At 38.7% G+C, this 57,671-nt stretch carries 40 protein-coding genes, 2 rRNA genes and 2 pseudogenes (2 of these 44 only partly in view); 31 read left to right on the top strand and 13 right to left on the bottom strand.

Features of this window, described 5'->3' with window-relative positions; all coding sequences use genetic code 11:
• The 4 genes in view from IGJ87_RS11085 to celB are tightly spaced (at most 15 nt apart) and all read left to right on the top strand, a layout consistent with a single transcriptional unit that may run on beyond the window.
• On the top strand, window positions 1–755 hold the 3' end of the coding sequence (locus IGJ87_RS11085) for a BglG family transcription antiterminator (RefSeq protein ID WP_002285949.1). Its footprint begins 1,225 nt before the window's first position; the window shows 755 of its 1,980 coding nt (coding positions 1,226–1,980); its start codon lies off the left edge, out of view; the stop codon is at window positions 753–755.
• A 12-nt stretch (window positions 756–767) separates the two neighbouring features.
• A complete protein-coding gene (locus IGJ87_RS11080; RefSeq protein WP_002285954.1) occupies window positions 768–1,094 on the top strand; it encodes a PTS cellobiose transporter subunit IIA in 327 nt (108 codons plus the stop codon).
• Window positions 1,095–1,109: 15 nt separating this feature from the next.
• Window positions 1,110–1,628: a hypothetical protein gene (locus IGJ87_RS11075; protein ID WP_002285960.1), complete on the top strand. Its 519-nt coding sequence runs from the start codon at window positions 1,110–1,112 to the stop codon at window positions 1,626–1,628.
• A complete protein-coding gene (gene celB, locus IGJ87_RS11070) occupies window positions 1,628–2,980 on the top strand; it encodes a PTS cellobiose transporter subunit IIC (protein WP_002285961.1) in 1,353 nt (450 codons plus the stop codon). Before IGJ87_RS11075 ends, celB begins: the two co-directional genes overlap by 1 nt.
• Before the next feature lie 83 nt (window positions 2,981–3,063).
• On the opposite strand, the gene IGJ87_RS11065 is transcribed toward celB, so the two are convergent.
• Both IGJ87_RS11065 and IGJ87_RS11060 read right to left on the bottom strand, forming a co-directional pair.
• Window positions 3,064–4,569, bottom strand: a complete 1,506-nt coding sequence (locus IGJ87_RS11065) for a UDP-N-acetylmuramoyl-L-alanyl-D-glutamate--L-lysine ligase (RefSeq protein WP_002294486.1) — start codon at window positions 4,567–4,569, stop codon at window positions 3,064–3,066.
• Between the two features lie 91 nt (window positions 4,570–4,660).
• Complete coding sequence (locus IGJ87_RS11060) at window positions 4,661–5,251, bottom strand: YitT family protein (RefSeq protein WP_002285964.1); 591 nt, start codon at window positions 5,249–5,251, stop codon at window positions 4,661–4,663.
• Window positions 5,252–5,429: 178 nt separating this feature from the next.
• On the opposite strand from IGJ87_RS11060, the gene IGJ87_RS11055 reads away from it, so the two are divergent.
• The 8 genes from IGJ87_RS11055 (at window position 5,430) to IGJ87_RS11020 (ending at window position 15,824) form a co-directional block, all read left to right on the top strand.
• Window positions 5,430–7,076 carry a putative polysaccharide biosynthesis protein gene (locus tag IGJ87_RS11055; protein WP_002285966.1) on the top strand — a complete coding sequence of 549 codons (1,647 nt, stop codon included), beginning with the start codon at window positions 5,430–5,432 and terminating at the stop codon, window positions 7,074–7,076.
• Window positions 7,077–7,124: 48 nt separating this feature from the next.
• On the top strand, window positions 7,125–7,844 hold the full coding sequence (locus IGJ87_RS11050) for a pseudouridine synthase (RefSeq protein WP_002285969.1): 720 nt from the start codon (window positions 7,125–7,127) through the stop codon (window positions 7,842–7,844).
• Window positions 7,845–8,322: 478 nt separating this feature from the next.
• Window positions 8,323–9,270 carry an ABC transporter permease gene (locus tag IGJ87_RS11045; protein ID WP_002285971.1) on the top strand — a complete coding sequence of 316 codons (948 nt, stop codon included), beginning with the start codon at window positions 8,323–8,325 and terminating at the stop codon, window positions 9,268–9,270.
• 11 nt (window positions 9,271–9,281) lie between these two features.
• On the top strand, window positions 9,282–10,202 hold the full coding sequence (locus IGJ87_RS11040; protein WP_002285972.1) for a carbohydrate ABC transporter permease: 921 nt from the start codon (window positions 9,282–9,284) through the stop codon (window positions 10,200–10,202).
• Window positions 10,203–10,242: 40 nt separating this feature from the next.
• Window positions 10,243–11,700: an ABC transporter substrate-binding protein gene (locus IGJ87_RS11035; RefSeq protein ID WP_002285974.1), complete on the top strand. Its 1,458-nt coding sequence runs from the start codon at window positions 10,243–10,245 to the stop codon at window positions 11,698–11,700.
• Between the two features lie 344 nt (window positions 11,701–12,044).
• Entirely contained in the window at window positions 12,045–12,659 is a 615-nt protein-coding gene (locus tag IGJ87_RS11030; RefSeq protein WP_002297732.1) for a DUF624 domain-containing protein, read from the top strand.
• Window positions 12,652–14,376, top strand: coding sequence for a sensor histidine kinase (locus IGJ87_RS11025; RefSeq protein WP_002285976.1), 1,725 nt, complete (start codon window positions 12,652–12,654; stop codon window positions 14,374–14,376). The genes IGJ87_RS11030 and IGJ87_RS11025 overlap by 8 nt, the downstream gene beginning before the upstream one ends.
• Window positions 14,373–15,824, top strand: coding sequence for a response regulator transcription factor (locus tag IGJ87_RS11020; protein WP_002304851.1), 1,452 nt, complete (start codon window positions 14,373–14,375; stop codon window positions 15,822–15,824). Before IGJ87_RS11025 ends, IGJ87_RS11020 begins: the two co-directional genes overlap by 4 nt.
• Window positions 15,825–16,296: 472 nt before the next feature.
• Here the strand turns inward: IGJ87_RS11020 and IGJ87_RS11015 are convergent, their stop codons facing one another.
• Complete coding sequence (locus tag IGJ87_RS11015) at window positions 16,297–18,450, bottom strand: GH92 family glycosyl hydrolase (protein ID WP_002285980.1); 2,154 nt, start codon at window positions 18,448–18,450, stop codon at window positions 16,297–16,299.
• A gap of 1 nt (window position 18,451) precedes the next feature.
• Entirely contained in the window at window positions 18,452–19,498 is a 1,047-nt protein-coding gene (locus IGJ87_RS11010) for a GntR family transcriptional regulator (RefSeq protein ID WP_089030506.1), read from the bottom strand.
• 149 nt (window positions 19,499–19,647) lie between these two features.
• Between IGJ87_RS11010 and IGJ87_RS11005 the strand changes: the two genes are divergently transcribed.
• Genes IGJ87_RS11005 through IGJ87_RS10995 form a run of 3 tightly spaced genes read left to right on the top strand, consistent with a single transcriptional unit; the run spans window position 19,648 to window position 24,494 of the window.
• The gene (locus IGJ87_RS11005) at window positions 19,648–20,937 is read left to right on the top strand and encodes a glycoside hydrolase family 125 protein (RefSeq protein WP_002294491.1); all 1,290 of its coding nucleotides are present in this window, start codon (window positions 19,648–19,650) and stop codon (window positions 20,935–20,937) included.
• A 12-nt stretch (window positions 20,938–20,949) separates the two neighbouring features.
• On the top strand, window positions 20,950–23,652 hold the full coding sequence (locus IGJ87_RS11000; protein WP_002285985.1) for an alpha-mannosidase: 2,703 nt from the start codon (window positions 20,950–20,952) through the stop codon (window positions 23,650–23,652).
• Window positions 23,637–24,494 carry an ROK family protein gene (locus tag IGJ87_RS10995; RefSeq protein WP_002285988.1) on the top strand — a complete coding sequence of 286 codons (858 nt, stop codon included), beginning with the start codon at window positions 23,637–23,639 and terminating at the stop codon, window positions 24,492–24,494. The genes IGJ87_RS11000 and IGJ87_RS10995 overlap by 16 nt, the downstream gene beginning before the upstream one ends.
• Before the next feature lie 70 nt (window positions 24,495–24,564).
• Here the strand turns inward: IGJ87_RS10995 and IGJ87_RS10990 are convergent, their stop codons facing one another.
• Window positions 24,565–25,422, bottom strand: a complete 858-nt coding sequence (locus tag IGJ87_RS10990; protein ID WP_002285989.1) for an RluA family pseudouridine synthase — start codon at window positions 25,420–25,422, stop codon at window positions 24,565–24,567.
• Window positions 25,423–25,632: 210 nt separating this feature from the next.
• Here IGJ87_RS10990 and IGJ87_RS10985 point away from each other — a divergent pair, with 210 nt between their 5' ends.
• Both IGJ87_RS10985 and IGJ87_RS10980 read left to right on the top strand, forming a co-directional pair.
• Window positions 25,633–27,804 (top strand): PBP1A family penicillin-binding protein, encoded by a 2,172-nt coding sequence (locus tag IGJ87_RS10985; protein WP_002294492.1) that lies wholly within the window; start codon window positions 25,633–25,635, stop codon window positions 27,802–27,804.
• 67 nt (window positions 27,805–27,871) lie between these two features.
• The gene (locus IGJ87_RS10980; protein ID WP_002285994.1) at window positions 27,872–28,213 is read left to right on the top strand and encodes a YlbF family regulator; all 342 of its coding nucleotides are present in this window, start codon (window positions 27,872–27,874) and stop codon (window positions 28,211–28,213) included.
• Window positions 28,214–28,488: 275 nt separating this feature from the next.
• Here the strand turns inward: IGJ87_RS10980 and IGJ87_RS10975 are convergent, their stop codons facing one another.
• From IGJ87_RS10975 to IGJ87_RS10945, 7 genes and pseudogenes are all read right to left on the bottom strand, one after another.
• Window positions 28,489–30,243 carry an ABC transporter ATP-binding protein gene (locus IGJ87_RS10975; RefSeq protein WP_002285995.1) on the bottom strand — a complete coding sequence of 585 codons (1,755 nt, stop codon included), beginning with the start codon at window positions 30,241–30,243 and terminating at the stop codon, window positions 28,489–28,491.
• A gap of 10 nt (window positions 30,244–30,253) precedes the next feature.
• Window positions 30,254–31,090, bottom strand: coding sequence for a sugar phosphate isomerase/epimerase family protein (locus tag IGJ87_RS10970; protein WP_002285996.1), 837 nt, complete (start codon window positions 31,088–31,090; stop codon window positions 30,254–30,256).
• A gap of 1 nt (window position 31,091) precedes the next feature.
• Window positions 31,092–31,775 (bottom strand): rhamnogalacturonan acetylesterase, encoded by a 684-nt coding sequence (locus tag IGJ87_RS10965; protein ID WP_002294493.1) that lies wholly within the window; start codon window positions 31,773–31,775, stop codon window positions 31,092–31,094.
• Window positions 31,776–31,933: 158 nt separating this feature from the next.
• Window positions 31,934–33,328 carry a glucuronate isomerase gene (gene uxaC / locus IGJ87_RS10960; protein ID WP_002286000.1) on the bottom strand — a complete coding sequence of 465 codons (1,395 nt, stop codon included), beginning with the start codon at window positions 33,326–33,328 and terminating at the stop codon, window positions 31,934–31,936.
• A gap of 38 nt (window positions 33,329–33,366) precedes the next feature.
• Window positions 33,367–34,866, bottom strand: a complete 1,500-nt coding sequence (locus IGJ87_RS10955; protein WP_002286002.1) for a UxaA family hydrolase — start codon at window positions 34,864–34,866, stop codon at window positions 33,367–33,369.
• Window positions 34,859–36,281: pseudogene (locus IGJ87_RS10950) on the bottom strand (tagaturonate reductase). Before IGJ87_RS10950 ends, IGJ87_RS10955 begins: the two are co-directional and overlap by 8 nt.
• A gap of 59 nt (window positions 36,282–36,340) precedes the next feature.
• Entirely contained in the window at window positions 36,341–37,333 is a 993-nt protein-coding gene (locus IGJ87_RS10945; RefSeq protein WP_002286006.1) for a LacI family DNA-binding transcriptional regulator, read from the bottom strand.
• 231 nt (window positions 37,334–37,564) lie between these two features.
• Here IGJ87_RS10945 and IGJ87_RS10940 point away from each other — a divergent pair, with 231 nt between their 5' ends.
• Window positions 37,565–39,763: a helix-turn-helix domain-containing protein gene (locus tag IGJ87_RS10940; protein WP_113787948.1), complete on the top strand. Its 2,199-nt coding sequence runs from the start codon at window positions 37,565–37,567 to the stop codon at window positions 39,761–39,763.
• Window positions 39,764–40,344: 581 nt separating this feature from the next.
• On the opposite strand, the gene IGJ87_RS10935 is transcribed toward IGJ87_RS10940, so the two are convergent.
• Window positions 40,345–41,217 carry a carbohydrate ABC transporter permease gene (locus IGJ87_RS10935; RefSeq protein ID WP_002297754.1) on the bottom strand — a complete coding sequence of 291 codons (873 nt, stop codon included), beginning with the start codon at window positions 41,215–41,217 and terminating at the stop codon, window positions 40,345–40,347.
• Window positions 41,218–41,516: 299 nt separating this feature from the next.
• Between IGJ87_RS10935 and IGJ87_RS10930 the strand changes: the two genes are divergently transcribed.
• From IGJ87_RS10930 to IGJ87_RS10870, 13 genes and pseudogenes are all read left to right on the top strand, one after another.
• On the top strand, window positions 41,517–42,491 hold the full coding sequence (locus tag IGJ87_RS10930; RefSeq protein WP_430609461.1) for an ABC transporter permease: 975 nt from the start codon (window positions 41,517–41,519) through the stop codon (window positions 42,489–42,491).
• A 21-nt stretch (window positions 42,492–42,512) separates the two neighbouring features.
• Complete coding sequence (locus IGJ87_RS10925) at window positions 42,513–43,205, top strand: YesL family protein (RefSeq protein WP_002286012.1); 693 nt, start codon at window positions 42,513–42,515, stop codon at window positions 43,203–43,205.
• A pseudogene (locus tag IGJ87_RS10920) lies at window positions 43,171–44,678 on the top strand (extracellular solute-binding protein). The gene IGJ87_RS10925 and the pseudogene IGJ87_RS10920 overlap by 35 nt, the downstream one beginning before the upstream one ends.
• Window positions 44,679–44,751: 73 nt before the next feature.
• Window positions 44,752–45,855 carry a glycoside hydrolase family 88/105 protein gene (locus IGJ87_RS10915; RefSeq protein WP_002286016.1) on the top strand — a complete coding sequence of 368 codons (1,104 nt, stop codon included), beginning with the start codon at window positions 44,752–44,754 and terminating at the stop codon, window positions 45,853–45,855.
• Window positions 45,856–45,857: 2 nt separating this feature from the next.
• The gene (locus IGJ87_RS10910) at window positions 45,858–47,195 is read left to right on the top strand and encodes a glycoside hydrolase family 28 protein (protein ID WP_002286021.1); all 1,338 of its coding nucleotides are present in this window, start codon (window positions 45,858–45,860) and stop codon (window positions 47,193–47,195) included.
• Window positions 47,182–48,060, top strand: a complete 879-nt coding sequence (locus tag IGJ87_RS10905) for a dienelactone hydrolase family protein (RefSeq protein ID WP_002294494.1) — start codon at window positions 47,182–47,184, stop codon at window positions 48,058–48,060. The genes IGJ87_RS10910 and IGJ87_RS10905 overlap by 14 nt, the downstream gene beginning before the upstream one ends.
• Entirely contained in the window at window positions 48,057–48,980 is a 924-nt protein-coding gene (locus tag IGJ87_RS10900) for a pectinesterase family protein (protein ID WP_002286024.1), read from the top strand. The genes IGJ87_RS10905 and IGJ87_RS10900 overlap by 4 nt, the downstream gene beginning before the upstream one ends.
• Window positions 48,977–49,387: a DUF4064 domain-containing protein gene (locus IGJ87_RS10895; RefSeq protein WP_002286025.1), complete on the top strand. Its 411-nt coding sequence runs from the start codon at window positions 48,977–48,979 to the stop codon at window positions 49,385–49,387. Before IGJ87_RS10900 ends, IGJ87_RS10895 begins: the two co-directional genes overlap by 4 nt.
• A 3-nt stretch (window positions 49,388–49,390) precedes the next feature.
• Window positions 49,391–50,959: a glycoside hydrolase family 43 protein gene (locus IGJ87_RS10890; RefSeq protein ID WP_113787946.1), complete on the top strand. Its 1,569-nt coding sequence runs from the start codon at window positions 49,391–49,393 to the stop codon at window positions 50,957–50,959.
• 239 nt (window positions 50,960–51,198) lie between these two features.
• The gene (locus IGJ87_RS10885) at window positions 51,199–52,617 is read left to right on the top strand and encodes an MFS transporter (protein ID WP_002303182.1); all 1,419 of its coding nucleotides are present in this window, start codon (window positions 51,199–51,201) and stop codon (window positions 52,615–52,617) included.
• An 11-nt stretch (window positions 52,618–52,628) separates the two neighbouring features.
• The gene (locus IGJ87_RS10880; protein ID WP_113787945.1) at window positions 52,629–53,939 is read left to right on the top strand and encodes a glycoside hydrolase family 28 protein; all 1,311 of its coding nucleotides are present in this window, start codon (window positions 52,629–52,631) and stop codon (window positions 53,937–53,939) included.
• Window positions 53,940–54,462: 523 nt separating this feature from the next.
• Window positions 54,463–56,022: ribosomal RNA gene (locus tag IGJ87_RS10875) — 16S ribosomal RNA — on the top strand.
• Between the two features lie 344 nt (window positions 56,023–56,366).
• Window positions 56,367–57,671: ribosomal RNA gene (locus IGJ87_RS10870) — 23S ribosomal RNA — on the top strand; it runs 1,610 nt beyond the window's last position.
• The 16S and 23S rRNA genes sit together here, the layout of an rRNA operon.

Raw genomic sequence — 57,671 nt, 5'->3', positions numbered from 1 at the left:
TCTGTGCAACGGGTTACGGCAGTGCCCAACTATTAAAGAATCGCGTAGTCAGTGAATTCGGTAAAAATATTACAGTGGTAAGTGTAAAAGGCTATTATGAGATCAATGAAACAACTTTAAAAGGAATCGACCTGATTATTTCTTCTATTGATCTTTCGACAATGTTTTTCAAAATTCCAGTTTTACATGTCAGTATTTTTTTGAATGAAGATGATGTTCGTAAAATACGAAAGGTAGTTGGAGAATCTATACCCTATCATTCCTCAGATAGACCGATACCAGCATTTTCTCTACAGCAAAAAAAGCAGATTTACACCGAACAGTTGTCTGAAAAATTTTTCAAGACTTATACGTACGAACCGAAAAAGGAAGAAATTCTTCATGATTTGCTGCAAAAGCTGAGCATAAATGAAGAAGAAGGATATATAAGAGAAATGCGAAAGCAGATCCAGCAACGTGAAAATATGGGACAAATCATATTCAGTGATACAGTGGCAGTCCCACATCCCGCTGTTCCAGTTGGAATCGAAACAAAGGTAGCCGTTGCATTGATTCCTTCTGGGATGCAGTGGGATCAATATCAAGAAATTCATTTTGTTTTTTTAGTTTCGCCTTCTTATGTCGAAAATGAAGGAATTACGGTCGTGACTAAAGCAATCGTTAGGTTAGTTGACCAGCTAAAAGTACAGCAGGAAATCTTAGCTGAACCTATTTTTGAGAATTTCAGCAGTAAATTTATCAAACTGATCGAATAAGGAGGAAAACAGATGGCTGAAAAAATAAACAGTGAAACACTACAAGTGACTTCTTTTGATATCATTTTCCATAGCGGAAATGCACGGACACTGATACATGAAGCATTTCGCTCGATGCGTAAAGAGATGTTTGAAGAAGTAGAAGAGAAGTTGCGACAAGCAAATGAAGAGATTCTTCATGCGCATCAGTCACAAACTCAACTTCTGAAAGAATATGCCAGCGGGACAAAAATAGAAATGGAAATTATCATGGTCCATGCACAAGATCATCTGATGACGACGATGACATTATTGGAAGTTGCACAGGAAATGAATTATTTGTATCAAAAAAATAAATAGAAAGGAAGGATCATTGTGCAGGATACAGTAAAAAGGAAAATCGAATTAGAAAAAAAGCAACTTAGTTTGAAAAACATGTATTTCAATCGTTATCTAATCGTACGTTACCTGACTGCCTTTTTCTTTTTCATGAACATGCAATGGATGATTCTGCTTCTATCAGCTAAAAGTTTAGGAAGTAGTTTACCGATGATTCTGATTTTAGCTATTTTGCCTGCAGTAGGAGAACAAGTAAAGCTTTATCGAAAACACCAAACGAACGTTCCATGGACAAAGTGGTATTTTTTGTTCCAGAGTGTCTTTAATTTATTAGTGATTCCAGTGTTGTTTACCTCAGGATTTACATTCTTGTATCCTTTTATGGCAAATAACAATGGAGGACAGTTATTTGTTTTCATTCTTGTTGTAAGCGGTATTTTTGCCAGTGCATTTATACAGTATCGTTTAAAGAAAATTTCACTCAACCAAGACCAACAGTATATCCGTATTAAACAATATGAAAAAGCGTTATATTTAGGAAAGGAGAATAACTAATGTTTGATTTTTTGCAGAAATACCTGATGGGACCTATGGGGAAAATTGCGCAACTTAAAATCGTTCGGGCTGTCATGGCAGCGGGGATGGCTTCTATTCCTTTCACGATTGTAGGCTCGATGTTTTTGGTTTTAAATATTTTGCCATTACCGTTCCCATTTTTAGAAGGATTTTTTAATGCAACTTTTTTCAAAGTTAGTGACTTGTACATGATCGTCAATACAATGACGATGGGGATTTTATCTATTTACTTTGCCATTGTGTTTGCTTATGAATTAACGTCAATTGAACGAGATGAACAAAAATTAAATGTTAATCCGCTCACGGGGGCATTACTATCTGTTTTTGCATTCTTTATGTGTATCCCTGAATTGATCATGACTGATGGTAAAATCAGCTTGATTGCTTCTATCAATGAGACAGAAACTGTAGTAAATGGTATTAGGATGGGCTCTTTTGTCGAACGTTTAGGAACTTCAGGAATCTTTACAGCTATTATTATGTCGATTATTGCGGTCGAATTGTATTGTATGTGTGTCAAGAGAAATTGGGTCATAAAAATGCCAGATGTTGTTCCGCCAGGAGTTTCTCGTTCTTTCACTGCTCTGATCCCAACATTTGTCATTGCGTTTGTGGTGATGATCATCAATGGATTATTAGTTGCACTAGGAACGGATATCTTCAAAATGATTGCTATCCCATTTGGGTTTGTTACGCAGTTGACGAATACATGGCTTGGTGTCATGGTGATTTATTTCTTGATCCATGCATTGTGGATCGTAGGGATCCATGGAGCGAATATCATCACTTCTTTCTTGACCCCGATCGTATTAGCTAATATGGCAGCTAACGCACAAGGCGCAAATTATCCGTTGGCAGGAGAATTCAACAATTCTTATGTAACCGTTGGTGGATCAGGTGCGACTTTAGGATTGATCATCTTTATTGCATTCCTCGCGAAATCTGATCAGCTGAAAGTGTTAGGAAAAGCCTCACTTGTACCAGGATTATTCAATATCAATGAACCAATCATTTTCGGGATGCCAATCGTCTACAATCCCTATTTAGCGGTTCCGTTTTTCTTAGCTCCGATGGCTTCTGCTACACTCGCTTATTTTGCCATTCGGCTGGAAATCGTCAAACCGATGCTTGCACAGATGCCGTGGCCTTCACCAGTCGGGATCGGAGCATTTGTTGGTAGTGGTGGTGATTGGAAAGCTGCTGTGTTAGCAGTCATTTGTGCAATCATCGCATTCATTATCTGGTTCCCATTTATCAAATTCTATGATAATAAATTATTAAATGAAGAAAGAGAAAAGGCAGCAGAATTAGCTAGTGAAAAGTTAAAATGATTTCTAAGAAAAAAGGAACTGTGACAAAAAATCACAGTCCCTTTTTTTCTTAGAAATGGGAAACCACTAGTATATAAATACCATTATTCTTCAATCAACCGCTTCACGATTGCATAATCCCCTTCATAAGGTTCATCTACACCATTGATTTTTTGATAGGGATCCACGCCTTTTCCCGCAATAACGACTGAATCTTGCGGAGCGCTTTCTGCTAAAGCGCGTCGAATCGCTTCAGGACGATCCATTTCATAATGAACGATCAAATCTGGATTAGTAATTGCTTCATTGATTTCTTCCGCGATTTTTTTCGGATCTTCAAATGCTGGGTCATCTGCCGTCAAAAAGGCGATGTCAGCTGTTTCTGATAGCACTTTTCCAAAATCATGTCGACGGGAGATTGCTTTGTTTCCTGGGCTGCCTAATACAACAATTACACGGCCATCTGGATGTTCATTTTTGGCAAATTCCAGCAATGTTTTCAAGCTTAGATAATTATGTGCATAGTCCACATAGACATGCGCTCCATTGGATTGGATCAATTGATCCATTCGGCCTGGTACACGAGCTTCTTTTAATCCGTCTTGTGCATCTTGACTGGAGGCACCTGTTAGTGCTGCGGCAATGATCGCACTGGCTGCATTTTCTTGGTTGAATCCTCCAGCCAGCAAAATATCATAAGCAGTATCGCAGATAGCTAAGCGATCTTCATGAGAAGATAAAGTAAAACCGTGAGTACCTTTATCTGAACGGATCACTTGATAATTGCTTTCTTCCGAACGACCATAAGTGATCGTTGGAATCTGGAATAGATCGGCTGTTTCCCTAAGTAAATCAAAATAGTCACTTTCATGATTTAAAACAACTGTTTTTGAATTCAAGATCAATTGTCGCTTGCAATAGAAATAGTCATCAAATGTCGGATGTTCGATCGGACTGATATGGTCAGGCGAGATATTCAAGAAGATTCCGACATCTAAAGTCAAGCCGTATACGCGTTGTGTTTTGTAAGCTTGTGAAGAAACTTCCATCACTAGATGAGTCATACCATTTTCAACTGCTTCTGACATCATACGATATAAATCTAATGACTCAGGCGTTGTCAAATGGGATTTGAAATATGTTTTGCCATCTAACGTTGTATTCATAGTAGAAAGCAATGCTGTTTTTTTATTTGTTGTGTGATCCAAGATTGCTTTTGTAAAGTACGCAGCAGTTGTTTTACCTTTTGTTCCAGTGAATCCGATCACTTTCAATTTATTTTGCGGATAGTCGTAAAAAGCCATAGCAAGAAGCGCCATTGCTTTACGGATATCCGTTACGATGATTCCTACTGCTGAATTTTCGTATGGTTGTTCTGATACATAATATTGAATACCCTGTTCGATTGCTGAATCCAAATATTCTTCTTTGAAATTCATTCCTTTACAGAAAAACAAAGTAGAAGCATCAGCTTTTCTTGAATCATAACTTAACTGAAGAAATTCAGCTTTTTCTGGTACATCAAGATGCCAGCCTCTTGTTGAAACAAATTCTTTTAATAGATTTTCTTTTAATAGTAAATGACGGATGTCTTCTAAAGAGAAGCTCATTGATTGATCCCTCGCTTTATTCAATTTCTTGGTTTATTATAGCACACTCTTTTTAATATATCGTTTGTTTCCGCTATGACAAAATCCAGCTTTATTCAAATTTTCTTGACACAGGGGACAAGCGGATGAGTATTTTCATAAACAATGAACTGACTGTAATAGATAGGAGAACGAATAGTGTCTCCAACAATCCAAAAACATAATAATTCAAAAAGACGATAAGACTATTGGTAAGTAAAAGTCCTTGCGGCATTGGAAGCCGAAAAAATTTGTGGAAAATAATCGGCGGTATCGTTATACCGCCATTTGAGGCCCCGACTGTGTACAATGTGTAAACCCCAAGACTGAACAAAAGACTTCCTGAAATCAGTGAAAAGAAATGTGAGGAGATCATTTCCACTTTTGGAACAATCTCTAAAACAACAGGAAAAAGCAGACTTCCCGCTACAGTCTTAAAAAATACTGATTTTCCTAATAGGACAGCGGCTAGAAGCAGCATCATAAGATTGATGCTCCAAACAGTAACTGAGCGTTGGATAGAAAAGGCCGTTTCAACTAAATGTCCGATGGCGCCCACTCCGGCGGAAGCTATATCGTGAGGGAGCAAGAACCAATTCAATCCAACTGTGATAAAGAAAAGACCTAAAAATATAACGGGTAGTTTTTTTATTTCTTGTGTCATTGATATCTCCTATAAATGTTAGCCATAAAAGGCTGTATATTTCTTTACTTTACCAAAAAAACGAAACCGAATTCAAAAAAACAATTGTTCTTATAAAAGTTATATAAAATCGATTGCCAGTTTCTGTTTTACCAATTAAAATGATAGTAATGTTTTGTAGAAAGTTGGAATCTGACCGATGGATAATCAAAGAAAACCAGCATTAGATCAATTAACACCGCAAGAAAAAATGGCACGAGGCTCTGCTTGGATGACCGCCAGTAATATCATTTCAAGATTGCTAGGCGCTGTCTATATCATTCCCTGGTATGCTTGGATGGGCGAAAATGCTAAGGCTGCCAATGGATTATTCAATATGGGATACAATATATATGCATTGTTTCTACTGATCTCTACAGCAGGAATACCTGCTGCGATTGCAAAACAAACTGCACGCTATAATTCATTGAATGAATATGGCACTTCACGACGATTATTTATCCGTGCATTACAGATGATGGGCGGGTTAGGCCTGTTGTTTGCTTTGTTCATGTACATCGCCTCTCCTTGGCTAGCTCATGCTTCTGGTGGCGGAGAAGAACTGATTCCAACGATGCGTTCTTTGAGTATCGCTGTATTGGTTTTTCCTTGTATGAGTGTGATACGAGGGTATTTTCAAGGCAATCAAGAAATGATGCCTTATGCGCTGTCGCAGATTGTAGAACAGGTGGCACGTATTTTTTATATGCTATTGGCTACATTCATCATCATGAAAGTCATGGATGGTGACTATGTGACGGCGGTCACGCAATCAACTTTCGCGGCATTTATCGGTATGCTAGCAAGTATTCTTGTCCTTTTGTATTTTTTGAAGAAACATCAAGCGTATACATCGGCGTTTATTCACTACAGCGAAAACAAAATAAATATTGCAACGAAGGAATTGTTGTTAGATACCGTTAAAGAAGCGATTCCGTTTATTATTGTGGGTTCAGGGGTAACGATCTTCAAATTAGTCGATCAGTTCACTTTTATGAAGATCATGTCTGCATCCACCGAGTATTCCAATGCACAGTTACTGGATCTTTTTTCGATTTTTAGTGCCAATCCAGATAAGTTGACGATGGTAGTTATTGCATTGGCAACATCGATCGCGTCTACTGGGTTACCGTTGATTACAGAAGCTGTTACGTTGAAAGATCGAGTAGGTCTGGCAAAATTGACAAGCGGAAATTTACAGTTGTTTTCATTTTTTATGTTTCCGGCGACATTTGGTGTTATGTTACTTGCCTATCCGCTAAATACATTATTTTATACACCGGATTCTCTAGGAAGTAATGTACTGATCCAAGCAAGTTTTGTAGGACTCTTCCTAGGACTATATATGCTAGTTTCCAACATGCTGCAAGGAATGTTTGAAAACAAGGCGGCAATTAATTATTTGGTTATTGGGTTTCTAGTGAAACTCCTTCTTCAATACCCAGCCATTCGTTTATTTGAAGTATACGGCCCTTTATTGGCGACAATGATCGGATTTGCTGTGTCTTGTACCTTGATCTTAAAGAGAATCCATGAAGTAGCCCGCTTTAAACCAAGTTTTGTCTGGCGCAGGACATTGCTGATCTTTATTCTTACCTTGATTATGCTTTTGGCTTCGTGGATCACAAAGATGATTTTTGGTGCTTTTTTAAACGAAGATAGCAAATTCCAGTCTCTATTGTTGATTCTTGTAGTAGCAGGTATAGGGGCTTTAGTGTATGGTTATTTAGCTTTGAAAATCCGCTTGGCAGAAAGACTACTAGGACCAGGAATAGCGCGTTTACGACATAAATTAAAAATAAAATAAGTGAATCAGAAGAGCTAGATTGATGCTCTTTTGAAATGGGGGAAACGCATGCGTTTAGATAAGTTTTTAGCAGATATGGGACTTGGCAGCCGCAAAGAAGTCAAAGGATTGATCAAAAAAGGAACGATCGAAGTCAATGGACAAGTGGTGAAAAGCGATAAAGCGCAAGTAAATGAATTCGAAGATGCGGTTACTTATTTAGGAGAAATCATTACGTATCAAAAAGATTTTTACTACATTTTGCATAAACCTGCAGGAGTCATTTCTGCTACTCAGGATAATCATGATCAAACCGTAATCGATTTATTGGAAGACCAGGATTATCGGGAAGATCTTTTTCCAGTCGGCCGATTAGATAAAGACACAGAGGGCCTCTTGATTTTAACGAATGACGGGGTGTTTGCCCATCAGTTACTATCACCTAAAAAACATGTGGAGAAAGAATATCTAGCTGAGGTTAGCGGTATAATGACAGAAGAAGATATCCGTTTATTTGCAGAAGGACTGATTATTGATGGCGATGAGCAGACATTGCCGGCAAAACTCCAAATTGATCAAGTAGATCAAGAGACAGAAACTTCAATTATCCGTCTGATTTTGCATGAAGGAAAGTTTCACCAAGTTAAGCGAATGGTCAAAGCAGTAGGAAAAGAAGTCTTATATTTAAAAAGAATCCGTATGGGAAAATTTTGGCTGCCTAAAGATTTGAATAAAGGGCAATATCGACCCATGACCAAAGAAGAGCTAGAACAAGTGAGAGAAAAATAATTGAATGGATAGCTAAAAGAATAAGCAGAGTAGTTGTAGCGCCATCTGAAAAGCAGACTTGTCCGTCTGACTTTCGGATGGCTTTTTTGTGAAATTTCGGCTTATTTCCGTAGAAGCTACTTCTGGAACACCGTTTGTTCGGAATAAGGGACTGTGACAAGACTTTTGTTACAGTCCCCATTGTTCCTTGTGACTCAGAGTTAGATAGTAAGGACACGATCTCCCTAATACTCAGGCCAAAACGCTGAATTCACAACCTCTGATAAACGGTGTTCAATCAGCTGACCCTCGGTATTAGCTCAAAAAACGGCAAAATATGAGGAACTATTTTCCCGTTTTTTTCTCTAATACTCAGGCCAAAACGCTGATTTCACAACCTCTCCTATACTTTGTTTCATTTTCCCTATACTTTGTTTATTTATTCTCATTATTGAAAGCGCTATAATTACGTTGCGAATGAATCGAAAGGGGTTTTTAGATGAAAAAACGAAAGGGGTTCAATCATTTTTTTATGAATCTATGGCGTTATAAAGCACTTGTCCTGATGGCTGTACCGGGTATGCTTTGGATGATTTTTTTCTTTTACATACCTGTAATGGCGAATGTCGTAGCATTCAAAAATTTTCATATTTCAGCAGATGGGTTCTTGGCTAGCTTGAGGGAAAGTCCTTGGGTGGGTTGGGAAAATTTCAAATTTTTATTTTCTTCGGATCAAGCATTTCTCATCACTAAAAATACAATTTTATATAATGTAGCATTTATCCTTTTGAATCTGCTGATCTCAGTCGTATTTGCAATCATTATGAGCGAGTTGAGAAATAAACGACTCGTTAAAGTTTATCAAACGATGTCCTTACTACCTTATTTTCTATCTTGGGTCATTATCAGTTACTTTGTTTACGCTTTTTTAAGTCCTGACAAAGGAATATTCAATCAGTGGATCACTGGACATGGAGGAGAAGCTGTCAATTGGTATAATGAACCGAAATATTGGCCGTTTATCTTGGTGTTCATTGGTACATGGAAAGGGATTGGTTATAACAGCATTATTTACTTTGCATCTGTTATGGGAATCGATCCGACTTATTATGAAGCTGCTATGGTTGATGGAGCTAGCAAATGGCAGCAGATCAAACATGTGACGATACCACAACTTATTCCACTAATGACGATTTTAACGATTTTAGCCGTAGGAAACATTTTCCGAGCTGATTTTGGCCTGTTTTATAACATTCCTAGGAATTCCGGTGCATTATATGATGTGACTCAAGTTTTGGATACGTATATCTACAATGGCCTGACATCCACAGGAGATTTTGGTATGACGGCTGCTGCAGGACTTTACCAATCAGTTGTCGGCTTTGTCTTGTTGATGATCACAAATACGATCGCCCGACGTTTTGATAGCGATTCTGCATTATTCTAAGGAGGAAAAAAATGAAAAAAAAGAAAGTGGAGAGAGTCCAAGTCCGCTCTTTCAATAAGACGGCTAATTTTTTCTCTAATATAATGATTGCACTCTTTGCTATTTCCTGTATTTTGCCATTTATATTTGTTATCGCCATCTCTTTTACCGATGAGTCCATATTGTCGACTCACGGGTACAGTTTTTGGCCAGAAAAGTTCAGTATATTTGGTTATACGTACTTGTTCGACCAGATGCAGGATAAAATTTTCCAAGCGCTTTTCGTCACTGTACTTGTTACTGTTTTAGGTACACTGATCAATAGCACGGCTACTTCTTTATATGCTTATGCGATTTCACGGTCAAACTTTCCATTCCGTCGTTTTTTTACCGTTTTTTGTTTGATTACGATGTTGTTCTCACCAGGGATGGTGGCCAATTATCTTGTTATGACAAATCTTCTTCAGTTAAAAGATACGATTTGGGCATTGATCTTGCCAATGGCTGTCAGTCCCTTCAATATTATTGTGATGCGCACATTCTTTAAACGTTCGGTCTCTGATTCGATTATTGAATCGGCACGGATCGATGGAGCTAGCGAACTGCGAATATTTGTTCAGATCGTTTTACCGTTAGCTGTTCCAGGTATTGCGACAATCAGTTTATTTGCCGCATTGGGTTACTGGAATGACTGGTTCAATGCTTTACTATACATCCAAGATGATAAGCTAGTTCCACTACAGTATCTTTTGATGAAAATCCAAAGTAATATTCAATATCTGACACAAAATTCAGGAGCAGGAAGCCAATTGACAGGCGGATTAGCCTCAGTTCCAGGAGAATCTGCCAGAATGGCGATCGTAGTCATCTCGACGTTGCCTATTGCGATCAGCTATCCATTTTTCCAGAAGCATTTTGTCAAAGGTCTAACAATCGGCGGAGTAAAAGAATAAAGAAACAAAAATATAAATCATAAAATTAGGAGGAAGAAAAATGAAGTTATGGAAGAAACTAGCCTTTACAGGTGTTTCAGCGTTGTTGTTGGGAACATTAGCAGCATGCGGAGGTTCTGGTTCTAAAGACCAGGCAGAAGCTAGCAATTCGGACACTTTGCAGATGTATCAAATCGGAGATAAACCAGATAATTTCGATCAATTGATGGAAGTAGCAAACAAACGAATCGAAAAAGAGATCGGTGTAAAAGTCAATATCAATTACATTGGCTGGGGCGATTACGAAAAGAAAATGAACGTCATCATTTCTTCCGGGGAAAATTATGATATCGCCTTTGCGAACAACTATGTTTCCAATGCCCAAAAAGGAGCCTTTGCTGATTTGACTGAATTAGCGCCTAAGTACGCTGAAAAAGCTTATAATGATTTAGATGAAGCATATATTAAAGGAAATCTGGTCAATGGAAAATTATATGCTTTCCCAGTCAATGGAAATGTCTTTGCTCAACAAGTACTTACTTTTAACAAAGCTTTACTAGATAAATACGATCTTTCAATTGATGGAATCCAATCTTACGCTGATGCAGAAAAAGTCTTGAAGGAATTCCATGAAAAAGAACCAAACACGGCAGCTTTTGCCATTGGACAAGGCTTCAAAGTCCAAGGGAACTTTGATTATCCTTTAGGGAATACGTTACCATTTGCTATTGATCTGGATGGAGATGATTCGAAAATCATCAACCAATACGATAATGAAACGTATATCGGACTGTTACGTACAATGCATAGCTGGTACAAACAAGGACTCATTCCAAGTGACGCTGCAACGAGCAATAAGGATTATCCACTAGAAGGAAATACTTGGCTAATGCGTGGAGAAACACAAGGACCGTATGATTATGGCGATACAATTTTGACAAATGCAGCAAAACAAGAACTTGTCTCAAAAGCAATTACTGTTCCACTAAAATCTACAGCTCAAGCACAAATGGCAAATTTTGTCGTATCAAATACTTCAAAAAATAAAGAAAAATCAGTAGAACTTCTAGGGCTGCTTAACAGTGATCCAGAATTATTGAATGGGCTTGTTTGGGGGATCGAGGGAGAAGCATGGGAAAAAGTCGATGGTTCAGATGATAAAATCAAATTGCTAGATGGTTATCAGCCAAATACACATATGTCTGCTTGGAATACAGGAAACAACAAGATTCTATATACACAAGAGTCTATTACGGATGACATGATTGCCAAACGTGATCAATCGATTGCTGATGCAGAAACTTCACCGATTTTAGGATTCAGCTTCAACACTGACAGTGTCAAAACAGAATTAAGTAATATTTCTAATGTCATGAATCAATATTTAGATGGATTGAATACAGGGACTGTTGATCCAGATGAAACATTACCGAAATTGAAAGACGCTTTGGACAAGGCTGGCTATGATAAGGTATTGAAAGAAATGCAAAAACAATATGATGAGTTCCGACAAGAATAATAATGAATAAAGACAAAGGGGTTGTGACAAAAGACGTGTCACAACCTCTTGTTCCGAATAAACGGTGTTCAAAAGCCAGTTTCTCGGTATTAAGCTAAATATATGTAAAAATGTGGAAAGCCATATTCACAAAATTTTTCTTACTACTCGAAACTAAGCGGCTATTTCACAAACTCTTGGTAAACGGTGTTCAATCAGCTGACCCTCGGTATTCGCTCACAAAACGACAAAATATGAGGAACTATTTTTCCGTTTGTTTCTCTAATAATCAGGTCAAGGTGCTGATTGCCCAACCTTTTTTTGTATAATGAGAAAGTATAAACTTAATGTTTGGAGGAGAAGATATGTTAGGGAAGGTTTTGGAAGAGTTATTTATCCGGATCTGGGTCGTTATAAAACTAACCTTGTATTTCTGGATATATACATTTGCCGGCGGGATCATCTTTGGATTAGGTGCGGCATGGAAAACAGTCAATGAACTATTTTATTTGTACGGATTCGAGTATAAAGAAATCACAATAAAAAGAGGCTGGAATATATATAAAAGAAATTTTTTAAGAGGCAATCTGCTATTTAGTTTATTTTTATCTGGTACTGCTTTATTGAGTTACAATTTATATTTATCTGTTCAAATCAAAGGGCTCATTTTTTTAGCTATTGATTTTATTTTACTTTTTGCCTTGCTCTGCCTATTTGCTACTTATCAATACAGTATGATTTTAGATAGTGAATATACGATCTCTGTTCCTAATCTGCTAAAGCTAAGTTTTATTTCGGTTTTTTCCAGCTTTTCGTCTTTTCTAAAAATAATTATTGGTAGCGGTATAATTTTAGGCGTGACTTGGCAATTCAAAGGATTGATCCTGTTTGGTGTCATTGGTCTTTTGACGGTTTGGAATGGTACGATGACAACACATTGGCGTGAAGAATTAGATAAACAGTTGGAAAGTTATGAATAAGTTTCGGATTCTATTTTCAAAAGGAACCTTACTAAATCGTCTGTTGCGGAAATACGCGGTTATCATGATCGGTGTAACGATGACTGCTACCGTTATTTTTAGTATCCATACTTGGGAACAAAATCAAAAACAGGCAGAAAACATGACAAGTGATGCCGTTCAAAGCACAAGCAGAATGCTGAATGATAAAACAACCTTGAGTAGGATCATCAAAAACCAGCTTGTAGGGAATTCCGAAAAGATCGAAAATGTGACGACCTACTTAACAAAACCCATAGATCAGTATCTGATGTATGTATACGAACAGCAAAACAGTACCGATGAATTAGTTTCTTTCCCAAATCAAATCAAAGATCTCTACGCAAATTATGAAGAACTAAGTGCGATATATATCGTGTTGAATCAACTACCGGAGTATTATGAATCTTCTAGAGAAAACAAAGGTGGGGAAATAAAAAAGGGGACACCAAAATTACTAGACGCCTTTTATATCAAGTTGCCTATCACACAAGGAGGAGCTGAGTCAGGAAGTATTTTTATTGGTTTTCAAAAGAAAGAACTAGATATGATTTTAGAAAATCTAACGTCATTCAATGGACTCTCTTTATACATGATTTCTGGAACGACAAATCGACTATACACATTCCATGATAATAAAATAGCTAAAGAAACGTTTGAAAGACAAGAAATGATCATCACAGAGAGTCTGAAGAAAAATTCACAATTGCCGATTGACGATCTGGAAAAAAACAATTTTGTTCAACACCAAGAACTGTCTGATGATTATCGTATATTAGCTGTACTAGATAAAAAAAGTGTAAAAATCGAAACGGGAAAAAATCTTGCCCCGCTGATCATTGGTATCATTATTTTAGACAATATACTGCTTATCTTTCTTTATAAAACATTCAAACGATATTCACAGCAAGTATCTATCGTCATGCAGGCCATGGATCAAACAGCAGCAGGGAATTTAGAGACGCGGATCGACATAACAAACACGGAATATGAACTGAAGGAACTTTCAATCGGTATCAACGAAATGTTGGATAGCATCAATCAGTTTGTAGAAGACATCTACAAATTAGAAATCAAACAGCAAGACGCACATATGCGGGCGCTTCAAGCACAGATCAATCCACACTTTTTATATAATACATTAGAATATATCCGAATGTATGCAATCAGCGAAGGAAGTGAAGAATTAGCAGATGTTGTGTATGCGTTTTCCGCTTTGCTTCGAAACAATACGAATCAAGAGAAAACGATCACTTTAAAAGAAGAACTGGACTTTTGCGAAAAATATGTCTATTTGTATCAAATGCGTTATCCTAATCGAGTAGCCTATCATTTTATGATCGATCCTGATTTGGAAAAGATCGAAGTACCTAAATTTGTGATCCAGCCATTAGTTGAAAATTATTTTAAACACGGTATTGATTTTACTCGATTCGATAATGCGCTAAGTGTCAAAGTCTTGCAGGAAGGCAAACGGGTAAGGATCATCATCAAAGATAATGGAAAAGGGATGACTGAAAAACGGCTAAAACAGATTGAAGAAAAACTGTCTCATCCTAAAGTGGAACTTCACGGTTCTATCGGTCTGCAAAACGTGAATGAACGTTTACGTGCCAGCTTCGGCAGCAGTTATTATATGTCGCTTGAGAATAATGAGACAGGTGGACTGACCGTTTCTATTACATTCAAGGAGGGATGAGCGTGTATCAAGTGTTATTGGTAGATGATGAATACATGATTTTGAATGGGTTAAAAAAGATAATTGATTGGCAAAGTTTAGGCTTTCAAATAGTAGCAACAGCAGAGAATGCCAAAGAAGGACTAGCTGTACTTGAACAGCGACAGATTGATTTAGTAGTAACGGATGTGACAATGCCAGAAATAAATGGACTGGAATTTATTGAAGCGGCTCAAAAAGAACGTCATAATTTTGAATTTATGATTTTATCAGGATACCAAGAATTCGATTATTTGAAAGGAGGTATGCAATTAGGCGCCGTGAATTATTTGATGAAACCCGTGAATAAGTTCGAATTGGTTGAAAGCCTCAAGAAAATCAAAACACGGTTAGATCAGCAAAATGAACAAAAAAATCAACAAGAAATCTATCAAGAACTGTTATTCAGTCAATGGTTGAATGAAGAATTGGATGAAATAAGTGAAGAAGAAATAATAGGACAAATAAGTGAGAAGCAGCATAGGATAGTATTGATTCAACTGGCAAGAACTCATGATACTCTTATCAATAGATGGTTGCAAGAACGGCAACAAATCTTTTACTATCAACGAAATTACGGAGACCGTGTATTGATCACGTTGTTGTTGGAGGCAGATGAAGTTGATGGCTTCTGTTGTTTTGTTCAAGAAAACTTTCCTGATCAGGAATGGCTGATCAGTATCGGGGAAGAGACAGATTCTTTGGACAAAATCCCTGAAACATTCCAACAAGCGAAAGACAATCTACAGTTGCATCAATTTTATGGAGATAAAGACGAGCATGTTTTTTACGCAGTACAAGCAGAAACAAAAGATCAAACCATCGATTTTTCAAGTTTCAGACGCGTGCTGCAAAATAAACAATTGGAAGTCGCTCAAAAAATGATCACTGATTTTTTTGAACAGTTTCAGTTAGCAGCCATGATGCCGGAAGATATACGATATTCCAGTTTTTTACTGTTTATGGAGATTCAACGGGAATTGATTGATCTGGAAGATGAGGAATATTTACAAGGAATCGAAAAAATCCATCAGGCAAAAACGGTGCAAGAACTTCAGCAGCTACTTCTGTCATTCATCAAAAAGCATCAGAGACAGAAAAAGTACAGTGACAATGTGGAAAAAGTAATCGTAATCCTGCACCAGCATTATCAAGAACCACTTACACTCAAAGAAGTGTCAGAAAACCTGCATTTAAATGTCATGTATCTAGGACAGCTGTTCAAAAAAGAAACGAAAAAAAGTTTTTCAGCTTATTTGAACCATTTACGTATGGAAAAAGCGAAACAACTGCTTTTGCACAGTAATCAAAACATCAATGAGATAGCAAGTGAGATTGGCTACAACAACACCACGTATTTCTCTAAATTATTCAAGAAAATCGTCGGCAGATCCCCTAAAGAGTACCGAGAAAACAGTGGAGAATCATAAAAGAAAAAGCCAATGTAATGAAATAACTTATAAAAAATTGTCTAGAAATCTAATTTTGGGCTGTTCTTATTACTTGAGGCAAGGCAGCTTTTTCATGACCTCTCGATAAACGGAGTTCAAAAGCCAGTTTCTCGGTATTAAGCCAAATTTATGCAAAAATGTGGAAAGCCATTTTCACAAAATTTTTCTTAATACTCGAAACTAAACAGCTTTTTCACGACCTCTCCACTAAACGGTGTTCAATCAGCTGACCCTCGGTATTAGCTCAAAAAATGGCAAAATATGAGGAACTATTTTGCCATTTGTCTCTCTAATACTCAGGTCAGAACGCTGATTTCACAACCTCTCAATAAACGGTGTTCAAAAGCTTGCATCTGCGGTAATAAGACCAACCAAACGAAAAATATGAGGATCTATTTTTGCTTGGCTGTTCTTATTACTTGATGCAGGACAGCTTTTTCACAACCTCTTGTTAATTATAGTTTGATAAGGAAAAAGGCAAATCTTTTGCTTGATATTTCTTAGGGTGAGGGATGATCCCTAATTGGTAAGAGATCGTGCCGCCTTTCAGCAAATCTTGATGGGTAAAATATAATTTCGTATATTCTTTGTCCATCCGTTTGATTTTATGGATAAATTGTTGCTGCGGCCGATTAGGCGTTGCTTCAATCGTCAATTCCTTTCCATTTGACAAAAGCAAAACAGCCTTGTCAATTAATGGCATACCGATAACATATTCACCGGTTCCAGGCGTGACAGGATAAAATCCCAGACTATTGAAGATATACCAAGCGGCCATACTTCCATTGTCCTCATCTCCAGGGTAACCCATTGGAGAATCGTCGAAGGTCTGAGTCATCAACTGTTTAAGCAGTGGCTGTGCCATTTCAGGTTGTCCTATATAACTGAACAAGTAAGGATAGTGAAAACTTGGCTGGTTTGAAATAGCTAATTGTCCAAATTCTATCGCGGCCATCTCACTCATTTCGTGGATCTCAAAACCATATCCTCCTGGGTCAAACGTTGGGGGCTGATTGCACAGCTCAATGAGTTTTTCTTTATATCTCTCACTGCCACCATATTTTCCGATCAGTCCTGAAAAATCGTGATAAACAGCAAAGCTGCTTTGCCAAGCACTTCCTTCTGCATAATCTTGTCCCCAACGATTAGCTGAAAATGGTTCTCTGAACTTGCCATCTTTATCTTTTGAACGCATAAATCCTGACTCATAGTCAAAGATATTTTGATAGTTCAATGATTGCTGCTGATATTTCTTCGTCATTTCCTCCTCTTCTAGTACCTTGGCAACTTGGCTAATACAAAAATCGCTATAAGCATAGTCTAATGTGTGATTGACTGATTCGTGGTAGTGATTAGGAACATAGCCATATGTCAAGTAATCTTCTGTTCCTTGGCGTCCATAATTTGGATGTTTGCTTTGAACCGTAGCACCTTTTTCCATTGCCGTTAGAAATTCAGGCATCAAGTCTCGTCGGATATCTTTTACAGCAGCATCTGCAATGACCGCATCGATCAATGTCCCAGGCATAAGTCCACGTTCATCAGGAGACAGCCATTTTGGCAAATAGCCACTTTCTCTATAGCTGTTCAAAAAACCTTCCAGCATTTCTTCGTATTTTTCTACAGCAATCAAAGAATAAAGAGGATAAACCGTTTTATACGTATCCCAAAACCCATTATTTGTATAGAGAACACCAGGTTTTATAGATCGACTAGTCGTATCATAGTGGATTTTTTGCCCACTAGGATCAATTTCATAAAATGTTTGTGGAAATAAAAACACCCGATATAAATTATGATAAAACGTCCGCAATTGTTGTTGATCATGGTGTGTGAGCTGTATACGATCAAAATAGGACTGCCATTGTTCTTGACTGTGAGCAAGGTAAGTCTCTTTGCTTTGGTTTTGTTCTAGTTCCAGGTTATAAGCTGCTTGTTCCGAGCTGATAAAAGATGTCCCAAATCGGATAGTTTGTTTTTTTGTCTGTTCAAAATACAACGGGATCGAGTCGCTATTTTTGTTGGAAACAGCTAACTCATCAATTGTTAAAGGATATTCAAATCTCAATATAAAATAAAAAGAAAAATCAGGATCTTCTGAACCAGCAAAATGTGTGATTTTTCCTTCCACTGTGTAAGGATCTATAACAAAGAGCTGATGGCGTCCCGGAAAGGATAAAAGTAAACCGCTGTCATTTTTGCTGTAATCAATAGATAAGATTCCGCCATACATGCTAGGTATCAATGTAGAACAGATGCCATAACGTAATTGACAGATCGACAGATGAGTCGGGCAAAATATACTTTCTTCTGGGCGGTAAGAACTTTGAGCATGGAAAAGGGTGTTCTCCTGTAGTTTTCCATTGATCGGCGTAAACAGCATATGACTGAAATCACCCATCCAAGGACTTGGTTGATGGGTAAGACGGTAGCCTTGAAAAACGCGGTCATCAGGATGAAACCACCAGCTGCCGTTTTGATCCGTAGTTTGCGGTGCAAAATAATTCATCCCAAAAGGAACGCCAGTATAAGGCTGGCAGTTCCCATTAGAGAAATTTGGCTGATTCGCTGTTGCATGTCTAGTATCTATTTGACCGATATTCATTTTATTTCTCCTTTGTTGATTGTCTTTTGATGAATGAAACTGGAAATTTACTATCGGATGGTCGATCTTTTGTCTCTAACCAAGTGACCAAAGCATCTCCCGCAAGCTTACCTAACTGTTCAAAATCTTGTGCGATGGTTGTCAGTGGCGGGTCAACAAGAGCTGCTGCTTGGATATCATCAAATCCGATAATTGAAAAATCTTCAGGGATATGATAACCATGCTGTCTCAAGAGATTCATGGTCTGGATAGCGACAACATCGTTTTCACAAACAAAAGCAGTTACTTCATACTTAGTGATATAAGAAAGCAATTCATCTAATGTCGCGCTTTTGTCATCCAGTGAAGTGTGGAAAGTCAAACCAGCTTTGTCCAATGCTTCAAGGTAACCAAGGTAACGCTGTCGAACGGATTGTGGATGAGTCTGCGTACCAAACAAATAAGCGATTTTTGAATGTCCCTGTTCGATCAAATAAGAGGCAGCAAGCGCACCGCCTTGGAAATTATCGGAAAGAACGGTAGGAAAAGGTAACTCATAGATTTTTTTATCTAATATGACGACAGGGAATTCTTTCAATGAAAGCTCAAAAAGTAAGTCAAGATGTTGTTCTGTATCAAGAGCATAATAAATCAATCCGTCAAATTCATTGATTAGCTCTTTTGCTGTTTTATTTTGTAGAAAGTCAAGCGTCGTCATCATGACATCAATCTGTTTATCTTGCATCACAGGGTTCAATCCCTTGCTAAAATCACCAACAGACAAATCAGCGACATATGGAAGAAGAAACAGAAGCCGTCGTGTTTTTGTAGGAGAAGCAAGAATCTGTTCCGGAGAAGCGGATTTAACGAAACTGCCTTTCCCGCGAACGCGATAAATAAGTCCTAATTGCTCTAATTCAGTCAATGCACGTTTGGAAGTGATTCTGCTTACTTTATAGGTACGTGAAAGTTCTTTTTCAGTTGGTAGTTGGCTGTCTACAGGTAATTCACCAGTTAAAATAGCCGTTTGCAAATCATTAAATATTGTCTGGTACAATGGTTGATTCATATAAACACCTCTTAATGATATATCATATTTAAATAATACCATAATGGATGAAAAAGTAAATAAAAAGATATTTTTTGAAAGCGTAGACATAATTGGCTGTATGAAGTATAATCTTTAAAGATATATCAAATAGAAAGAAGGTTTTATTAGTGGTTTATAAAGATATACCAAAATCGGTGCAGAAATTTATGGAAGATATCACACAAAAATGTGGGGATATCCATGCGGACTGGGCAAAGAATTTTACAGCAGCATTTGCCAATACTCTGTTGACAACAGTCAAAAAGCAAAATGACGGAACCACCTTTTTATTGACGGGAGACATTCCAGCGATGTGGTTAAGAGACTCTACTGCACAAGTTCGTCCTTATTTAGTGATTGCAAAAGAAGATGAGGAATTAGCTGACATGATCAGCGGGTTAGTCAAAAAGCAATTTTTTTATATCAATATCGATCCATATGCGAATGCCTTCAACGAAGAAGCTAACGGTGCTGGCCACCAAACAGATCATACAAAAATGAACGATTGGATCTGGGAAAGAAAATATGAAATTGATTCTTTATGCTACCCAATACAGTTGGCCTATCTTCTTTACAAAAATACAGGAAAAACTGATCAATTCAATCAATCTTTTATTGAAGGTATCAAAAAAATCTTGGACGTGTTCAAAACAGAGCAAGATCATGAACACTCTCCTTATACATTTGTACGAGACACGACAAGAAAAGAAGATACGCTGATCAATGACGGGCGAGGTGCAAAAACAGCTTTTACAGGAATGACATGGTCTGGTTTCCGTCCTAGCGATGATGCTTGCCGTTATGGATATCTGGTACCATCCAATATGTTTGCGGTGGTCGTGTTAGGTTATGTGGAAGAAATTTTTCAAACGATACTCGATGATAAAGAAATTGTACAGCAAACACAGAAATTGAAGAAAGAGATCCAAGAGGGGATTCAGAATCACGGACGAACGGTTAATCAAAAAGGGCAAACGATTTATGCATATGAAGTAGATGGAATGGGAAACGCCACAGTCATGGATGACAGTAATGTGCCCAATCTGATCGCCGCACCTTACTTGGGATATTGTTCTGAACAAGAGGAAGATTATCTGCAAACAAGAAGAACATTGTTGAGTAAAGAAAATCCATATTTCTATGAAGGAAAGTACGCAAAAGGAATTGGATCCTCCCATACGCCAGAAAAATACGTTTGGCCGATTGCATTAGCTATGGAAGGAATGACAACGTCAGACAAATCTGAAAAAGAGCGGATATTGAATTTACTTGTAGCAACTGACGCAGGAACACACCTTATGCACGAAGGATTCGATGTGAACAATCCTGAAAATTATACGAGAGAATGGTTTTCTTGGGCAAATATGATGTTTTGCGAATTAGTCATGGATTACTTTGATATTAGAGTAGAAAAGTAGGAGGTATCGTAAATGAAAAAGAAAGTATATATCATTTCTCATAGCCACTGGGATCGTGAATGGTACATGGCTTACGAACAGCATCACATGCGACTGATTGAATTGATAGACGATCTACTAGAGCTATTTGAAGTTGATCCGTCCTTCAACAGTTTTCATTTGGATGGGCAAACGATTATTTTAGATGACTATCTTCAAGTAAGGCCAGAAAAAAGACAGGCAATCCAACAAGCAATCAATGAAGGAAAATTGAGAATTGGACCATTTTATATCTTGCAAGATGATTTTCTTATCAGCTCGGAATCGAACGTGAGAAATATGCTGATTGGCATGGAAGAAAGCCGTAAATGGGGAACCCCTGTCATGTTAGGCTATTTTCCCGATACATTTGGAAATATGGGACAGACGCCTCAATTAATGAAACAAGCTGGTATTTCAGCAGCAGCGTTTGGCCGTGGTGTAAAACCAATTGGCTTTGATAATCAAGTTTTGGAAGCAGAAAACTATTCTTCCCAATACTCAGAGATGTGGTGGAAAGGACCTGATCAAACAGCAATCTTTGGTCTGCTATTTGCCAATTGGTATAGCAACGGGAATGAGATTCCAGTAGAAAAAGAAGCAGCTCTTGCCTTTTGGAAGCAAAAATTAGCGGATGCAGAACAATATGCCTCTACGAACCACTTATTGATGATGAATGGTGTTGATCATCAACCGGTACAAAAAGATATATCAAAAGCAATCCATCTCGCAAATGAACTGTTTCCAGATTACGAGTTTATTCATTCTAATTTTACTGACTATCTGGAAGCAGTTCAAAAAGATGTGCCAGAAGACTTAGGCTCAGTAGAAGGAGAATTGACAAGTCAAGAAACGGATGGCTGGTATACTTTAGCCAATACAGCATCTGCTCGGGTTTACTTAAAACAATGGAATACCAAGGTCCAGCGACAGCTAGAAAATATTACAGAACCACTTGCGACGATGGCTTATGAAGTTAGTGGAAACTATCCCCATGATCAATTAGATTATGCTTGGAAGACATTAATGCAAAATCATCCTCACGACAGTATTTGCGGTTGTTCAGTCGATTCTGTCCATCGGGAAATGATACCTCGTTTTGAAAAAGCAGATGAAGTTGGAAAGTATCTTGCACAAGATTCCTTAGAACAGCTGACCGCAGCAATCGATACGACCGGATTCCCAAAAGACAGCTTTCCATTTGTCATTGTAAATACTGCAGGAATGGATAAAACTGGTGAAGCAGAAATAACCATCGAATTAGAAAGAAAAAGATTCGCTGAAGGAATACCTGAACAACTATATCAAGAGTTAGAAAATTTGCCTAAACGTAAGTATCATGTAGAAACAAAAAGTGGGGCCACTATACCAGCTATTTTATCTGAAGAAACTGTCCAATTTGGTTATGATTTGCCGAAAGACCGTTTCCGTGTGCCATATATGGCAAGAATGATCAAAGTGACTTTACCATTAGAAAACATGCCAGCATTTTCTTGGGAAACATTCGCGCTTGTAGAAGGGGAAGCGAAAGCAGAAGAAAAGGAAACAATGATTCATCAGAGTGGACGAATCATCGAAAACGGCCCTCTACATTTGACGATTGAAAAAAATGGTACCATTACAATGGAAGATCGCAAAAACAAACGAAAGTTGAATAATCTGCATATTTTTGAAGATATCGGCGATATAGGAAATGAGTATATCTTTAAACAACCTTTCTGTGATCAGCCAATCCTATCCAGTAACAAAGAAAACTCTGAAGTAAAAGTATTAGTAGATACACCGGAAATAGCAAAAATAAGTATTCTACAGGAAATGGAAATCCCTGTTTCTGCAGACGAGCGTTTAGAAAAAGAACAGCAGATGGTTGTGGAATTTCGTTATCGAAAAGCAGAACGATCCAAAGAAAAACGAATCCTTCAAATAAAAACAATCATGACAATCAGAAAAGATAGTAAAAAAATCGACTTTGAAACGACTCTCGACAATCAGATGAAAGATCATCGCTTACGTGTCTTGTTTCCTACAAAGTTACATGTGGAACATCACGAAGCAGATAGTATTTTTGAAGTGGTGAAGCGCCCAAACCATGTGTCTAAAAGTTGGGAAAACCCCACGAATCCGCAACATCAGCAAGCATTTGTCAATATTCATGATGAAGAGTACGGTGTAACAGTCGGAAACTTTGGTTTGAATGAATATGAAGTAACAGAAGACGGACAAATCGCAGTGACGCTACTTCGCAGTGTGGGAGAACTAGGCGATTGGGGATATTTTCCAACACCAGAAGCACAGTGTCTAGGTGAGCATCGGTTCAATTACAGCATTGAACTACATGGACCAGAAGAAAAATTCTCTACTTATTTGCATGCATACGCAGCACAGATTCCTTTTTCCACTCAACAAATCAAACATCATGAAGGAACATTGATTTCAAAACAACAATATTTAACGATAAAAAGTGAAACGTTTGCAATTACAGCTTTGAAACGCAGCAAGTTTAGTGATAAAGTAGTAGTAAGAGGTTTCAATATGTCTAGTCATTTAGAAAAATTGGAAATAACTAAAGACAATGGAAAAACTGTCATATTGAATCTGCTTGAAGAACCAACGAAGCAAGCGGTTGTCCCAATAATCCAACCTTATGAGATTCGGACAATCGGATTCGAGGAGGAAAACGAATGTATGGCGGAATAGAAGCAGGCGGAACAAAATTTGTGTGTGCGGTTTCAGATGGTGGAGAAATTTTAGAAAAATTAAGTATCCCTACCACAACACCAGAAGAAACATTGGATCAGGTATTTGAATTTTTTGATCGTTATGAATTGAAGGGAATCGGGATTGGCTCATTCGGCCCGATTGGTATCGACAAAACAAAAGATAATTACGGATACGTTTTGGCAACTCCCAAAAAAGGGTGGGCACAATTCGATTTTCTTGGCACAATCAAGGAACGCTACAATATTCCTGCTGCTTGGACAACGGATGTCAATGCTGCTGCATATGGGGAATTGAAGCAAGGAGCAGCACAAGGAAAAAATAGTTGTATTTACCTTACCGTGGGAACAGGAATCGGTGCAGGTGTCGTGATCAATGAAGAAATTTTTTCAGGGATCGCACATCCTGAAATGGGACATATTTGGGTGAAACGCCATCCAGATGACCATTATGAAGGTACTTGTCCTTATCATAAAGATTGTTTAGAAGGATTAGCAGCAGGACCGTCTATTGAGGCACGCACAGGGATCAAAGGGCAAGATCTGCCGCAAGATCATCCTGTTTGGGCTATTCAGGCTTATTATATTGCTCAAGCACTGATCAACTATACGTTGACGTTAGCACCTGAAAAGATTATTTTAGGCGGTGGGGTAATGAATCAGGATCATCTCCTTCAAAAAATCCGTCAGCAATTTGTTGAATTGATGGGTGGTTATATGGAAACACCTCAAGTAAGTGAATATATCGTTCGTTGGGGACTGCCGAATGAAAGTGGGATTATCGGTAGTTTGCTGTTAGCAGAACACGAACATCAAAAGTAAGCAGACAAATTACACAAAAAGAACAGAGTCTTATCATTATCTGCTGATAAGACTCTGTTCTTTTTTATTTCTATTCCCATAATCCAGGTAAAGCTTTACCGACTATTTTTTCTTGAGTAAATGGATGGATCATGTGCAGTTCTAATGCATGGAGCATCAGTCGTTCAGCTGTTCTATTTTGGTAGAGAGGGTCTCCAACGATCGGATGTCCCTTATGAGCTAAATGAACTCTGATCTGGTGTGTACGTCCGGTTTCCAAAACACAATAGACTTGTGTTTGTTCAGAAAGTACTTTGTTGACAGTGACATGTGTCAAGGCGCTCTGACCATTTTTATCATCTACGACCCTTTTTCTCCGATCATGGCGATCTCGTCCAATTTTATTGGTGATGGTCATATCTTTGGCAATTTCTCCCCATACGATGGCTTGATATCTCCGATAGATCATTTTTTGTTCCAACATTCTTCCAAGTATCGGCAAGACAAATGGATTTTTTGCAAATAAAACGGCACCGCTTGTTTCTTTGTCCAAGCGGTGGACAACGTAAGGTCGTTGCTGTTTAGTGTCGAGATAAGCAGCTAAATGATTGAGTAAGGTACTGTTTTCTGTCGGTTCATTTGGATGAGTCTTCATTCCTGCAGGCTTATCCACTATAATCAAATGCTCATCTTCATATAAAACACGGATGTGCTTCGCATCTCCTAATTGAACTTCTTGATAATTATAATCTGTTTCTTCGAATAACAATGTGATCTGGTCATTGCCCTTTACTTCATGATGGAACAAAGCAGGTTGTTGATTGATCCAAACGTTTTTACGTATACGCAAAAAGTGTCGAACCTTTCTAGGAACTAACCATTCCTTTTCAAGCAAGTCGCGAATTGTTGTTTCAGGATGGTTCATAGGTAAAGTGATCGTGATTTTCACAAGTGTACTCCTTTCAGTGCAATTGCAGACTAATTGTACCATTTTTAAAACATATTTAAGAAAAAACTTACATTTTTCTGTTCATTCTTATGTTACTCTACTTGCACTAACGTAAAAAAACATATTGAACTACAACTTAAGCAGGAAGAAAACACTCTTTCACTATGGTAAAATAAGACGATTGAATCAAATAGACAGGAGAAGAAGCAAATGGATTTTCAAAGCATTTTAGAAAAGATAAAAGCTGCTTTGATCAGTTTTTGGCGTTGGATCAGACCATATCTCGGACAATTCCATCGATGGCGAAAGCGCATCTGGAAAAAATATCATGTGAACAAATTGATTTTGCTGATTGGTTTGATCTGTGTCTTAGTGACAAGTATCTACCTCTTTATTTTAGCAAAACAAGCAAATGTCGAAACGTTAAAATCAGGATTAAGCCAATCGACAGTCATTTATGATAAGAAAAACGAAGAAGCTGGCACACTGTACGCCCAAAAAGGAACATATGTAGAATTAAACGCGATTTCTCCCTATATCCAAGATGCAGTAATCTCGACAGAAGATAGGAATTTTTACGAGCATCACGGGTTTGATATCAAAGGGATTGCCCGTGCAGCAGTCCGAATGGTCTTGTCTGGCGGAACATCAGGGGGCGGAGGAAGTACGATCACTCAGCAGCTTGCCAAAAATGCGTATCTGACATTAGACCAAACGTTTGATCGAAAAGCGAAGGAATTATTTTTGGCAATCGAGATCGAAAAGAAGTACAGCAAAGAAGAAATCTTGACCATGTATCTTAACAATGCCTATTTTGGCAACGGGGTATGGGGTGTCCAAGACGCTTCCAGAAAGTATTTTGGAGTAGATGCAACGAATGTTACGCTGTCTGAGGCTGCTACTTTGGCAGGAATGCTGAAAGGTCCTGGTATTTATAATCCGATCGATCACCCAAAAAATGCGAATGATCGGAAAAACACGGTACTAAGTGTAATGGAAGAAAACGGAAAAATCACAAAAGAACAAGAACAAGCAGAAAGCCAGACAGATATCAGCGCGTATCTTAATGACACATACGATAATTCAGATTCTGGTTATCGTTATCCTTATTATTTTGATGCAGTGATCGATGAAGCAGTTAACGAGTATGGTCTTGATGAAGAAGATGTCATGAATAAAGGCTATAAAATCTATACAGCTTTAGATCAGGATTATCAAAAGCAATTAGAAGCTACTTATCAAAACAGTGCATTATTCCCAGCAAATGCTTCAGATGGTGCCATGGTCCAATCTGCTTCAGTAGCTTTAGATCCGAATACAGGTGGTGTACAAGCACTAGTAGGACGAAGAGGAGATCATGTCTTTAGAGGATTCAGCTTTGCTACACAGATGCGTCGTTCACCAGGATCAACGATCAAACCATTAAGCGTATATACACCAGCACTGGAAGCTGGATACAAGCCTTCCAGTATCTTGAAAGACGAACCGCAAAGTTATTACGATGCGCATAATTTTGACGGGACATACCAAGGAGAAGTACCGATGTATCAAGCTGTTGCACAAAGTTTGAATTTGCCTGCTGTATGGCTTTTGCATGAGATCGGTTTACAAAAAGGATATGATAAAGCAGAAGAATTCGGCCTGCCTTTAGCAAAATCTGATAAGTATTATGGCTTAGCCCTTGGTGGACTGGAAAAAGGAGTATCTCCATTGATCATGGCGGGTGCTTACAGTGCATTTGCCAATGATGGTCAGATGTATACGCCGCATCTTATCACGAAAATCGTTGATTCGACTGGAGCGGTGATCGTCGATAACACAAACAAAAAACCAAAACAGGTCATATCAAAGGAAACAGCCGATGAAATGACCAGCATGCTTCTTGGTACATTTTCAAATGGAACAGCGGCTGCTGCGAATCCTGCAGGTTATACGATAGCAGGGAAAACAGGAACCACAGAAACTAATTTCGATGCCACAAAAGCAAATGACCAATGGATGATCGGTTACACGCCAGACGTAGTGATTTCGACATGGATGGGTTACGAAGAATCCAGCAAGCTGCACTATTTGGAAGGGACAAGTGGAAATGTTGTCGGGAAAGTCTTCAAATCAGCGGCAGAAGGCATCCTTCCGTATACTTCAAAAACAGGATTTAGTGTAGCAGATGCCTATGCCACAGGAGGACAAGTGGTAGCTGCAGATCAAGTTGGAAACACAGGAAATTCTAATGGAGAGTCTGGAAATTGGCAAGATAACTTGAATCAATATGGTGAACAAGCAAAAGAAGGGCTGAAAAACTTCGGCGATATGGTGAAAGAAGGCGTTCAGGGAATTGGTGAAGCGGCTAAAGACCTCTGGCGGAAATATCAAGGAGAGTAGACCCTTTGAAAACGAATAACCCCATGTTACAATAGAGAGTAACTACTAAAAGAAAAGAGGGCATAACATGTCAAACATCTACGATAGCGCGAATCAAATCGAACGTGAGATCCGTGAATTACCAGAATTCAAAGCGTTGAAAGAAGCGTACGAGAAAGTACAAGCAAACGAAGAAGCACACAAACTGTTCAAAGACTTCCAAGCGATGCAAATCGAATTACAAGAAAAACAAATGAGTGGACAAGAGTTCAGCGACGAAGATGCAATGAAAGCACAAGAAATGGCTGTGAAAATCCAATCAGAAGAAGTAATCAATGACTTGATGCAAAAAGAGCAAGGCTTCAGTACAATCATCAATGACTTGAACCGTATCATCATGACACCAGTTCGCGACCTTTACAGCGAATAAAACTATTTTATGAAACAACAGAGGGTGTGAAAGAGACGTTCGGCCTTGAGCGATGACAAAATTGCTTCTTATTGCCGATAGGCTGTCTCTTGAACACCATTTACCAAGAGGTCGTGAGCCTACCGTTTAACTCTGAGTTACAAGGAACAATTTCAAAAAACAGCTTCTCATGTTTGATGACTATTGTGACTTGTGACCGAGGAGTTGGCAGGAGAACACCGTTTATTCAGAAATAGGAGCTACGACAAAAGTCTTGTCATAGCTCCTATTTTTTGTCATTCATTTTTCAAGCGGTAGAAATAGCCTTTTTGAGCTAACAGTTTTTCGTAAGTACCTATTTCAACGATTTTTCCTTCATCGATCACAACGATTTTATCTGCCTCTTTGATCGTTGAAAGCCGATGAGCCACAATAAAAGTAGTGGGTGTTTCTGTCAGGTAATTCAGGGCTTGCTGGATTTTTTTCTCTGACTGGTTATCTAAAGCTGAGGTTGCTTCATCTAGCAAAATGATTTTTGGCTGACGTATCAACGCTCGTGCAATGGAGATACGTTGCTTTTGGCCACCAGACAGCTTGTTGCCATGTTCGCCTACTAAGGTATCCAGACCATCAGGAAGCTGGTCAATCAGTGAAGAAAGTTGCGCAGCTTCGATGACTTCATCTAAACGTTCTTTTGATACGTTTTTCAAGCCATAAGTGATGTTCTCTTTGATCGAAGCGGAGAACAACAAAGTGGTTTGAGGAACAACGGCTAAATAATTTCGCACACTTCGCATATCCAGTTCATCCAAAGGCTGATCATCTAGAAAAATTTTTCCTGAAGTCGGCTGGATAAATCCAATCAATAAGTTAAGGAGTGTAGATTTTCCAGAGCCAGATGGCCCAACAAAAGCAATTGTTTCTCCAGCTTTCACCTCTAGAGAAAAATGATCGATAATCGGTTTGAGTGAGTCCGGATAAAGAAAAGAAACATCCTCAAAACGAAAATTTCCATCCAAATGTTGGATTTTTTTCTTACCGTGATAAGTTTCTACATCGCCAGCAATCAACAGTTCGCCAATAGAAGTGATAGATTCCATGCCTTTTGAAATCGTAGGAATCAGCGTGATCATTCCAGAAACGGAATTGACGATCGTCGTGAAATACGTCTGATACATCACGACATCGCCGGGTTGGATGCGCCCTTGTAAAGCTAATATCCCAGTGAAAATCAAACAAATCAGCTGAAATATCTGAAAACTAGCCCAGCTGACTGATCCGAAAACAGATTGCAGGATATCTAAGTGGAATCCTTTTTCATAGATTTGAGTAAAATGCTTATTTAAGCGAGTTGTTTCGTGTTTTTCTAACCCATGAGCTCGAGCAATCGGTGCTAATTCGATCACTTCGATCACTTTTGCAGAAGTCTCTTCCATTTCTTGCCTGAAGTCTGAGTTGGACTGTCTGATCCTTTTACGGAAAAAGAGAGTAACGAATGCGGCGAGAGGAACAGTCAATAAGAAAAACATGAAAACAACAGGACTTTTATAAAGCGTGATACCTAAAGCTACGAATAAATTGACAGCGATATTTAATCCGCTGACAAATACTTGAGAGGACAACGTTTGGATAGCTTCTACATCACGGATGATCTTTGACTGGATTCGTCCAGATTGCAATTCTTTTTGATAAGGAATAGATAGTTCTTGGATTTTCTTGATAAGGGTCGCTCTTAGTCCAGCTTCTACTTGACGGATCGAAGTGCTATGGTATTTTACATGAAAATAATTCGTCAATATATTTTGACCAATCAGACAAGCCATCAAAAAAGCGTTGAAATAAATGGCCTGCAACTGAGAAGAATCTTTCGATGAAGCTGCATTGATTACATTGGCAATAGCGATCGGCATTAACCAAGATGGAAGATGTTTGATAATAAAAAAGAGTCCTGACATGGCAAAACGCCAATAATTTCCCTGATAAAGATGCAGCAATGTCTGAAAAGCATTTGCATGATATTTTTGATAACTTTTCTGTATTCGTTCCTCCATAATCTTCTCCTTAACAATCTTGGTAAATAAACTGCAAGTGTTCTATTGCTTCAGGAACATAAATCTCAGGAGTAGCTTCAAGAGTGGCGTACATTAGAGGACGCTCATATTTGATATAATGCAGTACCGGGCGGAAATCTAAACAGCCCTTGCCAACAGGTACCATGCGGATCTTTCCATTTTCCATGATATAGTCTTTGAGATGAAGCGCTGTAATATAACCATGTAAATTGTCCAAGGCACCTCGGATCACTTTTTCCTGATCAGCATGATTTTCTTTATGCATCAAATTCGCACAATCTAAAATGATTTTTAAATTTGGTGAAGCTACTTCATCGATTAAACGTTTAGCTAACTGATAGTTATAGATTGGATGATTGATCCCTGCTTCAACAGCAACAGTTACGCCAAAATTTTCTGCATGAGCGACTAATTCAATGATAGAATTTCTGGCGATCTGATAAGCTTCTTCAGTAAAATTTTCTTTTGTGTAACCGACAGAGACACTACCGGTTTCCGTAGCAATCATCTTGGCTTGATAGGCAGAGCACAGAGCAATTTGCTGTTTGAAAGTTGCCAATGCTTGTGCACGAACTTCTTGATTTTTGCTGGATAGGTTGATATAGCATCCTAAAATGGAAAGTTCGATATTGTTTTTTTGGAAGTATTCACCAAAATAGGCAGCACTCCCAAGTGTCATGTCAGTTAATTTAAGTTGTTCAGGAAATGCTTTTTGTGGTGCAAATTGGATATGGGACAAGTGAAGCTGTGATACTTTTTGAACGATTTCTTCACGATTTCGAACATCTAAATCGTGGGCACGGATGCCTAAATTTAATGGAAACATCTCAAACTCCTTTTTGTAAATAATTAGCAAGAGGCAGACGGGATTCTTTTATCAATTCAACAATGATTCGGGCAACTTTATCAGCGCCTTCTGGACTAAAGTGGGTATTGTCTTTTAGTCCTTCTGGGTAATTTTTACAAGTATCAGGCATAAGATGCAGGTAGAATTTTTTTGTCTCTTCTTTTGAGAAGGTCTGGAACAATTCTTGTGATCTTGAGAACACATCTAAAAGAGGAATATGGTGTTTCTCAGCAAATGCACGCATCGCTTTTGGATAGTCTCCAAGTATATCTGGATTCAATGTTCCGTTTTCTAAGTAATCTCGTCGCGTCACAGATGTCAGTAAGACCATTTGGACGTTCGCTTTTTTTGCGCATTCAAAAAATATCTGCAGATTTTTTAAATAGCTACCGAAGGGAAGCGTACCTCTTTCTTCTTGGATTTTCTGGTCGTTATGTCCAAATTGTACAAATAAGAAATCATTCGGCTGAAACTGTGAAGCTAGACGGGCTAACCTTCCTTCCTGGATAAATGATTTGGTGCTGCGTCCATTCTTTGCTTGGTTATTGATCTGGATCTCGGGTGAAAAATAAGCAGAGATTTTTTCTCCCCAACCTGTCTCGGGACGCTTGTTTTCATCTTTTTCTGCCGCAGTAGAATCACCGGCAATATGGATAGTAGGCATGTTATCTCTTCTTTCATAAAGGTTTATAGGCAATGAAGCAGAACAGCAAGAGAAGAAGACGGAGCAAATTTGGTCCGTCTTCTTCTCTAAAACGTGGATAAACGGATTCCGTTATTTCGCTATCCTGTTTTTGATTCGTTACTGTTACTATTAATCAATTAGGCAAAAAAGCCAAAGTAATTTTTAGCATTTGTATAACTAATCGCTTGAACTAGACTTCCTAAAAGTTGTTCATCTTCAGGTGCTTCTCCTCGCATGACCATTTCGCCTAAAAATTCACAAAGAACACGACGGAAATATTCATGTCTAGTGTAGGACAGGAAACTTCTTGAATCTGTCAGCATGCCGACAAAATTCCCCAAAGCACTACCATCAGCAAATTGTGTCAATTGATCGCGCATACCAGCTCGAGTATCGTTGTACCACCATCCAGAACCTAACTGCAGTTTTCCATTCTGTTCTTTTTGGAAACAGCCCATCAAAGCTAAAATCGCAGGATAGTCATTCGGATTCAATGAATAAAGGATCGTCTTTGGCAACTGATCCGTTTCTTCTGCACGATTCAATAATTTTTGCAGAGGAATAGTCAAAGAAAGATCATTCATTCCATCATAGCCGGTATCGGGCCCTAATTTTTCCAACATTTGTGTATTACAGTTACGATAAGCATGGATGTGCAGCTGCATCGTCCAATTATGAGAATGATAGAAGTGGGTCAAATGTATCAGTGTTTCTGTACGATAAGCATCGATTTCATCTGAAGATAATAGTTTGTTAGCTCGTGCTTTTTGAAAAATCTCTTCTAATACTGTTTCATCCGCTTCTTTATAGCGTAAGATGTCTAAAGCGTGGTCGGAAACACGACATCCATGTTGATGGAAGTATTCTATCCGCTGCCCTAAGACTTCTATCAGTTCTTGATAGGTGGTGATCGTTTGGTCAGCTGCTTCTTCCAGTAGTGTGACCCATGCATTAAATCCTTCTTTTTCAATATTGAGTGCTTTATCTGGACGGAATGAAGGTAGAACCTTCAAATCTGGTTCTTCATGAGCAAGCAACTGATGATAGTGCAAGTCGTCTGCGGGATCATCTGTTGTACAAATCACTTCTACATTCGATTTTTTTGCGATTTCCCGACGGCGAAAATCAGGAGCTGCCAAAATTTCATTTGCTTGTGTCCAAATTTTCTCTGCATTTTCTTCATTTATCAACAAGTCAATACCGAAGAAACGCTTCAATTCAAGATGTGACCAACTGTAAAGCGGATTTCCGATAATTTTTGGTACGGTTTGACACCAAGCTAAAAATTTTTCAAAATCAGAAGCATTTCCTGTGATTTTTTCTTCAGGCACGCCGCAAGCTCGCATCAAGCGCCATTTGTAATGATCGCCTCCTAACCAAGCTTCTGTCAGATTGCTGAAATTGTTGTTTTCGTAAATTTCTTTTGGATCTAAGTGACAGTGATAATCAATAATGGGCATGTTTTTTGCGTAGGAATGGTAAAGCTTTTTCGCCCAATCGTCTTTTAATAAAAAATCATCAGATAAAAACATAAATCTTCCTTCTTTCTTTTTATACTGTTTTATGAAAATCAAAGTGTTACTCCGTTTTTAAAAATGGCAATTTCTCGAACGTCATTTTGTTCATTTTTCGTTTCTTCTCCACTAGCTACAGCGATGATTTTTTGAACAAACGATTCTAAGATTACTTCCATTGGTTGTTCTAATAAGACGCCTGCATTAAAATCCATCCAATGACCTTTGCGTTCAAAAAGAGTTGTATTCGTAGATACCTTGACCGTTGGGACATATGAGCCAAACGGAGTCCCTCTTCCTGTGGTAAACAAGACCAACTGGCAATCGGATGAAGCAAGAGCAGAGGCAGCTACAAGATCATTCCCGGGAGCTTGCAATAAACTAAGCCCTGGTTTTCTGATTTTTTCGCCATATTGTAGCACATCAACGACAGGAGAGCTTCCTGATTTTTGCGTGCAGCCTAAAGACTTATCTTCTAATGTAGTGATCCCACCTGCTTTATTACCAGGAGATGGGTTTTCGTAAACTGGTTCCCCGTAAGACAAGAAATACTGTTTGAAGTCATTGATCAAGTCAACGATTGAGTCAAAAACTTCTTCATTTTCCGCTCGTGCCATCAATACTTGTTCTGCGCCAAACATTTCTGGCACTTCTGTTAAGATCGTGCTGCCTCCTTGAGCAATCAAGTAGTCAGAAAATGCACCAAGTAAAGGATTAGCAGTTATTCCCGATAGACCATCAGAACCGCCGCATTTCAAACCGACATTCAACTTAGAGAGCGGGACTGATATGCGCTGGTCATTTTCCGCCGCTGTTAAAAGCTCTTCTAATAGAGCCACACCTTGTTCGATCTCATCGTAAACATCTTGAGCCACTAGAAATTTCACTCGTTCTTCATCATATTCACCTAAAATTTTTTTGAATTCAGGAACTGTATTGTTCTCACAACCTAATCCAAATACTAAAACTCCTCCGGCATTGGGATGATTTACTGCGTCCGCTAAAATTTCTCGAGTATTTTGATGATCTTTTCCAAGCTGCGAACAGCCATAAGGATGCTTTAAAATCGTAATATGGTCAAACTGTCCCAGATCTGGATGTTTTTCCTTGAACTGTTTGACGATCAGTTCAGCAATGCCATTCACACACCCAACGGTAGGTACTAAAAACAAATCATTACGAATCCCTACTTTTCCATTTTTTCGCAAGTAACCTTGAAATGTTCGGTTCTCAAAAAGGTAATGACTTGGATGGACATCTTTTTCATATCGATAATCCAATTCACCAGAAAGATTGGTTTTTACATTATGAGTGTGCAGCCATTGACCGGCAGTTACGTCTGTCGTCACATGACCGATTGGATAGCCATATTTGATCACGTTGTCTCCAGCTTTCAAATCACCCAATGCAATCTTATGACCTTGCGGGATATCTTCAAGAGTGGTGATCGTTTGCTGATCAATCGTCAGTTGTGTTTGTTTTGGAATAGGGGTTAATGCGACGACCACACTGTCTCGTCGATTTAATTTCATTGTTGGTTGCAGGGTTTCAAGCATGGACCATCGTTCCTTTCATTTCTTGTAATACTGACCGGACACCTTTTTGATCGATCTTTGCAGCTATTTCTTGAACTGTATCTGTCACATTCGGTATTTGAGACAAATCTTCTCCCCAAAGCGCAGCGTTTTGCAATAATCGAGGAATAGCTGTTCCATTATCAGACCAAGCATCAGTAAATTCGCTTATCGTCTTTTCATCATCATGTGGCTTTACTTGATCGCCTCGATACATAAGAAGTAGCGCAGCTAGTGAAACAGTGATTAACGGTGGTACCTGATTTTGTTCTTCGATATACTTCTTGAACACTGGAAGCAGACGGGTGCTGAACTTTGAAACACTATTTAATGAAATCGCTTCTAATTTGTGATGGGCAAAAGGATTCAAGAAACGTTCTTTGATTTGGTCAGCATAAATGGCTAATTCATCTTTAGGTAAAGAAAGCATAGGAATCAATTCTAGATTGAATAACTGATCAACATATGCGGAGAATAAAGGATCTTTCATTACTTCTTCTACAGTTTCCAATTCCGCCAACAAAGCAAGAGGGACCATCGCTGTATGCGGTCCATTAAGCAAATGCACCTTACGTTCACGATAAGGAGTCATATCATCTGTGATGATGACATTCAAGCCAGCCTGTTTGAATGGTAGTTGATTCTCCAATTCTTTAGGCCCTTCGATCACCCAAAGCATGAATGGTTCTGCTTTGACCATCAATTGATCTTCATAGTTATGCCGTTGATTGAAAACACCTGCATCTTCGCGAGGATAACCTGGGACGATGCGATCAACTAAACTACAACAGAAAACATTTTCTTTTTCTAACCACTCAACAAAAGCAGGTTCTAAATCCCATTTTTCTGCGTAGCGTAAAATGATTTCTTTTAGACGTTCGCCGTTTCTGTCAATCAGTTCGCAAGGAATGATGGTAAAGCCAGCTTTGTTTAATTTGAAACGTCGGTATAAAAAGGCTGTCAGTTTGCCCGGGAAGCTCTGTGGGGGAGTATCTGTTAAATTATCAGTCTCCACGAATTGGATTCCTGCCTCTGTTGTATTGGAGACGATATAGGCCAAGTCGTCATTTTCTGCTAGAGATAGATAAGCATCCCATTCATCATAAGGATTGATCATTTGTTCTACTACGGTGATAATCTCGGAAGTATCAACGATTTCGCCATTGCTGAGTCCTTGTAAAATGACCGTATATAAATTATCTTGCTGGTTCATCATATTTCCAAGACCTTGTTCTAAAGGTTGAATGATTGCAACATTACCTTTAAACAATTGTTGGTTATTCAGCTGCTGAATCTGCCAATCAATAAATCCACGCATAAAATTGCCTTCACCAAACTGAAGAACTTTTACAGGTGCTTCGTTTTTTTTTCACTAATTCTTTTGTCAGTTTTTTCATATAAACTTCCTTTCTGTGTTATGCACACGTTAACATTTTTATATAAAATTACTTGTAGTTTACAAGTAATTGATCGACTCACGAAGGATCAACAAGGTGGAGAGCTCAATTTTAGATTGTTCGATCGTCCTGCCTTCGATCAAATCTAGTAAAAGCTTTGTTCCTTCTTGACACATTTCTTTCAAAGGCTTACGTACGGTGGTAAGCGGCGGATTGAGATAGGAGACGACTGGAGAATCATCGAACCCGATCAGAGAAATGTTCTGGGGAACACGGAGGCCAGCTAAATGTACAGCTCTCAATGCACCAATCGCTATGTCGTCGTTGCCGCAAAAAACCAGAGTAGGCAGGTCAGAAAGTGATAATAGGTATTCCATGTTTTGGAGGCCGCTTTCTAAGCTGTAATCTCCTGTTAAAAAATAGGCTGGATTGACAGGGATGCTCGCTTTTTTTAGACTTTTCAATACCCCTTTTTCCCGTTCTTTTGTCGAACGAAAATTTTTCTTTCCGCCAATATAAGCGATCTTCGTATGTCCGCATCCAATACCGTAATCTACTGCCTGCATAACACCGGCCGCATCATCGGCAGTGACGTTGATAACCGCTGGATCATTGATGTGACGATTGACAACAACGAAAGGAAATTCTTTTTCTTTGAGATAGTCGATGAAAGGCTGATCATCATCACTTTGACTCATAACGATCAGTCCATCGTAGCGTTGCAGGTTGATTTCTGTTAAATCAACAACATCGATACTTTCAACAGATAAACTGTAATTTGTGTCTAATACTGAATGGATGCCTGCAATGGAATCTGCTAGGAAATTTGATGAAGTTCCTTTATGCAAACTTGAGAAAAATAGTCCGATTAGATATTTTTTTTGATTCACTAAACCTTTTGCACTATAGTTTGGCGAATAATTCATTTCCTTAGCTAGTTGTCGTATTTTTTGTTTTGTTTCATTTTTTATTAAACTGCTGTTATTCAAAGCACGAGAAACTGTCGTATGAGAAACGCCAGCTGCTTTAGCGATATCTTTGATCGTTACCATTCCATCATTTTCCTTACTTTTTCACTTTTTGTTAACGCATTCATCATATTACGATAACTACGATAAGTCAATAGATCTTTGATATGAAAAGATTGCACACGTTAAAAATTACTTGGATTTTTATTTTTAATTATGCTATTCTTGAAAGCGGGGAATGCTCATTTAATTAGATGAGTATCAATTTTACAGAAAAATGAAAGCCTTTTATTTTAAAAGGAGGAGAGGAAGAAAATGAAGAAAAGTACAGTATTTTATAAAATATTTTTACCGATGTTTTTATTAGGAGCCGTACTTGTCATAGGATTTAGTTTATTCATTTACCAGAATACCTATGAATCGATCGAATCGAGTTATTTAACAGACAAAAAGAATTTGCTCAGGCAAGTTAAAACTAACGTTGAATGGAAAATTAGAACGATTGAATATTCGTTTTCTACGTATGGTTCGACCAAAAATTTCTCGGACATATTCAAGCATCCGCTGACATATACAGATTACTCCACTTATTCTGAAATCAGGAAAGAACTAAATTTTATAGAAACGATTGTTATGGATGATAATAATTATGATTTAGTCAGTTTGGCTGGTAAATGGGGAGTAATCAATGGATCGTTGAGTCAACTGACCGAAGAGGAAGTTGAAAAGTATCAACAGAAGTACATAAATAACAAAAATAATTTATTTTGGCAAAAGAAAAACAAAGGAATCGAAATGGTGATTTCTTTGCCAATGTTTGAAAAAGAAAAATATGCATTGGGAATTGCTACGATAGAGAAACATACAATAGAACAAGTTGTTGGTGAAAGTGGAGAAGACATACTTTCTATTGAAAACGAAGTTGGCAACCTTTTTACTACTCAGACAGTAAAAAATAAAGAGCAACCAACTGTATTAACGGACGTGGATCTAGATTACAATCAGCTGAAAGTGATAAGAGAAAAAGATAAAACGTATATAGTACTGAAATCAGATTATAATAATTGGATTTACAGATTAGAAGTTGACTCTAGTGCAATTGGCGCAATGATCCGCAATCTGAGAATCGGGCTAGTTGCAGTGTCTTTAACACTGGTAGGACTCATTGGTCTTCTTTCCTACTTATTTTCGGACAGATTTGCCCGTCCGATTTCTCAAATACAGGAACGTCTGAATCTTAAATCAAAAGGATTCAGTGGGAAAGAACTAGATTTGGTCGCTCAATCAGTCAGTCGGATCATAGGAGAAAAAGAAGCGTTAAGTGCACACTTAGTTACCCAAAAGCCACAGCTGGAAACGCTATTTGTACTTAGTTTATTTAGAAATCGAGTAGAAAGGCGAGAACTAGATCAGCGGTTGCAGCAATTTGGTTATAGTTCTCAAAATGACTGCTATTATACAGCTTTGGTTCAAATCGATCTGTTAGAAGATAGTCACGGTGGGGAGCGTGATTTGCTACTTTTAGCGATCAACAACATGATCACGGAAATTGTGCCAAAGGAAAATCGAATGCTGCCGATCGTTTTGAATGAAGAAATGCAAGCCACTATTTATCGAATGGATAAAGATGATGCAGAAGCAAGCAAAAAAGTCATGGAGTATTGCCGACTCATTCAAAAACGTGTAAAAGAATACTTGAATTTAACTATCAGTATAGGCATCAGTAACCGGTTCGAAACGCTGAATGAAAGCAAGCAATCGGTTGATCGGGCAAAAGAAGCCCTGTATTATCGTGTAAATACTGGTCCAAGTTCAATTATTTTTTATCAGGAAATCGTTCCTGCTGCTCATGAAAAAACACTTATTAGATATCCGATAGAAGAACAAAATCGATTGTTTGAAGCCATTCGTTCTGGAAATCAGGAAGTGAAGAATTTAGTACATGAATTGATTGATGCATTGTTTGCACAAAATAAAAATCCTTTGAGTCGGGAAGTAGTTTCGGTCCGCTTGATCAATGAACTCGTTCAATTAGGACAGTTATTGGGAGTAGATTCAAAAAACTTTGATAACATGAAACAAATTTATGTAAAAGCACTGAACAATTATCATCCCAAAGAACTAGAAAAACTTGTTTTAGAACAATTAGTTCTGCCAATCACAGAATGCTCTCAAGCAATCACTGATCATGAATTTAAAAATTTGTCGGAGAATATTATGCATATCGTCTACACAGAATATGATCGTGATCTGTCTTTAGATGTGATCGCTGATAGGTTGCATTATAACCCTAACTATTTAAGTAATGTATTTAAAAAGGAAACAGGAGAAAAATTTGGTGATTTTGTTCAAAATCATCGTTTAGAGGTAGCAAAAAAATGGTTGAAAGAGACTAACCTCTCCGTAAAAGAGATTGCAGAAAGATTGCAATATCGAAATCCGCAAAATTTTATTCGTTTCTTTAAAAAGAAGGAATCGATTATGCCGGGAGAATATCGAAAAAAATATTTGTGAATCAAGAGGCTGTTTTTCTTGTGATCTGATTCAAGCAATAAAAGAGGACAGCAAAAAACAGCACTTCATGTTTTGCTGCTGGCTGATTTTATTGCCGCAGAATCAACAAGATAAACGCCATTTAATCAAGAGGCTGTTTTTCTTGTGGACTGATTCAAGCAATAAAAGAAGTTAGAATAACCCTAGTATTTGTATTTATGGATAGTTAAATTTCAAGGCTAAGCACGCAAAAAGAACTGTGACAAAAGTCTTGTCACAGTTCTTTTTTACGAATAAATGGCGTTCAAGAGACAGGCTATCGACAATAAGGCATAATTTTGTGAAATATGGGAAGCTATTTTTCAAAATCGCTTCTTATTGCTCCTGTGGGTTACTCGTCGCAATGTTTGTGAGAGTTTTTATCATCGCTCAAGGCTGAACGTCTCTTTCACAACCTCTGATACACGGTGTTCCAGGAGTAGATTCTTCGAAAAATAAGCCGAAATTTCACAAAAATTTAAGAAGCAATTTTCGTAAATGCCTTCTTATTTCTTGAAGCTGACCACTTCTGACACAACTACCATTTTGCGTTCAGTACATAATCACCCTTTGACAGAACCTACGAGTGCTCCTTTGACAAAATATTTCTGAACAAAAGGATAAGCAATCAGCATAGGCACTGTTGCAATAACGATAACAGCCATTTTAACTGTTTGTGCTGGTGGAATCACATCAACGGCACTACTTTCTGCTTGCATCCCACTTGATACAATGACGATTTGGCGTAAAAGAATCTGTATCGGCCATTTAGATGAATCGTTGATATACAAAATAGCAGTCATATAAGTGTTCCAGTAAGTAACAGCATAAAAAAGCGAGATAGTAGCAATAGACGGTAACGCTAATGGCAGCATAATTTTGAAAAATACACCAAAATCTGTGCAACCATCCATTTTTGCTGATTCTTCCAAACTATCCGGCAAGGCTTGGAAAAAGTTTCTCATAATGATCATATTCATTGCATTAACAGCCACAGGCAGGATCATGGCCCAGTAAGAATTGACCAGCCCTAGAGAACGAACAACTAAGAACGTTGGAATCATCCCCCCGCTGAACAACATAGAAAATACAACAAGAAAGTTGACAAAACCTCGACCAAACAAATACTTTCTGGAAAGACCGTAGGCCATCAGTGAAGTTGCACACATACTGACGATCGTTCCGACACCTGTAACACCAATCGAAACAGCAAGTGCTCTAAAAATGGTCGGCGTAGAAAGAATGTAGCGATACGCGTCTAAAGAAAAGGTAGTAGGAAAAAGGATAAACTTTTTCGCGACGACTTCTTGTGTAGAAGCAAAAGATGTAGCGATGATATTTAAAAAAGGAACGATACAGATCAAAGCTAGCAAAATTAGAAACGTATTGTTGAAAAGTGTAAAACTTCTTTCTCCTATAGAGACTTTCTTTTTCATATAGATAGGCTCCTCCTCAAAATAAATTAAATGTTTCTGTTTCTATATGTTCAATTTATCATCGGTGAAAGATTACGTATATAATCATTTCCTATGCTAAGTGTCAGATAGAAAAAAATAGAAGGTTTGCTATGCGTAGTTTATTTGTGAAAAAATACACTTTATCGTTTTGTATAGCACAAAAATCATTGCTATGTAAGCGTTTTTACTTACGATAAAAATGATTATATACGTAATTCAGATAGTTATCTATCATGAAGTCATAAGCAGCAAACATTCACAAAACTAAGGAGGGGCTTATGGAAAGTGTAAAGAAACAAGAACCATTTCAACTGACGCTATCGAAAAAAGAAGAAAAGCTCAGAAGACGAAAAAAAATAATTGCAGGAATCAAAACGAATAAATTTTTAAATGTGATGATTCTGCCGGGAGTCCTTTATTTCTTGATTTTTAGGTATCTTCCTATGGGGGGACTCGTTATTGCTTTTCAAGATTATCAACCATTTTTAGGAATAATGGGAAGTCCTTGGGTCGGTTTCAAACATTTCATTCGTTTGTTTACAGAACCGACATTCTTTACATTATTAAGAAATACGTTGATCTTGTTCGGATTAAATATCTTCGTGTTTTTTCCGATGCCAATCATTTTGTCTTTACTATTAAATGAAGTAACGAACAAACGATTGAAAAACGGGATTCAAACGATCATTTACATCCCTCACTTCATGTCTTGGGTAATCATTGTTTCGATTACTTATGTATTTTTGAATGTTGACGGAGGGGTATTGAATGAATTCCTTGCAACAATGGGATTTGAAAAAATCAGTTTTCTAACATCCCCTGAATGGACACGCACAGTATATATCGGACAAGTGATCTGGAAAGAGTTGGGCTGGTCTACGATCATCTACCTTTCAGCGATAACTGCAGTCGATACACAGTTGTATGAAGCTGCAGAAATGGATGGAGCAGGACGCTTACGCAAAACATGGCATGTTACATTGCCGGCAATTCGTCCAGTAATCATTACCTTGCTGATTCTAAAAATCGGTCAGACATTAGACTTAGGGTTCGAGCATATGTACTTGTTATTGAATTCATTGAATCGAAGCGTTGCAGAAATTTTCGACACCTATATTTATACAGCTGGATTGAAGAATGGACAGTTAAGTTTCAGTACAGCAATGGGATTGTTTAAAGGGGTCGTAGGATTGTTTATGGTAATTTTAGCTAATAAGATTGCCAAAAAGCTAGGAGAAGACGGCGTTTACTAAGATAGAAAGAGAGGGAAAGATATGCTGCAGTCATTAGATAAAATAAACGGAAGGCTAAATCGTATTTTACAGTTGGTTTATTTGAATTTTCTGTGGGGCGGTTTAGTCATCGCAGGTTTGGGAGTTTTTACTTTCGGTCCTGCATCGTATGCGATGGTTGCAGTGATTAGAAAATGGCTGCGCTCAAAAGAAACGTTTCCTTTGACGAAAACGTACTTCACATATTTTAAAGAAAACTATCGTGAAACCTTGCTGATGAGCTGGATATATGGCGCCATCGGGATTGTTTTACTTGTGGATCTTTCTTTCATACACAATTGGTATCTTAGGATCGCTTTGTATATTGCTGCGTTCATATATGTGCTCTCAGCACTCTATATTTTCCCAATCATGGCTCATTATGATTGGAAAGGATATTTTTTCAAAATGAAAATGGCATTTTTATTCGGATTCTCACATCTTCATTACTCATTAGTGTTGATATTAAGTATGGTAGGGATTTATCTGATGATCATCCAAACAATGCCAGGTGTTTTAACCTTTATCGGTGGCAGTCTCTTCTTTTCCGCAGTCACGTGGACAGCAAATTCTATATTTTGCCATTTGGAATGGAAGAACTCATATACAGAAAAAACAGAAGAAAACAAAAATATTATTAAAACAGTGAAGGAGAAAATTTATGAAAAAAGCAACGCTCGTAAAATTAGGTCTTAGTTTTGCAGGAATTCTAGCACTTGCCGCATGCGGCAGCAGTTCAAGTAACAGTTCTTCAGAGACAGAAGATGGAAAAGCTAAAATCACTTGGTTAAATATTTTGCATCATGCTTCACCGCCTACAGACACGATTGTGAACTTGATCGAAGAAAAACCGATACGGAACTGACATTCAACTGGATTCCTGATGCTTCAAAAGAAGAAAGATTAACAACTGCATTGGCTTCTGATGAACTAGGAGATATCGTTACACTTCAAATTGCGATGTTGAAAAACTCTTCTGTCCGCAATGCGTTAAAATCAGGCGTATTCTGGGATGTATCAGAATATTTAAAAGACTATAAAAATTTAAGTCAAATTTCTGAAGATAGAATCGAAGCTGCGAGTATCGACGGTGCCTTGTACGGCGTACCGATACAAAAAGACTACGCTCGTGCTGGCTTAGTCATTCGAAAAGACTGGTTGGATAATCTAGGACTAGATGTTCCAACTACCATGGATGAGCTTTATGAAGTAGCTAAACAATTTACAGAAAACGATCCTGATGGAAATGGTGTGGACGACACAGTTGGTTTTGGCGATCGTGCGCCTAGTGATATTCGTTATACCAGCTTTAAACTTTTCACTTCTTATTTTGGAGCACCAAATGGCTGGGCTGTAGACGATAATGGCAAATTCACTCCAGAATTTGATACAGAAGAGTATATGAAAGCTTTGAATTTTTCAAGAGATCTATTTGAGAATGGCTATTTGGCACAAGACTTTGCAGTTACCCAAAAGACTGATCAGCAAGAACAATTTGCACAAGGAAGAACTGGAATCTACACTGGAATGGTGGATATCAAGAATCTGAAGACGATGGGTCAAGATATTCAAGATGATATGGAATTAGTGCCTGTAAACAAGATCTCAGATGGTGAAGGCGGCGGTTATCATGTTTGGTCAGAAGGAAATGGTATTGGCGGCTTGCTAGCATTTCCCAAATCTCAAGTAAAAGACGAAGCACAATTGAAGAAATTACTTCAATTTGTTGATGATCTTTTAGAAGAAGATGTGTATAAATTGATGACTGGCGGTATCGAAGGAACGCATTATGAATTGAATGATGATGGTTCTATCGAATTTATCGATATGGATCTTTGGCAACAAGAGGTGCAACCGTTATCAAGCTCTCGTCCTAGTGAAGTGACGTTCTCTTTCAAAGATACAGACCCTGAAAAAGAATTCTCTAATCAATTGATCAAAGAAAATGAAGAATTTGCTGTAATGGATCCTTCTGTGCCATTGGATTCACCGACGAACAATGAAGTAGGATCAGAAATTGAAAAAATCGTCATTGATGCTACGGTGCAATACATCATGGGACAGCTTGACGAAGATGGATTCAAAAAAGCTGTAGAAGACTGGAAAGCACAAGGAGGCGATCGAATCACACAAGAGTACGAGGAAGCATACAAAGCAGCGGCACAGTAATATAGACGATTGGGACAAATACTTCTTGGTATTTGTCCCAAATCCTATTTTAATTTTTAAAGGAGAGCAAATAATGGAAAACTGGTCAAAGAAATTAGCAAAAAGTATCATGGAAAGAACACCTCGCTTATATGAAGAAAAGTGGTATAAAGGAAAATGGTCTTATGACTATGGCGTCGTACTTAAAGGGTTCCAATTACTTTGGGAACGAACCCAAGAAAAAATTTATTTTGATTTCATAAAAGACAATATCGACTATTTCGTGCAAGAAGATGGAACGATCCGTGGCTACAGCGTTGAAGAATACAATATCGACCATGTAAATACAGGAAAGCTTTTCTTTTTATTGTACAAAGAAACAGGCGAAGAAAAATATAAAAAAGCAGCAGAACTCCTTTCCCAGCAGTTGGCAAACCATCCACGCACATCCGAAGGAGCTTTTTGGCATAAAGAAATTTATCCTTATCAAATTTGGTTGGATGGCTTATATATGGGTTCTCCTTTTTATGCTGAATTTATCCAGAATTTTAGTGAAGAAAAAGATTACCAAGATGTTTTGAGACAGTTTGAAATCAGTTATAAACATCTATTCGATCCAAAAACAAATTTGCTGATTCATGCATGGGATGAAAAGAAGGTCCAACCATGGGCTGATCCAAAAACAGGTCTATCCCATCATTTTTGGAGCCGATCGATTGGCTGGTATTTGATGGCTGCAGCAGATACCTATGAATTACTTCATGAAGAAACAGATTGTTCTTTGCTGAAAGAAATTCTAGAAAAGACACTGGCTGCATTACTTCCATATCAAGAAGAAAACAGCGGGACATGGTATCAAGTAACAACAGAAACAAAACGGAAAGGAAATTATCTGGAAGCTTCCGGCAGTAGTATGTTTGTTTACGCAATGGCTAAAGGAATACGTTTGGGACTGCTGAACAAAGAAGAATGGCTTCCACAAGTGAAGAAATCACATCAAGGATTACTTGATGAATTTGTTCTGGAAACAAAAGAAGGCTGGCTGAACTTGAATAAAAACTGTCAAGTAGCAGGGTTAGGCGGAGCAGATCAGCGAGATGGTTCATATGCTTACTACATCAGTGAACCAATTATTTGTAATGATCAAAAAGGCGTTGGTGCATTCTTGCAAGCATTGATTGAAGTGGAGGCATTATAAATATGTATGATATTTTGACATTTGGCGCATCAATTGATGAATTGAATACTGAAGCAATACAACAAGCCATTGATGCTGCAGCAAGTGACGGAGGCGGGACCGTAGTTGTTCCAGCAGGTGAATTTCTAACAGGAGCTTTATTTTTAAAAAGCAATGTCGAACTTCATTTAAGCGCAGGAGCGGTTCTGAAATTCTCTGACGATCCAAAAGATTATCCTGTTGTTCATTCACGTTGGGAAGGAGTCCATCGAAAAGTTTATGCTTCCTGTATCTATGCTCAAAATGTAGAGAACATCTCTGTCACTGGTTTCGGTACATTAGATGGAAATGGAAAAAAATGGTGGCATACTTTTAGAAATGAACCAGATAATCTCGCTTATCCTCGTCCTAAATTGATGAGTTTCCATAACTGTCATCGAATTACTGTGAAAGATATTAAATTGATCCAGTCACCAAGTTGGACGATCAACCCGATTCTTTGCAGTAATGCAACGTTTGATAACTTGACGATCTTGAACCCAGCGGATTCACCAAATACAGACGGAATTGATCCAGAATCATGCAAAAATGTGCGTATTAGTAATTGCCATATTGACGTGGGAGATGACTGTATTGCAATCAAGGCAGGGACTGAAGATACGTACGAAAGGATCGCTTGCGAAAATATCACGATCACAAATTGCACGATGGTCCATGGACATGGCGGTGTCGTATTAGGAAGTGAAATGAGTGGTAGTATTCGTAATATTACCATTTCAAATTGTATCTTCCAAGAAACTGATCGAGGAATACGATTGAAATCTAGACGAGGTCGAGGCGGGATCGTTGAAGATATTCGAGTATCCAATATAGTCATGGATAATGTGATGTGTCCATTTATACTGAATCTTTATTATTTCTGTGGTCCGCGAGGGAAAGAACCGTATGTATGGGAAAAAAAGGCTTATCCGATAGATGAACGGACACCAGCATTCAGAAGGATCCATTTTTCGAATATCACGGCAAGGAATGTCCATGCTTCTGCAGGTTTTATTTATGGATTAGCGGAACAATTCATACAAGAAATCACATTTGACAATATCGATGTCTCGATGGCCCAAGATGCAGTTCCCGGTGTTCCTGCTATGATGACAGGAATAGAGGAAATGAGCAGACAAGGATTTTATATTGGCTTTGCGGGTAAGGTTTCCTTTAACCAGATGTCGATTGAAAATCACGAGGGACCAGCATTTCTATTAGAAAATACTAAAGAAATCAGTATTGAGAAATTCCAATCAAATCAATCAGAAAATATGGATGAACTGGTTGTTCGTAAAAACTTTGCTTATGCAGTTGAATGATTTTTTAGGTGCTCCATCTAGCAGACATACCCCTAGTGGAAAACGATTATACCGAGAAAAACAAAACGGTTTTATGCTTGAATACTATCAATTGTACTTAAATGAATTGGAAACAGTACCAGCCCTCTATGCTTATCCAGAAAAAGAAGGACCGTTTCCGACGGTCCTTTACCTGCATTCTCACGGCGGAGATTTTTCAGTCGGGAAAAGTGAATTGATCCATGGTGCTCCTTACTTAGCTTCTCCATCTTTTGCAGAAGTACTGACAGGAATGGGATATGCTGTTTGGTCGATTGATGCTTGGGGATTTGAAGAACGCGGAGGTATTTCTGAAAGCGAGTTGTTCAAACAATTTTTATTAACAGGAAAAACGTTATGGGGAATGCGTATTTATGATGTGATCAGCTTGATCGATTATTTGGAGACAAGGGAAGACACAGATACTCAACGGCTCGCAACGATTGGTCTTTCTATGGGAGGCTTATTAAGCTGGTGGGTGACAGCATTGGATTCTCGTGTCAAAGTTTGTATTGATCTAGCGGCACAGGTGGACATCGAAACACTTTTGCTACATCGCCGCCTAGATCATCATGGGTTTTATTACTATGTGCCAAATCTATTGACAGCTTATACAACGTTAGCAATCCAAGAAAAAATCGCTCCGCGCCCTCGTCTTAGCTTAGTTGGAAAAAACGATACGATGTGCTTGGACGAAGGCGTACTGAAGCTGAGAAAAGGGCTGGACAAAAAGTATCAATCAATGGGTAGTCCAGAAAACTTTTCTTCTTTTTCTTTAACAGGCGGTCATATGGAAACACAAGAAATGAGAAATATTTGGAAACAATTCATAAGGGAGCATTTATGAGGATGAAAGACAAACTGATAATTGGAAAGAATGCTATAGATACCCCGACGGATTTTGAAACTATCCAAGAAGGAATCGATTATTTGGCAGGCCTGCCGGATAGCCATCCAAAGGTCTTGATAGTAAAAGAAGGAAGATATGATGAATATATAGAAAGCAGATTATCCAATTTTAAACTTGTGGGAGCAGGAACAGTAGTTATCTCCGGTAATCGTTTTGCAAAACAGGAGTATCTTGACGGTAGCCAGTTAGGGACTTTCCGAAGTGCTACTTTTTTCTTAGAAGGATCGAATGTCGTATTAGAAAATCTTCACATCGAAAATACAGCAGGTCCAGGAGAAAAGGTAGGACAGGCTGTTGCTTTATTCAATTCAGGAGATCGCGTATCTTTAAAAAACTGTCGACTATCTGGTTATCAGGATACCTTATGCACGGGTCCGTTGCCTGATTTGCAAAAAGATGGTACTCCTTTTTGTACACCGGCTTCTGCCAATCCTGAGTATTGTCGTCAGACCTATGAATATTGCTGGATTGAAGGAACGGTGGATTTCATATTTGGTGGGGCAGATGCCGTTTTTCATCAGTGTCATATCCATAGCTTAGCCAGTAAAAATCCTGGATACATCACAGCAGCATCTACGCCGAAAAATCAAAAAACAGGGTATCGTTTTGAAAGCTGTACCTTGACTGCAGAACCTGATACTAGAAACGTCTATTTAGGAAGACCGTGGCGTCCGTATGCAAATGTCTTATTTGAAGCGTGTAAGATAGGTGGGCATGTTCACCCAACTGGTTGGGATAATTGGGATGACAAGAAAAATGAACAGACTGTCAAATTCTCTGAACGTAATAACAATTATGAAACATCGATCAAAAGACCTGAATGGATACATTTAGAAAAGCAGGGGGTTCAGAAATGAAAAGAAAATGGGAACTATTGCTAGGAATGGTCGGTGGCAGTCTATCTTTGATTTTCTTTGGCGGGTTAGCAGTTACTTTAAGTAATATGTCTGCGTCAGAGTTTAAAAAAAGTTATCAGTCGCTTGCTGTAGATCATTCAACTTTGTCTTTAGAAAATACATTTGGATTATTACAGGACATGACTGGTCTGTTTGCCGTTGTGTTGTTTATTTCACTTGCTTTTTTAGCAGTAGCATTGTTTTTGACTGCTAAAGGAAAATACTTAACAACTGCCACTGGTTTGTATTTTATAACAGGATTCATATTGTTGATTGGCACTCAGTTTATTGCGTTTCCTTTTGCATTTTTTTATTTCGCAGCTGGGGCATTCAGTTTATATCGAGTAAGAATGAGAAAAGGAGCCTGAATCATGCAGACTATCAAAGTGAAAAATCCTATTTTAAGAGGATTCAATCCAGATCCTAATATATTAAGAGTGAAAGAGCGGTATTACATTATTGTCTCCTCTTTTGAATGGCTTCCAGGAATCCGAGTATATGAGTCGAAAAATTTAGTCAACTGGTCACATACAACGGATATTTTGACCACTCAAGTATCTTTGCAAGGAAATCCTACAAATGGAAGTATATGGGCGCCACAGATCAGTTATGCTGATGGATTGTTTTATCTTGTTTACACAGATGTCAAAAGTGCAGGCCGTCCGTTTAAAGATGTCCACAATTATTTGATCACTGCATCTGAGATCACAGGTCCTTGGTCCGAACCAATTTATTTAAATAGTAACGGCTTTGATCCTTCTTTGTTCCATGATCTTGAAACGGGAAAAAAATGGCTTGTCAATGAACTATGGGATTATCGTCTGGACACACCGAATAAATCCAGCGGTATCGTATTACAAGAATATGATGCAGAGAAGAAGAAGCTTGATGGTCCCAACTATAAAATATTTGCAGGTACAGAATTAGCGAAAACGGAGGCACCACATTTGTATTTTCGTAACGGGTATTATTATTTGATGACGGCAGAAGGCGGTACAGGAAGAGGACATTCAGTTACAGTTTGCCGAGCAAAGAATATTACTGGTCCTTACGAGCTTGATCCTGGTTTTCCTATGCTGACAGCTAGTGACAAACCTGCTTCTACATTGCAATGTACAGGACATGGGAGCTTAGTACAAACCCCGTCAGGAAGATGGTACATGACATATCTTTGTACCAGACCATTAAACGGTGCGGCTATTTTGGGAAGAGAAACCGCTATTCAAGAAGTGTATTGGACGTCCGACGATTGGTTAAGACTTAAAGATAGCCAGACAACTCCGATGGAAGAAATAATGATTGAGACAAATGAAGAGGTACAACAAGAAAAAGATCATCAGTTTATGGATACATTTGAAGGAGAGCTAAAGAAGAACTGGAATGCCAGACGCATTTTGCCAAATGCTGATTGGTGTGATACAAAATGTAGACCAGGTTTTTTACGTCTGATTTCCGGTGAATCTCTTCAATCTACCTTCGAACATCATTTGTTAGCTATTCGGCAAACGGATTTTACTTTTGATGCGGAGACAGCATTTGAATACATGCCTAATAATTTTAATCAGATGGCTGGACTGGTACTGTACTTAAATGAATCCAATTATATTTATTGTTATGTTACTTGGAATGAGGACAAGGGAAAATGCCTACGTATGATAGAATCAGAAAACGGAGTAGCACAAATAGAAGATTGGACGATTCCACTCACAGAAAAGAAGACTTTTTTGAAAGTCACTGTAAAGAAAGAGACAGCACAGTTTCATTTGAAAGACGTATCAACTGAAGAATGGAAGAAAGTAGGTCCGCAAAAAAACATGTGTATACTCTCAGGAGGGTTTACTGGAAATTTTATCGGGATAGCAGTGCATGATCTAAATAAAAAAAGAGGAAGTTATGCTGATTTTGAGTTTTTCAAGTATGATGGAAAAGATCATCTGTAATTTAATTCTTTAATAAATGAGGTTCACTAACTTATTTTCACTAGTTAGTGAATTTTTTTGTTTGTATATATTGTTATGTAAAAAAAGTTATCAATCTTATGCATCAATGTTTTTAGATTATTTTTTGTTTTTTATCTGTCAAGATAATGCAATAAAAAGCCAACATTGTGAATATAAAAACAAGAAAAAAAGAGTTATAATTTTGAAAACGTTTACTAGAAGAGGTAGGAGGAATTCAAATGCTTTCACAAAATGCTGTTACAGCAAATACAGTAAAAAAAGAAAAAAAGGAATTTGGGATTTCCGATAAGATAGGCTACATGTTCGGTGATCTAGGTAACTGTTTTATTTTAGGTTTAGTCAATAGTTTCTTGATGATTTATTATACGAATGTTCTTGGCGTTTCAGGGGCAATCGTAGGTACGTTATTCTTGATTTCGAGAATTTTGGATGCGTTTGCTGATGTGATGGTTGGAAGATTATGTGATGTCTCAGAGTTAACAGAAACTGGCCGATTTATTCCTTGGATCAGAAAAATGAAGTATCCATTTTGCTTAGTGACTGTCATTTTGTTTTTGCCATTCGTCCAACATCTTCCAATGACGGTGAAGATTGCTTATATTTTTGTTTCATACATTGTTTATGGGATTTTTCTCTCAACAATCAATATCCCGTATGGAGCAATGGCAGCAGCAATTAGCTCAAATCCTAATGACCGCACCTCGTTGTCCACGTTCCGAAGCATTGGTTCTGCGATTGGCGGATCAACTACAGGATTCTTCATTCCGATTTTAATGTATACCCATAACAAGAGTGGACAACAAGTCGTTTCAGGGAATCATTTCTTTTGGATTTCAATCGGATGTGCTGCAATAGCATTTGTCGCATATATGTTAACTTGTAAATTGACTACTGAAAGAGTAAGAGTTGTCAAAAACGAAAAAGTATCTGCTTCTCAGTTGGTAAAAGGTTTGTTAGCTAATCGAGCACTGATTATTTTAGTCATTGTTGACATTTTCATTGTGATCAATCAGATTTTAGCTGGGACGAATATGACTTATTTATTCAATGATTACTTCCATAATAAACAAGCAATGTCTGTTGCTCTTTTATTTACTTACGGAACAGTAGTAGTTTTAGCACCATTTGCTACAAAGCTGACAAAATTATTTGGTAAAAAGGAAGCAAGCGTATTTGCGTTACTTGCTTCTTCATGTATGTACTTGCTGATGTATTTCCTTCATATAACAAATGCATGGGTATATCTGATTCTTTTATTTATCGCTACTTTAGGATCTGGTTTATTCAATTTGATGGTCTGGGCATTCATTACTGACGTGATTGATTATCATCAATATAAGACAGGCTTAAGAGAAGATGGAACAGTATATGGAGTAAATTCTTTTGCGAGAAAAGTAGGACAAGCATGTGCAGGAGCGGTAGGCGGATTTATGCTGGCACTCATTGGTTACCAATCGTCTACAACAGGTGGAGCCATCCAATCAGTTTTAGTACAAGAAAGGATTTATACGATGGCAAACTTGTTACCAGCATTCTGCTTATTTGTATCCGCAATCATTTTGCTAGTAGGTTACCCACTGAATCGTTCAAAAACTGTATTTATTGGTGAAGAATTGAAAAAAATCAATGAAAGATAGGGAGAAACGTATTGCGGACAAAAAAAGGGATTATCAATGCTTTGAACTTTAAAACAAACGACACTCAACAAGATGATACAATAATACTGCAAAAAGCAATCGATCAAGGTGCGAAAGAACACTTACCTGTATTTATTCCAAAAGGCATTTATTTAGTCGGAGCCCTTTTTTTAAAAGATAAGAGTCATCTTATCTTTGAAGAAGGTGCAGTCCTCAAGGGGAGAACAGATATCGAAGCATTTCCAGAAATCGATACACGAGTAGCCGGCGTAGAAATGAAATGGCCAGCAGCGATTTTGAATGTTCTCTCGGCGAAAGATATTCTTATAGAAGGAAAAGGAATAATCGACGGTCAAGGAGACCATTGGTGGGAGCTGTATTGGGGAAAAGATCAAAAAAGCGGGACAAGAGCTGAATACGATCAAAAGGGACTTCGTTGGATTGCGGATTATGCTATTAAACGTCCACGCGCTTGTTTACTGTATCATGCAGAACATGTTGTTGTTCGTGATTTGATTTTTCAGAAATCAGGTTTTTGGAACTTGCAAATCACTTATTCTAACGATGTATTAGTAGAAAAAGTAATCATCCGCAACAATGATGGACCAAGTACAGATGGGATTGATATTGATTCTTCAATAAATGTGCGTGTCTATGAATGTGATTTGGCCTGTGGTGATGATTGTATTGCTATTAAGTCTGGCAGAGATGGCAATGGTGCAAGAGTCAATCGAAAATCATCAAGAATCGAGGTTGCTAGATGTAAAATCCGTTCAGGATACGGTGTAACTATTGGTAGCGAAGTTAGTGCTGGAGTTAGTGACGTATATATTCACGATATCGATTTTTTTCAGTCAGACTGTGGTATTCGAATGAAATCTTCAAAAGAAAGAGGGGGAGTGATCGAAAATATCAGGGTAGAAAATCTGAATATGATTGATGTACAATTTCCTTTTTCTTGGATAATGGACTGGCATAATGAATCCAATAGAAAAAATAGCAATGACCTTGCTCAAATGCCAGAAAGTTGGCAAGCAGTGGCTGAAGAAATACCTGAATCAAAGCAAATGACGAAAGTCAAAGACATACACATCAAAAACGTACAGGCATGCCTTTCTCCAGGTTACTCACTTCCTTCCCGAGCTTTTGATTTAGTAGCATTTCCTGAAAAGCCTATAGAAGATGTCTGCTTTTCTCATTGCCAAATAACTGCAAAAGAATTCGGGCGAATCGAAGCAGTACAAAACTTATGTTTCAAAAGCTGTGATTTATCTATAGAAACTGGCAACACAGCTGCAAACAATACTTTTGACAATCGTTGAAATTATAATAAGGTCAAGCTTAAATAATATTTTAGCTTGACCTTTATTTTTTTTAATGATATATTAAACAACGTTGTCGCGCTTCATTGAAACATTTTATGAAAATTCCAAAAAAGAGTTGACACATGTTTTTAGACGTGATAAGATAACTAAGTCGTTAAAAAGAACCACTTGCGAAGCTTGATTCTATCGAAAAAAACTTCAAAAAAAGTTCTTGACAAATAACAAACGATAAGTTATGATAAATGAGTTGCTGAAAGATTTCGAAAAACGAAATCGAAAAAAACTTTTAAAAAAGAGTTGACAATCGCTTGTCTCTCTGGTATGATATAAAAGTTGCTACGGCAGCCAAAAATGAATCGGGAAACACTCTCGATGAAGTAGACCTTTGAAAACTGAACAAAGTAAGACAAACCAAATGTGTAGGGCGTCTTGATTCAATTCAAGACAACAAACATTTTTAACAAGCAAGCAATATGCTAGCAAACAAATTGAGCTTAACAATCGCAAGATTGTTCGAACTTTTTATGAGAGTTTGATCCTGGCTCAGGACGAACGCTGGCGGCGTGCCTAATACATGCAAGTCGAACGCTTCTTTTTCCACCGGAGCTTGCTCCACCGGAAAAAGAGGAGTGGCGAACGGGTGAGTAACACGTGGGTAACCTGCCCATCAGAAGGGGATAACACTTGGAAACAGGTGCTAATACCGTATAACAATCAAAACCGCATGGTTTTGATTTGAAAGGCGCTTTCGGGTGTCGCTGATGGATGGACCCGCGGTGCATTAGCTAGTTGGTGAGGTAACGGCTCACCAAGGCCACGATGCATAGCCGACCTGAGAGGGTGATCGGCCACATTGGGACTGAGACACGGCCCAAACTCCTACGGGAGGCAGCAGTAGGGAATCTTCGGCAATGGACGAAAGTCTGACCGAGCAACGCCGCGTGAGTGAAGAAGGTTTTCGGATCGTAAAACTCTGTTGTTAGAGAAGAACAAGGATGAGAGTAACTGTTCATCCCTTGACGGTATCTAACCAGAAAGCCACGGCTAACTACGTGCCAGCAGCCGCGGTAATACGTAGGTGGCAAGCGTTGTCCGGATTTATTGGGCGTAAAGCGAGCGCAGGCGGTTTCTTAAGTCTGATGTGAAAGCCCCCGGCTCAACCGGGGAGGGTCATTGGAAACTGGGAGACTTGAGTGCAGAAGAGGAGAGTGGAATTCCATGTGTAGCGGTGAAATGCGTAGATATATGGAGGAACACCAGTGGCGAAGGCGGCTCTCTGGTCTGTAACTGACGCTGAGGCTCGAAAGCGTGGGGAGCAAACAGGATTAGATACCCTGGTAGTCCACGCCGTAAACGATGAGTGCTAAGTGTTGGAGGGTTTCCGCCCTTCAGTGCTGCAGCTAACGCATTAAGCACTCCGCCTGGGGAGTACGACCGCAAGGTTGAAACTCAAAGGAATTGACGGGGGCCCGCACAAGCGGTGGAGCATGTGGTTTAATTCGAAGCAACGCGAAGAACCTTACCAGGTCTTGACATCCTTTGACCACTCTAGAGATAGAGCTTCCCCTTCGGGGGCAAAGTGACAGGTGGTGCATGGTTGTCGTCAGCTCGTGTCGTGAGATGTTGGGTTAAGTCCCGCAACGAGCGCAACCCTTATTGTTAGTTGCCATCATTCAGTTGGGCACTCTAGCAAGACTGCCGGTGACAAACCGGAGGAAGGTGGGGATGACGTCAAATCATCATGCCCCTTATGACCTGGGCTACACACGTGCTACAATGGGAAGTACAACGAGTCGCGAAGTCGCGAGGCTAAGCTAATCTCTTAAAGCTTCTCTCAGTTCGGATTGCAGGCTGCAACTCGCCTGCATGAAGCCGGAATCGCTAGTAATCGCGGATCAGCACGCCGCGGTGAATACGTTCCCGGGCCTTGTACACACCGCCCGTCACACCACGAGAGTTTGTAACACCCGAAGTCGGTGAGGTAACCTTTTGGAGCCAGCCGCCTAAGGTGGGATAGATGATTGGGGTGAAGTCGTAACAAGGTAGCCGTATCGGAAGGTGCGGCTGGATCACCTCCTTTCTAAGGAATATTACGGAGACTACACAATTTGTTTTTACTTTGTTCAGTTTTGAGAGGTTTACTCTCAAACACTTTTGTTCATTGAAAACTGGATATTTGAAGTAAATGTAAGTAATACAAACCGAGAACACCGCGTTGAATTTGAAAGCTGAACAAATTGTTTAGCCTGAAGCAAAATAGGCGGACGGCCATAAAATCTTTGATTTTATGAGACGATCGATCTTTTTACCGTACAGGCTGATTTGTGAGCTGGATAGAGTTTTTTAATAAGTTCAATTGCTTATTTTCTTGATCTAACTTCTATCGCTAGAAGAAGGATCAAAACCCAACCGTAAGGTTGATAAGGTTAAGTGAATAAGGGCGCACGGTGGATGCCTTGGCACTAGGAGCCGATGAAGGACGGGACTAACACCGATATGCTTTGGGGAGCTGTACGTAAGCTATGATCCAGAGATTTCCGAATGGGGGAACCCAACATCTTTAATAGGATGTTACGATTGTGTGAATACATAGCACATTCGAGGTAGACGCAGAGAACTGAAACATCTAAGTACCTGCAGGAAGAGAAAGAAAATTCGATTCCCTGAGTAGCGGCGAGCGAAACGGGAAAAGCCCAAACCAGCAAGCTTGCTTGTTGGGGTTGTAGGACTCCAATATGGTAGTTCTTTCAGATAGTCGAATGACTTGGAAAAGTCAGTCAAAGAGGGTAAAAACCCCGTAGACGAAATGTGGAAGACACCTAGGAGGATCCTGAGTACGGCGGAACACGAGAAATTCCGTCGGAATCCGGGAGGACCATCTCCCAAGGCTAAATACTCCCTAGTGACCGATAGTGAACCAGTACCGTGAGGGAAAGGTGAAAAGCACCCCGGAAGGGGAGTGAAATAGAACCTGAAACCGTGTGCCTACAACAAGTCAAAGCCCGTTAATGGGTGATGGCGTGCCTTTTGTAGAATGAACCGGCGAGTTACGATTGCATGCGAGGTTAAGTTGAAGAGACGGAGCCGCAGCGAAAGCGAGTCTGAATAGGGCGTTTGAGTATGTAGTCGTAGACCCGAAACCATGTGATCTACCCATGTCCAGGTTGAAGGTGCGGTAAAACGCACTGGAGGACCGAACCCACGTACGTTGAAAAGTGCGGGGATGAGGTGTGGGTAGCGGAGAAATTCCAAACGAACTTGGAGATAGCTGGTTCTCTCCGAAATAGCTTTAGGGCTAGCCTCGGAATTGAGAATGATGGAGGTAGAGCACTGTTTGGACTAGGGGCCCATCTCGGGTTACCGAATTCAGATAAACTCCGAATGCCATTCATTCATATCCGGGAGTCAGACTGTGAGTGATAAGATCCATAGTCGAAAGGGAAACAGCCCAGACCACCAGCTAAGGTCCCAAAATATATGTTAAGTGGAAAAGGATGTGGGGTTGCACAGACAACTAGGATGTTGGCTTAGAAGCAGCCACCATTTAAAGAGTGCGTAATAGCTCACTAGTCGAGTGACCCTGCGCCGAAAATGTACCGGGGCTAAACATATTACCGAAGCTGTGGAGTACACCTTTAGGTGTATTGGTAGGAGAGCGTTCTAAGGGCGTTGAAGGCAGATCGTGAGGACTGCTGGAGCGCTTAGAAGTGAGAATGCCGGTATGAGTAG

The sequence above is a fragment of the Enterococcus sp. DIV1411a genome (genome assembly GCF_050531945.1).
GTDB classification, from domain to species: Bacteria; Bacillota; Bacilli; order Lactobacillales; family Enterococcaceae; genus Enterococcus_B; species Enterococcus_B faecium.
The sequence above is the reverse complement of the archived record's forward strand: the minus strand, read 5'-3'. Positions and strand labels throughout refer to the sequence as shown.

Excerpts from the sequence above, each read along its gene's own strand:
- uxaC (WP_002286000.1), bottom strand. The coding sequence starts at position 33,328 with ATGTTTTTATCTGATGATTTTTTATTAAAAGACGATTGGGCGAAAAAG.
- IGJ87_RS10995 (WP_002285988.1), top strand. The coding sequence starts at position 23,637 with ATGTATGGCGGAATAGAAGCAGGCGGAACAAAATTTGTGTGTGCGGTT.
- IGJ87_RS11025 (WP_002285976.1), top strand. The coding sequence starts at position 12,652 with ATGAATAAGTTTCGGATTCTATTTTCAAAAGGAACCTTACTAAATCGT.
- IGJ87_RS10890 (WP_113787946.1), top strand. The coding sequence starts at position 49,391 with ATGCAGACTATCAAAGTGAAAAATCCTATTTTAAGAGGATTCAATCCA.
- IGJ87_RS10970 (WP_002285996.1), bottom strand. The coding sequence starts at position 31,090 with ATGTTTCCATTAAATTTAGGCATCCGTGCCCACGATTTAGATGTTCGA.
- IGJ87_RS11080 (WP_002285954.1), top strand. The coding sequence starts at position 768 with ATGGCTGAAAAAATAAACAGTGAAACACTACAAGTGACTTCTTTTGAT.
- IGJ87_RS10965 (WP_002294493.1), bottom strand. The coding sequence starts at position 31,775 with ATGCCTACTATCCATATTGCCGGTGATTCTACTGCGGCAGAAAAAGAT.
- IGJ87_RS10955 (WP_002286002.1), bottom strand. The coding sequence starts at position 34,866 with ATGCTTGAAACCCTGCAACCAACAATGAAATTAAATCGACGAGACAGT.
- IGJ87_RS11030 (WP_002297732.1), top strand. The coding sequence starts at position 12,045 with ATGTTAGGGAAGGTTTTGGAAGAGTTATTTATCCGGATCTGGGTCGTT.
- IGJ87_RS11015 (WP_002285980.1), bottom strand. The coding sequence starts at position 18,450 with ATGAATATCGGTCAAATAGATACTAGACATGCAACAGCGAATCAGCCA.
- IGJ87_RS10895 (WP_002286025.1), top strand. The coding sequence starts at position 48,977 with ATGAAAAGAAAATGGGAACTATTGCTAGGAATGGTCGGTGGCAGTCTA.
- IGJ87_RS10975 (WP_002285995.1), bottom strand. The coding sequence starts at position 30,243 with ATGGAGGAACGAATACAGAAAAGTTATCAAAAATATCATGCAAATGCT.
- IGJ87_RS11040 (WP_002285972.1), top strand. The coding sequence starts at position 9,282 with ATGAAAAAAAAGAAAGTGGAGAGAGTCCAAGTCCGCTCTTTCAATAAG.
- IGJ87_RS10885 (WP_002303182.1), top strand. The coding sequence starts at position 51,199 with ATGCTTTCACAAAATGCTGTTACAGCAAATACAGTAAAAAAAGAAAAA.
- IGJ87_RS10910 (WP_002286021.1), top strand. The coding sequence starts at position 45,858 with ATGTATGATATTTTGACATTTGGCGCATCAATTGATGAATTGAATACT.
- IGJ87_RS10930 (WP_430609461.1), top strand. The coding sequence starts at position 41,517 with ATGGAAAGTGTAAAGAAACAAGAACCATTTCAACTGACGCTATCGAAA.
- IGJ87_RS10900 (WP_002286024.1), top strand. The coding sequence starts at position 48,057 with ATGAGGATGAAAGACAAACTGATAATTGGAAAGAATGCTATAGATACC.
- IGJ87_RS11020 (WP_002304851.1), top strand. The coding sequence starts at position 14,373 with ATGAGCGTGTATCAAGTGTTATTGGTAGATGATGAATACATGATTTTG.
- IGJ87_RS10915 (WP_002286016.1), top strand. The coding sequence starts at position 44,752 with ATGGAAAACTGGTCAAAGAAATTAGCAAAAAGTATCATGGAAAGAACA.
- IGJ87_RS11045 (WP_002285971.1), top strand. The coding sequence starts at position 8,323 with ATGAAAAAACGAAAGGGGTTCAATCATTTTTTTATGAATCTATGGCGT.
- IGJ87_RS10925 (WP_002286012.1), top strand. The coding sequence starts at position 42,513 with ATGCTGCAGTCATTAGATAAAATAAACGGAAGGCTAAATCGTATTTTA.
- IGJ87_RS10945 (WP_002286006.1), bottom strand. The coding sequence starts at position 37,333 with ATGGTAACGATCAAAGATATCGCTAAAGCAGCTGGCGTTTCTCATACG.
- IGJ87_RS11010 (WP_089030506.1), bottom strand. The coding sequence starts at position 19,498 with ATGAATCAACCATTGTACCAGACAATATTTAATGATTTGCAAACGGCT.
- IGJ87_RS11000 (WP_002285985.1), top strand. The coding sequence starts at position 20,950 with ATGAAAAAGAAAGTATATATCATTTCTCATAGCCACTGGGATCGTGAA.
- IGJ87_RS11065 (WP_002294486.1), bottom strand. The coding sequence starts at position 4,569 with ATGAGCTTCTCTTTAGAAGACATCCGTCATTTACTATTAAAAGAAAAT.
- celB (WP_002285961.1), top strand. The coding sequence starts at position 1,628 with ATGTTTGATTTTTTGCAGAAATACCTGATGGGACCTATGGGGAAAATT.
- IGJ87_RS10985 (WP_002294492.1), top strand. The coding sequence starts at position 25,633 with ATGGATTTTCAAAGCATTTTAGAAAAGATAAAAGCTGCTTTGATCAGT.
- IGJ87_RS10935 (WP_002297754.1), bottom strand. The coding sequence starts at position 41,217 with ATGAAAAAGAAAGTCTCTATAGGAGAAAGAAGTTTTACACTTTTCAAC.
- IGJ87_RS11060 (WP_002285964.1), bottom strand. The coding sequence starts at position 5,251 with ATGACACAAGAAATAAAAAAACTACCCGTTATATTTTTAGGTCTTTTC.
- IGJ87_RS10980 (WP_002285994.1), top strand. The coding sequence starts at position 27,872 with ATGTCAAACATCTACGATAGCGCGAATCAAATCGAACGTGAGATCCGT.
- IGJ87_RS11035 (WP_002285974.1), top strand. The coding sequence starts at position 10,243 with ATGAAGTTATGGAAGAAACTAGCCTTTACAGGTGTTTCAGCGTTGTTG.
- IGJ87_RS11050 (WP_002285969.1), top strand. The coding sequence starts at position 7,125 with ATGCGTTTAGATAAGTTTTTAGCAGATATGGGACTTGGCAGCCGCAAA.
- IGJ87_RS11055 (WP_002285966.1), top strand. The coding sequence starts at position 5,430 with ATGGATAATCAAAGAAAACCAGCATTAGATCAATTAACACCGCAAGAA.
- IGJ87_RS10905 (WP_002294494.1), top strand. The coding sequence starts at position 47,182 with ATGCAGTTGAATGATTTTTTAGGTGCTCCATCTAGCAGACATACCCCT.
- IGJ87_RS10940 (WP_113787948.1), top strand. The coding sequence starts at position 37,565 with ATGAAGAAAAGTACAGTATTTTATAAAATATTTTTACCGATGTTTTTA.